This is a genomic window from Nonomuraea sp. NPDC049637 (genome assembly GCF_040675235.1).
Taxonomy (GTDB): domain Bacteria; phylum Actinomycetota; class Actinomycetes; order Streptosporangiales; family Streptosporangiaceae; genus Nonomuraea.
In genome coordinates this window covers 1-47,119 of the sequence record NZ_JBFAOM010000063.1, presented here as the reverse complement: position 1 = coordinate 47,119, position 47,119 = coordinate 1, and the positions used below count along the sequence as shown (strand labels likewise).

The following is a 47,119-nucleotide window of genomic DNA, read 5'->3' as shown; positions in this document are numbered from 1 at the left end:
CACGGCGGGGCCGGGCTGCGGCTCGGCCACGACCTCGGGCTGCCCGTCTCCGGCCGGTACCGCGTCCCGGCCCGGTGGAACGGGCGGCTGTTCTCGGTCCGGCTCAGGACGCCGGGCGCCGCGACCCCCGACCTGCTCGCCGGCCTGCGCACCGCGCTGCACGCCGACTGACGGCGCGGCCGGGGGCGCGGCGGATGACGGCGTGGTCCGGGGGCGGTTGACGGTGTGGTCCGAAATCGGCCGGTGCCGGGGACGTCGTGGCTGGTTGGCTGGTTCGCCGTAGATCAACCCCTGTCCTGGAAACGGAACCATGGCCACCACCACCCTCGCCCCGCCGCGCCCGCCGCTGACCTCCTGGCTCGCGGTCGCCTCGATCACCCTCGGCATCTTCGCCATCGTCACCAGCGAGATCCTGCCCATCGGCCTGCTGACGACCATCGGCGCCGACTTCCGCGTCACCGACGGCACCGCGGGGCTGACCATGACGCTGCCCGGCTTCGTGGCCGCCGTCGCGGCGCCCGTGCTGACCGTGGCCACCGCCCGGCTGGACCGCCGGGTGATGCTCTGCGTCCTGATGGCGGTGCTGGCCGCCGCCGACGTGCTGGCGGCCGTGGCCGGGGCCTACTGGGTGGTGCTGGCCTCGCGGGTGCTCGTCGGGCTCACCATCGGCGGCTTCTGGTCGATCGCGGCGGGGCTGGCGTCCCGGCTGGTGCCGCCGGCCGCCGTGGGCACCGCGACGGCGGTGATCTTCTCGGCCGTGCCGCTGGGCTCGGTGCTCGGCGTGCCGGCCGGGACCTTCATCGGGCACCTGGCGGGCTGGCGGACGGCGTTCCTCGTCCTGGCCGGGCTCTCGGTCCTCGTGCTGGTCGCGCTGCTGCGCGTGCTGCCGCCGCTGCCGGCCCGTCAGGTCACCGGCGCGCGCGTCCTACTGGACCTGCTGCGGGTGCGCGGCACCGGGATCGCCCTGCTGGGCACGTTCCTCGTCGTGCTGGCGCACTTCGGCACCTACACCTACGTCACGCCGTTCCTGGAGCACGTCACCCGCCTGCCCCCGGCCGCCGTCAGCGCCGTCCTGCTGGCCTACGGCGCGGCGGGCATCGCGGGCAACTTCCTGGCCGGCCGGATGGTGGCCACGGCCCCCCGCCTGGCCTTCGCCGTCTGCGGCGGTCTGATCGCGGCGGCCACCGCGCTGCTGCCGCTGGCCGGAACCTCGCCGGCGGGCGCGGTCGTGCTGCTGGTGGTGTGGGGGCTGGCCTACGGGGGCGTGCCGGTCTGCTCCCAGACGTGGTTCCTGCGGGCCGCGCCCGGCGCGCCGGAGGCGGCGACCGTCGTGTTCACCTCGTCGTTCCAGGCGACCTTCGCCCTCGGCGCGCTGCTGGGCGGCACGGTCGTCGACGGCTTCTCGGTCTCGGCCGCGATGGTCGCGGGCGGGCTGGTCGCGCTGGTGATGGCCGGGTCGTTCTCCTGGCTCACCCGTCCCCGCCGGGCCGCGTGAGCGGGGGAGGGGACGGGCGGTCAGCCGTCGAGGTGGTCGCGCAGGGCGTCGAGGCGGCCGTCCCAGTCGCTGGCCAGCGCGGCCAGGAACTGCTGGGCCACCCGCATCGGAGCCGAGCGCAGCCGGTAGCGGACGCGACGGCGCTCACCGGGCTCGGCCGTCACCAGACCGGCCTCGCCCAGCAGCGTCAGGTGCTTGGCGATGGCCTGCCGGGTGATCGGCAGGCGGGCGGCCAGGTCGGTCGCCGTGGCCGGGCCCCGGGCGGCCAGCTCGGCCAGGACGGCGCGCCGGCTCGGGTCGGCCAGGGCGACGAAGACCTGCTCGGCCACCGCCTCGATGTCAGGCGGCGGCAAGGTGCCCGACCAGCTCGCCCAGCTCGCTCGCCCACCCCTCGGAGTGGGCGTCGTACGCCTTGCGGTGGTGGTCGTCCGGCAACTGGGCGAAGCCGGTCTCGACGACGGTCAGCCGGGTGCCCGTGCCGGCCGGTTCGAGGGTGAACTCGACGTACGTGCGGCGCGGATCGCCCTCCGGCATGCCGAAGACCGGCCACGTGAAGCCGAACACCGACGGCTCCTCCACGCGCTCCACGCGCAGGTCGACGGTGTGCCCGTGGCTCCAGCTCAGCCGCGCCGGCCCGCCGGGACGCAGCTCGATCGCCGCCTCCTGGCCGAACCAGGCGGCCAGCCCCTCGGGGGTGGTGAGCGCCGCCCACACCTTGGCCGGCGGCTGGGCGAGCTCGAGGGTCCGCTCGACCCGATCGGGGAATCCCATGACAACCTCCATATGCAGCAGGGAAAAGGGTGCCACACCTTGTGGCGGCAGGTGGACGGTCACCGCTCCGGCCGCGGGTGCCGGCGCAGGCCGTAGGAGACGAGGACGACGGCGGCCAGTGTCACCGCGACGTCCACGAGCAGGGCCAGGCGGATTCCCGCCAGTTCCCCGGCGCGCGTGGCGGCGACCGCGCCGAGCAGCGGGATGCCGACGGTGACGGCCACCTGCTGCGTCATCGACGTCAGCCCGGTCGCCAGCCCCTGCTCCTCGTCCGGCAGGCCCGAGGTGCCGGTGACGGTGTAGGCGACGATCGCGGTGACGTGCCCGAAGAAGCCGACGAACAGCGCGGGGACGAGGATCGCCAGAACCGTCCAGCCGGTCCCGAGGAAGACGGCGGGAAGCGTCGCCAGCGCCTGGACCGTCATGCCGGCGACCAGGACGCGGCGGCTGCCGTGGCGTCCGACGAACCGCCCGGCGATCACCCCGGCGACCACCGAGGCCAGCCCGGGGATGCCGAACACCAGGCCGGTGACCAGCGGCGACAGGCCCAGCACCCGCTGCAGGTACACCGTCACCAGGAAGATCATGGCCGGCTCCATCGTGAAGATCACGAACCCGGCGAAGTTGCCCCACTTCACCGTGGGCCGCCGCAGGATGCGCACCGGCGCGAGCGGCGCGGGCGCGCGCAGCTCGATCAGCCAGAACGCGCCCAGCAGCAGCACGCCCGCGACGGCCGCCAGGAGGTTCGTCTCGACGGCCGCGTAGATCACCGCCAGCAGGCCGCCGGTCACCGTGACCGCGCCGGGCAGGTCGAGCCGCACCCGCTCCGGCAGCACGCTCTCCCGGATCAGGAACGGCGCCAGCACCACGATCGCCACCGCCACGGGCACGTTGAACAGGAACGCCGCCCGCCAGCTCAGCAGGCTGACCAGGGCGCCCCCGAGCAGCGCGCCGACGGTGAAGCCGCCGGACAGCAGGGCGCCGTTCAGCCCGAGGACGCGGGCGCGCAGCGGGCCCTCCTGGAAGGTGGTGGTGAGCAGCGACAACGCGGCGGGGACCGTCATCGCCGTGGCCAGGCCCTGCAGCACCCGGGCGGTCAGGAGCGTCGCGGGCCCGCCGGCGAAGCCGCCGAGCAGGGAGGCCCCGGCCAGCACCACCATGCCGGCCAGGAACAGCCTCCGCCGGCCGAACAGGTCGGCCGTGCGGCCGAACACCAGGGTGAACCCGGCCGCCGGCAGCGCGTACGCCGAGGTGATCCAGGGCCACTGGGCCGGGCTCAGCCCGACGCCCGCGCCGGTCTGGGGAAGGGCGACATTCAGGATCGAGAAGTCGACCGCCAGCATGAAACCGGCGCCGAGCAGGACGAACGCGATCAACCGCTGTCTGCCGTCGAGGCGCGGCGGGGCGGCCTCGACGGTCGCGACAGGAACACTCATGGCGGCCTCTCATTAGTAGCAACCGAACGGTTGCCACACTATGGCAACCAATTGGTTGCGTCAACGCCGGGCTCGATCGCGGCAAACTTCCGTTTTCCGGAACGGTGGTCTAACCTTCGGAACATGTCCGACGGTGACGCCAAGCTGGTGGGGGCCGACCGCGTGCTGGCCGTGCTGGCCGAGCTCGCCCGGCACCCCGACGGGATCGGCCTGGAGGAGATGGCCCGCGCCGTGTCCAGCCCGAAGCCGACCGCCCACCGCGCCCTGGCCGCGCTGCGCCGCGCCGGGCTCGCCGTCCAGAACGGCCACGGCCGGTACGTGCTCGGCGACGAGTTCCTGCGCATGGCCTTCGCCCACCACGAGGCCCGGCCCGACCACGTCCGGGTCACCCCGATGCTCAAGGCGCTGTGCGACCGCTACGGCGAGACCGTGCACTACGCGGTGCTGGAGGGCACGTCGGTGGTCTACCGGTCCAAGCTCGACCCGCCGTCCGGCGCGGTCCGGCTCACCTCGGTCGTCGGCGGGCGCAACCCGGCCCACTGCACCGCCGTCGGCAAGATGCTGCTGGCGCAGACGCTGACGGACGAGGCCGCGGTGCGCACCTGGGTGGGCGACCGGCGGCTGGAGCGGCCCACCGAACGCTCGATCGGCACCGCGGAGGAACTGCACGCCGAGCTGGTACGCGTCCGCGAGCAGGGCTACGCGGCCGACGACCAGGAGAACGAGCCGGGCGTCAACTGCGTGGCCGTCCCGGCGTACCTGACCTCGCCCACCGTGCCGAGCGGCGCGGTCAGCATCAGCGGCCTGGCCTACCGCACCCCCTTGAGCGTGCTCGTCGAGGACGTGCCGGCCATCCGCGCCGTCGTCGCCGGGCGCCACCTTCCCTGACCCGCACAGAACCGGAGAGAACCCCTTGTACCTCATGCGCATCGGCGCGCCCGGCGCCGAGAAGCCGGTCGTCCGCGTGGACGCCGACCACTACGTCGACGTCTCCGACCTCACCCCCGACTTCGACGAGCGCTTCTTCGCCGCGGGCGGCCCCGCCCTGCTCGCCGAGCGGGTGGCCGCCGGCCCGCGGCAGGCGTTCGCCGGCGAGGGCGTCGGCGCGCCGATCGCCCGCCCGCACCAGATCCTGTGCATCGGCCTGAACTACAGCGACCACGCCGCCGAGACCGGCCAGGCCGTGCCCGCCGAGCCGATCCTGTTCACCAAGTCGCCCAACACCCTCGTCGGCCCGTACGACGACGTGCGCATCCCGCGCGGCGCCACCAAGACCGACTGGGAGGTGGAGCTCGGCATCGTGATCGGCCGCCGCACCTCCTACCTCGACTCGCCCGAGGAGGCCGCGGCCGCGATCGCCGGCTACTGCGTGGTCAACGACGTCAGCGAGCGGGCCTTCCAGATGGAACGCGGCGGCCAGTGGAGCAAGGGCAAGTCGGCCGAGACGTTCAACCCGGCCGGCCCCTGGCTGGTCACCCCCGACGAGCTGGCCGACGTCCGGAACCTGGGCATGTGGCTGGACGTCAACGGCGTGCGCCGCCAGACCGGCAGCACCAAGACGATGATCTTCGACCCGTACGTCATCGTGCACCACCTGAGCCAGTTCATGGTGCTGGAGCCCGGCGACCTGATCAACACCGGCACCCCGCCCGGCGTCGGCATGGGCCACGACCCGCAGATCTGGCTCCGGCCGGGCGACGTCATGGAGCTCGGCATCGACGGGCTCGGCAGCCAGCGCCAGCGGGTCGTGGAGCCCCGGTAGTGCGGGCGCTCGTCCTGACCGGGCCGGGCGCGGCCGAGGTCCAGGAGGTCGAGCCCCCCTCGGCGGGGCCCGGCCAGGTGGTCGTGGACGTCGAGCGCGCCGGCGTGTGCGGCACCGACATGGAGCTGTTCAGCGGCGGGATGAGCTACCTGCGCACCGGCCGCTCCCGCTACCCGCTGCGCCCCGGCCACGAGTGGTGCGGGCGCGTCGCGGAGCTGGGCGCGGGCGTGGACCCGTCGTGGCTGGGGCGGCGGGTCGTCGGCGACACCATGCTCGGCTGCGGGCGCTGCGACCGCTGCCGCCAGGGCCGCCACCACGTGTGCCCCGACCTGGCCGAGCTCGGCATCAGCCGGGGCGCCGCGGGAGCGCTGGCCGAGCGGCTCGCCGTCCCGGTCGCGGCGCTCCACCGGCTGCCCGATACGGTGGACGCTACCTCGGGCGCGCTGGTCGAGCCCGGTGGCAACGCCTTACGCGCCGTCCGCGCGGCGGCGCTGGAGGCGGGGGAGCGGTTGCTGGTTCTGGGCACGGGCACGATCGGCCTGCTGGCCGCGCTGTTCGCGCGCGCCGGCGGCGCCGAGGTGCACCTCATGGGCCGCGCCGAACCCGACCTGCGCCTGGCCGCGGGCCTCGGGTTCCGGCACGCCTGGACCCGCGCGACGTTGCCCGGCCTGCCCTGGCACGCCGTCATCGACGCCACCAACGCCGCCGCGATGCCCGCGCTCGCCCTCGGCCTGGCCGAACCCGCCCGCCGCGTCGTCTACATCGGCCTGGCCGGCACCCCGTCCACGCTCGACACCCGCGAGCTGGTGCTCAAGGACGTCACCGCGGTCGGCGTCCTGGGCGGCTCGGCGGGGCTGGCCGGGGCCATCGACGCCTACGCCGGCGGCTCGGTGGACGCCCGTCCGCTGGTGGCCGCCACGGTCGGGCTCGCCGAGACGGCCGGCGTGCTGGCCGGACGGCGACCGCCCGGCGCCGGCCCGGGGCCCAAGATCCACATCGATCCCCGGCAATGAACCTGGAAGAGAGCACGAGCATGACCCACCGTGAACCGCGACGGCTGAACGCGCCGGACGCCGCCGTCCTGGCGGCGGTCGAGACGGCCGTCCCGGGGATCACCCGCGCCCGCGCCAGCGACCGGCTCGGCATGGCCCACGACGCCTCCCACTACCTGCTGACCCCGCAGGCCGTGCTGGTGGCCGAGAGCGCCGGCCAGGTCGCCGCGCTGCTGCGCACCGGCCTGCCGCTGACCTTCCGCTCCGGCGGCACCAGCCTCAGCGGCCAGGGCGTCAGCGAGCACCTGCTCGTGGACACCCGCCGGCACTTCCGCTCGATCGAGGTGCTCGACGACGGCGCCCGGGTACGGGTCCAGCCCGGCGCGGTGCTGCGGCAGGTCAACGCCCGCCTGGCCCCCTACGGGCGCAAGCTCGGCCCCGACCCGGCCAGCGAGTCGGCCTGCACGATCGGCGGCGTCGTGGCCAACAACTCCAGCGGCATGACCTGCGGCACGCACGCCAACACCTACCGGACGCTGGAGTCGATGACGCTGGTGCTGCCGAGCGGCACCGTCCTCGACACCGGCGCCCCCGACGCCGACGAGCGGCTGCACGCCCTGGAACCCGACCTCGCGGCCGGCCTGGAACGGCTGCGCGACCGCGTCCGCGGCAACCCCGGCTCGGTGCGGCGCGTCCAGGACCAGTTCTCGCTGAAGAACACCATGGGCTACGGCCTGAACAGCTTCCTCGACCACGACGGCCCGGCGCAGATCCTCGCGCACCTGGTCATCGGCAGCGAGGGCACCCTCGGCTTCGTCGCCGAGGCCGTCTTCCGCACCGTCCCCGCCCACCGCCTGGCCGCCACCGGCCTGCTCGTCTTCCCGACGCTGCGCGAGGCGATGGCCACGGTCCCGGAGCTGGTCGCGGCCGGTCCCGCCGCCGTCGAGCTGCTGGACGCCGAGTCCCTGCGCGTCGCCCAGACCGACCCGAAGGCCGACGAGACGCTGCGCGCGATGGCCGTCGCCGAACACGCCGCGCTGCTGGTCGAATGGCAGGAGTCCGACGCCGAAGTGCTCACCGAGCGGGAGCGGGCCGCCGAGCGCGTCTTCGCCGGGCTGCGCCTGGCCGCCCCCGCCCGGCTGAGCAGGGAGGCCGGCGGCCGGGCCGCGCTGTGGCACATCCGCAAGGGCCTGTACGCCACCGTCGCCGGCGCCCGCCCCAGCGGCACCACCGCCCTGCTGGAGGACGTCGCCGTCCCCGTGCCCGCGCTGGCCGACCTGTGCGACGACCTGACCCGGCTGTTCGCCGAGCACCGCTACGAGCGCAGCGTCGTCTTCGGCCACGCCAAGGACGGCAACCTGCACTTCATGCTCAACGAGCGGTTCGCCACCGAGCTCGACCGCTACGCCCAGTTCACCGAGGACATGGTGGAGGCCGTCCTGGCCAGGGGCGGCACGCTGAAGGCCGAGCACGGCACCGGCCGCGTCATGGCCCCGTTCGTGCGCCGCCAGTACGGCGACGAGCTGTACGAGGTGATGCGCGAGGTCAAACGCCTGTGCGACCCGGCCGGGACGCTCAACCCCGGCGTCGTCCTCACCGACGACCCGCAGGCCCACCTGCGCGACCTCAAGACCGTCGTCACCGTCGAGCCCGAGGTCGACCGCTGCGTCGAGTGCGGCTACTGCGAGCCCGTCTGCCCCAGCCGCGACCTGACCACCACGCCGCGCCAGCGCATCGTGCTGCGCCGCGAGCTGGCCGCGGCCCAGGCGGCCGGCGACCACGCCCTGGCCCGCGAGCTGGCGGACGCCTACGCCTACGACGCCGTGGACACCTGCGCCGTGGACGGCATGTGCGCCACCGCCTGCCCCGTCCTCATCAACACCGGCGACCTGACCAAACGCCTGCGCGCCGAGCGCCACGGCCGCGCCGCCGAGCGCGCCTGGACGAGCGCCGCCCGCCACTGGGACGGCGTCACCCGCGCGATGAACCTGGCCCTCGACACCGCCGCCGCGGTCCCGCCCGCGCTCCCCGAGGCCGCCTCGCGCGCCGCCCGCGCCCTGGCCGGGGCCGACGACGTCCCGCGGTGGAGCCGCGACCTGCCGCGCGGCGGCGCCAGGCGGCGCCCGTCCCCGGCGGACGACGCCGACGCCGTCTACCTGCCGTCCTGCCTGAACACGCTGTTCGCCCCCGCGGACGGCGGTCCCGGCGTGATGACCGCCTTCCAGCGCCTGGCCGCCCGCGCCGGGCTGAGGCTGCACGTCCCGGAGAAGATCGCGAGCCTGTGCTGCGGCACCCCGTGGTCGTCCAAGGGCTTCGCCGGCGGCCACGAGGCCATGGGCGAGCGCGTCCGTGACGTGCTCGCGCGGGCCACCGACGGCGGCCGGCTGCCCGTGGTGAGCGACGCGGCCTCCTGCACCGAGGGCTACGCCCACCTGGTGCCCGGCCTCCAGGTGGGCGACGCGGTCGCCTTCACCGCCGAGCACGTCCTGCCCCGCCTGCCGCGGGCGCGCCGCCTGCCGTCGCTGGCGCTCCACCCGACCTGCTCCTCCACCCGGCTCGGCCTGGACGCCGCCGTCGCCCGCGTCGCCGAGGCGGTCGCCGAGCGGGTCGTGATCCCGGACGGATGGCAGTGCTGCGGCTTCGCCGGCGACCGCGGCCTGCTGCACCCCGAGCTGACCGCCTCGGCCACCCGCGCCGAGGCCGCCTCCGTGGCCGAGGCGGGCTGCGCGGCGCACGCCTCGGTCAACCGCACCTGCGAGCTGGGCCTGACCCGCGCCACCGGTCAGACCTACCGGCATCTCCTGGAGCTCCTCGACGAGGCAACCGCCTGAGGGGGGCGCGCTTTACACCGATGTGTCAATAAGATCGTCGCTGTTGCGAAGATCCGGCGATCGGGAGCACGATGAGCGACCCCGGCGGCTTCGGCCCCCTGGAGATGGACGAACGCGAGCGCATCGGTCCCTACCGGATCGTGGGCCGCATGGGCGCGGGCGGCATGGGCGTGGTCTACGCCGGGGTCGCGCCCGACGGCGGGCGGGTCGCGGTCAAGGTCATCCATCCGGGGCTGGCCGCCGACCCGCACTTCCACGACCGGTTCGTGCGCGAGGTCGAGGTGTTGTCGCGGGTGCGCGGGCGGTGCACGGTCGCGGTCCTGTCCGCCGACACCGCCGCCTCGCCGCCGTGGCTGGCCACCGAGTTCGTGCCCGGCCCCACGCTGACCGAGCACGTACGCGACCACGGGCCGCTGCCGCCGGACGACCTGGTGGCGTTCGGGGCGGACATCGCCGAGGCGCTCACCGACATCCACGGGGCCGGGATCGTCCACCGCGACCTCAAGCCGGGCAACGTGATCCTGGCCGGGTCCGGGGCGAAGGTGCTCGACTTCGGGATCGCCCGCGCCCTCGACGAGAGCGGCCTGACCGGCACCGGCGCGCTCATCGGCTCGCCCGGCTGGATCAGCCCCGAGCAGTACCGGGGCGACCAGGCCGACGCCGCCGCCGACGTCTTCGCCTGGGGCGCGCTGATGGTCTACGCCGCGACCGGGCGGCCGCCGTTCGGCATGGGCGCGCCCGACGTGCTCGCCTACCGGGTCATGAGCGTCGATCCCGACCTGTCCGGGGTGCCCGAGGACGTGCGCGACCTGGTCCGGGCGGCGCTCGCCAAGGACAGGGCGGCGCGTCCGGGGTCGGCGGAGCTGCTCGGCGCGCTCCGGTCGGGCACGCTCCTCCTGCCGCGGCCCCCGTCCGGCACGCTTCCCCTGACACCCCCGCCGCCTCCGCCCGGCACCCTGCCCCTGACCCCGCCGCCCCCGTCCGGCGGGGAAGGACCGCTGAGGCCGCCTTCGTCCGGCGGGGAAGGACCGCTGAGGCCTCCTTCGTCCGGCGGGGGAGGACCGCTGAGGCGGCCTTCGTCCGGGGGGCGGGCGCGGTCGTGGCCGGTGGCGGCCGCCGTGGTCGCGGTCGTCGCCGTCGTGGGGGTCGGCGCGGCGTTCGCGCTCAACGCGGCCGGCACGCCGCAGGCGCTGCCGTCCCCGGACGACGGACCCACCTCCTCCGCCACCGGCCCGCCCGCCACCTCCGCGGGCCCGGACCCGACGGACACCCCGCAGGAGAGCGAGACCCCCGAGGAGAGCCACACCCCGGAAGACACCCCGACCGAGACCGACACCTCCGAGGAGACGCCGGAGGAGACGCCCGAGCAGACGCCCACCAAGAGCAGGCCCCGCACGTTCCCGTGCGCCTCCTCGGGCTCGATCCTGCGCGAGGCCGCCGCGCTGAACGGCGGCAGCCTCCCGCAGGACGCCGTGGTCGCGCGCAAGCGCTGCGTCGGCTCCTGGGTCGCCGCCGAGCTGTCCTCCCCGAGCGTCGGCGCCATCGACCTGATCGCCCGGCGGAACGCCTCCCGGTTCCTCGACGCGAACATCGGCAGCAACTTCTGCTCCCTGGAGGGCCGCCCGGCGCTGGTGGCGAGCGCGCCCGCGTCGATCAAGAGCTTCCTGTGCCCCGACGGCTTCGGCTGATCCACGGCGCGCCTCCCGCCCCCCACCGGCGGGAGGCGCGCGAGCCGGGTCAGACGGGGTCCGTGCAGACGGGCGAGCCGGCGGCGCGGCGGCCGCGGGCGGGCTCGACGCAGGCCCGCGCCGGGACCTCGGGCGCGTAGACCTGGTCGGAGTAGATGACCCCGGTGCCCTCGTCGCCGCCCGAATACTGGGTGAGGCTCTTGTCGTCGTAGCCGGCCGAGCGGCCGACCGGCCTGCGCTCCACCCACACGTTGTAGTCCGCGCCCTGCCCCCGCTTGGTGAACCTGGCCCAGTTGACCTGGCAGGTGCCGTCCTTGCCGGGGCCGTACCGCAGTTCGAGGTAGCCGCCGAAGGCCCGGACCCACCTGGACGCCACGGTGGAGGAGCCCGTCGTGCAGCCCGTCAGCGCCGGATCCTTGCCGTCGCAGGCCGTGCCGGAGCAGCTCCGGGCGGCCGGACGGCCGTTCGCGGGGCCGTCGTCCGCTGCCGCCGCCGTGACCGGGAACAGGGCCAGGGCCGCCGCCAGCACGGCCGCCGTCCGGTGTGATCGCATGCCGCCACCTCCAGGGAGAGATCGGGTTCGTCGGCACGATTGTGGACCGGCCGGCCCGCCCGGATCTGTCATGCGGCCTGTGGTGCGTTGGCGGGACGTCATTCGCCCGACGGCAGCGGGATGCGCACCGACACCAGCGTGCCCTCGCCGGGAGCGGTCTCGACGTCGGCGCTGCCGCCCACCGCGCGGGCGCTCTCCCGGATGGAACGGGCGATGCCGAGGCCGGTCGTGGGCGCGTCCGGGTCGAAGCCGCTGCCGTGGTCGAGCACGCTCAGCGCCAGCGTCCCGGACCGGCATTCGGCCCGCACCACGGCGTGCCGCACGCCCGCGTGCTTGCGCACGTTCGTCAGCGCCTCGCGCAGGATGCCGCTCAGCGCCTCGACGACCTCGGCCGGCATGCCCTCGCGTTCCGGCGCCGAACGCAGCCGGCCCGCATTGAACTCCACCCGCAGCCCGCTGCCGACCGCCTGCCGCACGACCTCCTCCAGGGCGGCCACGACGTCCTCGGCCGGATCGCCGTCGTCGCCGCGCAGGAACGCGCGCAGCCACTGCGACTCCTCCGCCACCCGCGCCCTGACCGAGTCGTCGGCGATCCAGCCGTCGCGGGTCAGCGCCTCCATGGTCTGCAGGATCCGGTCGTGCAGCACGCGGGCCGTCCTGCCGCGCTCGCGCTCCTGCGACAGCTGCGCCGAGCGGCGCAGCTCCTCCGCCCTGGCCCGGTCCAGGTCGCCGGCGGTCCTGAACAGGATGCGCATGACGTACGCGGCCATCGTGGCGTTCGTCGTCAGCCCGGCGACGTGCGGCAACCCGGCCCACCACGGCAGGTCCGCCTGCACGTACCCGAGGACCAGCGCGCCGCCCAGCGCCGCCGTCCACGCCAGCACGACGGGGAACGTGCGGAAGGAGATGCCGGCCATGATGCCGACGAGCAGCACGTACGGCAGGACCGTGCCCGGCCAGCCGTCGGTCACCCGCGAGCCGGCGTAGTGACCGGCGGCCAGCACCGCCGCCGTCACCAGGCCGAGGTCCGCGCAGAGCAGCGCGCGCGGCGCGAGCGCGGCGCGGGCCGCCGTGACCACGCACACCAGCAGGCTGACCGCGCCCATCGCCCCCAGCAGGTACGGCAGCGGCCCGAGCGTCAGCCACCGCCCGTCGCCCAGCACCTCCAGCGACCCGCACAACACCAGCGCGCCCACCCGGACGACCACCATGGTGAGGGCCCGGCTGCGCTCCATGCCGGCGACCGCCGTCCCGGGCGGGCGCGGCGGGCGGCTCACGGCCGGTCGCGGCGTTCGAGCCGGTTGAGCGCCGCGCGCGTGAGCTCGGCCTTGTTGCCGACCTGCAGCTTGGCCCTGATGCGCTCGACGTAGGTGTCCACCGTGGCCTTGCTGACGCCCATCCGGCGGCCCACCTGGGCGTGGGTGAAGCCCTGGGCGATGTAGGACAGGGTCTCCTCCTCGCGGGCCGACAGCCGGGGCCGGGCGTCGCCGCCGCCGTCCCCGCCTTCCTCCGAGCCGTCGGCCCCGGCGGGCGGGCGGGTGTTCTCGTCCAGCTCGCTCTGCAGGATGTCGGCCAGGCCCGCCGACAGGTAGAAGCCGCCCGCGGCGACCGTGCGCACGGCGGCGACGATGAGCTCGGAGGGGGCGTCCTTGGTGACGTACCCGTTGGCGCCGCAGCGGATCGCCGCCAGCACGTCGGCGGGCCGTCCGGAGGCCGACACGATGAGGACCCGCGTGACGGCCGACAGCTCCTTGACCGCGGCCAGGCACGGCCGGTCCTCGGCCAGGTAGAGGTCGAGGATCAGCACGTCGTACCCGGCGTCGAAGCCGCGCAGGTCCCCGACGGACGAGCCCCGCAGCACCACCTGCAGGTCCTCGTGCCGGTGCAGGAGGTACTCCAGCCCATGGCGGATCAGCTCGTGGTCGTCGATCACGGCGATCCGGATCACGTCTTGCTCCGCGGCGGGCTGCGAACGAGGTGACATGTCAACAACGGTGAGCAGAAGTGTGCAAGACCAGCAAGTCCCGCAAAGCCACTACAAATTCGTATTGTAGATCATGAATCCTGTGGTGCACGGGCCTTCGGACGGTAGCCGTCGGTGGCCCTGACGAGCTCGTGCAGCGTGCCGGGTTCGGCGCCGCCGTGGCCGGCGTCCTCGACGATCCGCAGCTCGGCCTCGGGCCAGGCGCGGTGCAGCTCCCAGGCGGCGTCGGGCGGCGTCTTCATGTCGTAGCGGCCGTTGACGATGACGCAGGGTACGTCCCTGATCGCCGCCACGTCGAGCAGCTCGCCCTCCCGCAGGAAGCAGCGCCGGGTGAAGTAGTGCGCCTCGATCCGGGCGAAGCCCAGCACCTCCCGGTCCGTCAGCGGAGGGGGAGGCGCGGGCAGCAGCGTGTTGGCCGCCAGCTCCCACGCCGCCCACGCCCGCGCCGCCGGCAGGTGCACCTCCGGGTCCGGGTCGAACAGGCGGCGGTGGTAGGCGCCGAGCAGGTCGTCCCGCTCGGCCGGCGCGATCGCGTCGCGGAAGGCCGCCCACTCCGCCGGGAACAGCCGGGCCGCCCCTGAACCGGTGAACGCCCACGCCTCGTCGGCTGCGCTCGCCAGGTAGACGCCGCGCAGCACCAGCTCGGTCACCCGGCTCGGGTGGCGGCGCGCGTACGCCAGGGCCAGGGTCGCGCCCCACGAACCGCCGAACACCTGCCAGCGGTCGATCCCGAGCCGCTGCCTGAGCAGCTCCATGTCCGCGACCAGGTGCCAGGTGGTGTTGGCGGCCAGCGACACCCCGGGGTCGGCGGCGTGCGGACGGCTGCGCCCGCAGTTGCGCTGGTCGAACAGGACGATCCGGTAGGCGCCGGGGTCGAAGAACCGGCGCTGCACCGGCAGCAGCCCGCCGCCGGGGCCGCCGTGGAGGAGCACGACCGGCTTGCCGCCGGGGTCGCCGCAGGTCTCCCAGTAGATCTCCTGGCCGTCGCCGACGTCGAGCAGGCCGCTCTCGTAGGGCTCGACGGGCGGGTAGAACGTCATCAGCGTCATGGCTACCAGACCTACTCGCCCCGGCCGCCCGGCGCGCGGCCGATTCACACAAGTGCGGCTGGTTCGGGCGAGTGCGGGCGGTTCGCACGGGTGGGGGCGTTTCATGGCGGGCGCGCGAGTTCGGTGAGCGTGCGGCGCAGCAGCCGGGCGGCCAGGACCGGCTTGAAGGCGTTGTGCCGCAGCGGGCGGGACTCGGCCAGCGCCACGCCGGCGGCCCGCGCGAAGGCGGACGCGTCCGGGACGGCGCCGGTCAGCAGGTCCTCGGCGGCGTGGGCGCGCCACGGCTTGTGCGCCACCCCGCCGAGCGCGACCCGCGCGAACACGATCCGGCCGTCCTCGACGTGCAGCAGCACGGCCGTGCTCACCAGCGCGAAGGCGAACCCGGCCCGGTCCCTGACCTTCGCGTACGCCCCGCGCCCCGGCGGGGCGGGCGGCAGGTCCACGCTCGTGACCAGTTCGCCGTCCCGCAACACGGTCTCCACCTGCGGCGTCCGGCCGGGCAGGACGTGGAAGCCGGTGAACGGCACGCTGCGCGACCCCCGCGTCCCCGTCAGGTTGACGGTCGCGTCGAGGGCGGCCAGGGCCACGCACAGGTCCGAGGGGTGGACGGCGACGCAGCTCGGGCTCGCCCCCAGGACGGCGTGCGCGCGGTTGAACCCCTCCAGTGCGTCGCACCCCGCGCCGGGCACCCGCTTGTTGCAGGCGGCGGCGGTGTCGTAGAAGTAGCGGCAGCGCGTACGCTGCAGCAGGTTGCCGCCCACGGTCGCGCGGTTGCGCAGCTGCGGCGAGGCGCCCGCCAGGATGGCGCGGGCGAGCACCGGATAGCGCCGCCGCACCCGCGGGTCGGCTGCGACCTCGGTGTTGCCGGCCAGCGCGCCGAGCCGCAGCCCGCCGCCGGGCAGGTCCTCGACGGCCGACAGCGGCAGGCGCGAGATGTCCACCACCCGGCCCGGCCGCTCGACCTCCTCCCGCATCAGGTCGACGAGGTTCGTCCCGCCGGCCAGGTAGCGGGCCGGGCCGCCGTCCGGCGGCGTCGCGGCCATCATGGCGACGGCCTCCGCCACACTGGACGCCCGCAGGTAGGCGAACTCCCTCACCTCGCGGCGACCTCCCGGACGGCGGCGGCGATGTGGTGGTACGCCCCGCACCGGCACAGATTGCCCGCCATGCGTTCGCCGAGCTCGGCGTCGGTCAGCTCGCGCGGGGGAGCGGTCAGGTCGGGCGTCGCCGCGCTGGGCACGCCGTCCCGCAGCTCGGCCAGCAGGCCGGTGACCGAGCAGACCTGGCCGGGCGTGCAGTATCCGCACTGCAGGGCGTCGTACCGGACGAACGCCTCCTGCACCCGCGCCCCCACCTCGTCGTCCGCCAGCCCCTCGACGGTGACGATCTCCATCCCCTCGCACTGGACGGCCAGCAGCAGGCACGCGTAGACCCGCAGGCCGTCGGCCAGGACGGTGCAGGTGCCGCAGGCCCCCTGGTCGCAGCCCTTCTTCGTGCCGGTCAGCCGGAGATGGTCGCGCAGGAAGTCGAGCAGGGACACGCGCGGGTCCGCCGGCGGCTCGTGCGGCCGGCCGTTGACGCGCAGGGGGAGCGGGGCGCGGCCGTCCATCCCATCCCTCCGGCCGTACGGGCTGTGGCGATCACCGTAACCCGGGCCGGGCGGGGCGGCGCGGTCCGTGCGCCGGTCGAGGGGCAAAACGGTGGCGGGCATTGCCGAATGCGGATCATCGGGCGAGGATCCCGCCGTCGGCCGCGCGCCCTTCCTGCGGGCTCATCCTGTGGCGGTCATGGCCGCCGCGACCGTCAGGCTGTCCTCGTAGATGTGGTTGCGCGTGATCAGCCCGTCCTCGACGGTCAGGTGCAGCGCGAACGGCGTGGTGTAGGAGACGCCGGTCGCCCGCACGGTCTGCCCCAGCACCACGGCGTCCGGCCCGTCGACCAGGATCTGCCGCACCGTAGTGCCGTTCAGCTCCGGCACGTGATGCGCCCCCAGCGAACGGTAGTGCTCGGCCACCTCGGCCCGCCCGGACCGGGGCCGGATCCACGGCACCGCCGGATGCCCCTCGACGGGCCAGCTGAGCCGCCAGTCGACCGGCTCGGCGAACAACTCCGCCACCCGCTCCGGATCGCCCTCGCCGATCCGCCGCAACAACTCCTGCACGATGCCCCGCGTGTCCCTCTCCATGCGCCCAGTCTTCCGGCCCGCCTGAATGCCGTCGATTACCCCGGAGGTAACCGCCGGCGGTATCCCGGCGGCATGCCGGCGCCAGTCCGGCGGCATTCCAAAGGAATCCTTGACATCGCGGGTGCCGGTGGCCGAACATTCCAAGCATGTCTTTGGAATCCGCGGGGCGGCGGCTGGTGCTCGACGATCCGGCCGCGATGCGGGCGTTCGCCCATCCGGTCCGGCTGGCGCTGCACGAGCTGCTGTTGCGGTCGGGGGCGACCACCGCCGCCGACGCCGCCCGCGAGGTCGGGATCAGCCAGGCGCTGGCCTCCTACCACCTGCGGCAGCTGGCCAAATACGGCCTGGTGGAGCAGGCCGAGGCGCGCGACGAGCGGGAGCGGCCCTGGAAGGTGACCGCGAGCGTCCAGGTGTGGGACGACGACGTGGCCGGGGCCGAGCGGTCGGCCGCCCGCAGCCTGCTGGAGCAGGTCCTGGCCGAGCGGGCGTTGTCGCGGCTGGTGGAGTGGCAGGAGGCGCGGCGCGGCGAGGAGGAGCCCTGGCGGGGCGTCGGCGGCATCGGCAACTCCTACCTCTACGTCACGCCGCAGGAGATCACGGCGCTCGGCGAGGCCGTCGCCGACCTGCTGCGGCCGCTGATGGCCCGTGTGGACGACGCGGCGGCCCGCCCCGAAGGGGCCCGGCCGGTGCTGGTGACGCAGATGGTCATCCCGCTCGTCCCGACGGCCTCCGGTGACTGAGCGACGCCCCCCGGCCCCGGGGCCCGGCCAGGCCGGTGGGCGGGTGGCCGCGGAGACTGGCCATGCCGGTGGGCGGACGGTGGAGGAGCCGCCGGACCGGGAGGGGGTGGCTCGTCGGTGGCCGGCGCGGGACGGTGCCCTGCGGTGGTGGCCGGCGCGGCGGGCCGGGATGCGGTGGTGGCCGGTGCGGGGCGGTGGCGGGTGGGTGTCGCCGGGCGGCGGGCGGGGGTTCGGGCGGTTGCTGGTCGCGTCCGTCGTGTCCCAGACGGGCGACTGGGTGATCAGCACCGGGCTGGCGTTCCACGTCTACCGCCTGACCGGCTCCACCCTGTCCACCGCGATCATGCTGCTGGTCTCCCGGCTGCCCGCCGTCCTGCTCGGGTCCGTGGCCGGGGTGCTGGCCGACCGCTGGGACCGCCGCCGGTTGCTGGTCGGCACCGACGTGCTGCTCGGGCTCGGGTTGCTGCCCCTGCTGGCGGTACGCGGCCCCGACCAGGTCTGGATCGTCTACGCCGTCGCCCTGTGGACCGGCGTGCTCGGCACCCTGCTCGCCCCGGCGCAACGGGCGCTCGTCCCGCAGCTCGTGCCCGCGTCCAGGCTGGTGCGGGCCAACGCCCTGCACGGCCAGAGCGGCCAGCTCGCCCGGCTGCTGGGGGCGATGCTGGGCGGCGTCGCCGTCACGGCGGGCGGTCTGCCCGCGATCGTCCTGCTCGACGTGGCCAGCTTCATGATCTCCGCGGTCCTGCAGGCGACCCTGCGCGTCCCGGCCAGGTCGCCGGTGGTGGCGCGGGCGCCGTCCGTCCGCGTCCAGTGGGCCTCCGGGGTGCGGTTGGCGATGGGGAACCCCGGCATCCGGTTGCTGGTCGTGTACATGGTGATCACGGGGTTGGGCGAGGGGATCTTCGCCACGCTCGCCGCCCCCTTCGTGGCCGACGTGCTGGGCGGCCGGGGCGACGCCTACGGGCTGTTCCTGTCGGTGCAGGCGGTCGGCGGGCTGGCCGGCGCGCTGGCCGTGGCCCTGCACCGGCGCGACCCCGCGCCACGGGCGCTTCTCGGCTGGGGCACGGTCGCCTTCGGCCTGCTCGACCTGGCGCTGTTCGCCTACCCCCTCGTTGTAGACGCGTTGTGGCCGGCCCTCGTGCTCATCGCGCTGGCCGGGCTGCCGGCGGCCGTGGCGACGGCCGGGTTCGCGACGCTGGCCCAGACGGCCACCACCGACGAGCGCCGGGGCGGCCTGATCGGGCTGCTCGCGAGCGCCCAGGCCGTCACCTCGCTGCTCGGCATGGCGGCCGCCGGGGTGCTCGGCGAGGTCGTCGGCGTCGTGCCCGCGTTGTGCCTGCACGCGGCGGGGCTCGTCGGCGCGGGCGTGCTCGTGCTGACGAACCGCACACCTCACCCGCACCTCCGGCGCGCCGTTTCCCCACCGAGTGCGCCATGACGTTTGTCATGGAGGCGTCTCTGACGGTCGGCACTACACCCGGCGCCACCACTCCCGGCAGGCTGGTCCCATGCTGAGACTCATGGACGGCGCCCCCTGGCGGTCGCCGCGCCGGCCGCCGGGCGTTACCGTCGGGCCCTGTGACGGGTGACGCGGCGGTGCGGGAGGTGGAGTTCGGCCGGGGCCGGACGGCGGCGCGCGCCGGGTCGTGCGTGTGGCTGCTGCTGGTGGGGTGGCCGCTGTGGTCGTTCTTCGCCACGCGTCCCGGCGTGCTCGCCCTGGTGTGGGTGGTCGCGGCGGTCGCGGTCTTCGCGGCGTGCTGGCTGCGGATCATGTGGCGGGCGCTCAGCGCCCTGGGCGCGGCGGCCCTGACCTGGACGCCGGTGGGGCTGGTGGCCGCCGCGCTGGCGCTGCTGCCGGTGTTGCGGGCGCCATGGGCCTACGTCGGCTTCGTGTTCGTGGTCAGCGCCCTGTCGGCCTGCCTTTCGCGGGTCGCCTTCGTCGTGTCGGCGGCGGTGACGACGGTCGTGGTGGTGGCCGCGCTGACGGCGTACGGGCGGCCGTTCGAGCAGGTCTGGTGGGTGCCGCTGGTGATCCTGGTCGAGGCGGTGACGGTGGGCAGCCTGAAGCACCTGGGCGAGATGGTCGCCCGGCTCGACGCCGCCCGCGCCCACGTCGCCCGGCTCGCCGTGGACAACGAGCGGCTGCGCTTCGCCCGCGACCTGCACGACACGCTCGGCCACACGCTCACCTCGATCACCATCAGGAGCCAGCTCGCCGCCCGGCTGGCCCGCACCGACCCGGAACGGGCCGCCCGCGAGATGGCCGACGTGGAACGCGCCGCCCGCCAGGCGCTCGACGAGGTGCGTCACGCCGTCGCCGGCTACCGCGCCCCCTCGTTGTCGGGCGAGCTGCGCACGGCGGCCCACAGCCTGGACCTGGCGGGGATCGGGCTGGCGGTCTCGCCCGCCGGCGGGCCCGTCCCGGCCGCCGCCGAGACGCTGCTGGCCTGGACCGTACGGGAGGCCGCCACGAACGTCGTACGCCACAGCCGCGCCCGTCACTGCCGCATCGACCTCGCCGTCGACGCCCGCACCGCCACCGTCGAGATCCGCGACGACGGCCCCGGATCCGCCGAAGACGCCCCCACCCCCGGAGCCGAAGCGGCCGCGGATTCCGGGGGTGTGGGAGGGAACGGGCTGACCGGGCTGGCCGAGCGGATCGCCGCCGCCGGTGGACGTCTGGAGGCCGGTCCGCTGCCCGGCGGCGGCTACCGGCTGCACGCCCGAGTGCCCCTGGAGCTGCCATGATCCGCGTCCTCATCGCCGACGACCAGGACCTCGTCCGGGGCGGCCTGGCCGCGCTGCTCGCCCTGGAGGACGGCATCGAGGTGGTGGCCGAGGTCGGCCGGGGTGACCTGGTCGAGCCCGCGGTGGCCGAGCACCGCCCCGACGTGGTCCTGCTCGACATCGAGATGCCCGGAATGTCGGGCCTGGAGGTCGCCGAACGTCTGCGCGGCCACCGGGTGGTCATCGTCACCACGTTCGGCCGGCCCGGCTACCTCAGCCGCGCCCTCGACGCGGGCGTGTCCGGGTTCGTGGTCAAGGACGCGCCGGTGGCCGAGCTGACCGCGGCCGTGCGGCGGGTGATGGCCGGCGAGACGGTGATCGACCCCAAGCTGGCGGTGTCCGCCCTGACCGTCGGGCCGAGCCCGCTCACCCAGCGCGAGGCCGAGGTGCTGCGGACCGCCTCCGGCGGCGCGACCGTCGCCGACATCGCCCGCACCCTGTTCCTGACCGAGGGCACCGTACGCAACTACCTGTCCTCGGCCATCACCAAGACGGGGGCGCGCAACCGCGCCGAGGCCGTCCGCGCGGCCGAGACCCGCGGCTGGCTCTGACCCCCGCCCATCCCGCGACCCCACGCAGCCCCGCACCACCCGCAACTTCCACCCCCTCAAGAGGAGCTTCGCCATGCCCTCCGACGACTTCCGCCCGCCCGGACCGGAGTTGTTCGACTACCCCGCCCTGTGGGACGGCGCGCCGCTCTGGCTCACCAAGCCGGTGCTGCTGGCCGCCGCCGGCGTGCTCGTGGTGTGCGCGCTGGCCTGGGGCGCCTTCTCCCGGCCCAGGCTGGTGCCGCGCGGCCTGCAGAACGCGGGCGAGTACGCCTACCTGTTCGTCCGCGACCAGATCGCCCGCCCGTCGCTGGGCGCCGACGCCGACCGCTGGATGCCGCTGCTGCTCACGCTCTTCCTGCTGATCCTGCTCTGGAACGTGATGGGCGTGATCCCGCTGCTCCAGTTCCCGGTCACCGCCCACGTCGCCTTCCCCTGGGTGCTGGCCGGGGTGGTCTACCTGCTCAAGCTCTACCTCGGCTTCAGGCACCAGGGCCTGGCCGGCTACCTCAGGAACGCGATGTTCCCCGAGGGACTGCCCAAGGCCCTCGCCATCACCCTGTACGCGCCGCTCGAACTGTTCTACATCTTCGTCACCGCGCCGTTCACCCATGCCGTGCGGCTGTTCGCGAACATGTTCGCCGGGCACACGCTGCTGGCCTTCTTCAGCGCGGTCGGCTACTGGTTCCTGGTGGAGCGGCCGACCGTGGGCGGCGTGGCGGTGGGCGTGCTGGGCGTGTTCATGACGTGCCTGCTGACCGCGTTCGAGATCTTCGTCATGTTCCTGCAGGCGTACCTGTTCACCATGCTCACCGCCATGTACCTGGGCCAGTCCCTGCACCCGGAGCACTGACCGGTCAGGACGCGGGCGGCGCCAGAACCCGCCAGGCGGCCGGCCGCACGATCCAGGTACGCCGCTCCGCCACCTGCTCCAGCTCGCCGTCCACGCTGGCCGGGACGGGCCCGCCCGCCACGGTGATCCGCCTGCCCCGGAAGGTCTGCACGTCGGGGCGGGCGGGGTGCCGGCCGCGGCGCAGCCCGGTGGCGAAGGCCAGCCGCGCCAGCGGTCCGGTGGCGTAGGAGACCACCACCTCGGCCAGCCCGTCGTCGGGCCGGGCCGCGGGGGCCAGCGGCGTGCCGCCGCCGATCGTGGCGCCGTTCCCGACGCCGGCCATCAGCACCCGGCGGCGGCCGGTGCACACCTGGGCGCCGTCCACCCTGATCCGCAGCCGCCATCCGCCCGTCCCCGCGCCCGCCAGCACCGCGCCCACCGCGTACGCGGCCCGGCTGAGCAGCGGCTTCAGCGGCGCGGCCCGCTCGGCGGCGTGCGCGCCCACGCCGAGGTGCGCGGCGTTGACCACGATGCCGCCGTCGTCGTCGATCAGCAGGTCCACGGGCCGCTCGTGCCCCGCCAGCACCACGCGGGCCGCCTCGGCCGGGTCGAGCGGGATGCCCAGCGTGCGGGCCAGGTCGTTGCCGGTGCCCATGGGGATCAGCCCGACCGGGCCGGCGTCCAGACGGCCGTGCTCCAGCAGCGCGGCGACCAGCGCGTGCACGCTCCCGTCGCCGCCCAGCACCACCGGGACCCGGTCGTCGTGCGACCGCGCGGCCTCCCGCGCGTCGCCGTCGCAGACCCGCACGTCGGCCTCCGCCCGCAGCAGCCGCAGCACCTCCCGCGTGCTGTCGTCGCCGACGCCGCCGGCCTGCCGGTTGCAGATCACCAGAAGTCTCACGGGTCCTCGCCTTCCCTTCCGCTGGGCGGATCGGTCTCTTCCCCGGGCGCCTGCCACAATGCCCCGCCGCCGGAACCCGTTCCCGGGGCGGCGGCGCGGGCGCGCGGGACGCGGCGGCGCGCTTCTCCGGCGTACCTGAAGGTGCCCGACGGCTTCTATGGCGTTCCTAAGGTTCCCCGACGGTGGGGTGAAGGTGGCCGCGGTTGAGTGGCCGCAGCGGGCCGGGCCACTGGGGACCGGCCGCCAGAAGGGCAACCGACATGAACCCACGAAAGACCGCGCTGGCCCTCGGGGCGGCGGCGGCCCTGACGCTGGCCGCCTCCGGGGCGGCGCCGGCCGCGGCGGCCGGCCCGTGCGCCCAGGTCTCCTCGACCTGCTCGCCCGCCGACGTGGCCAAGGACCACGCGGGCGCGAAGACCGCCGACGGCAAGGCCGGCGTACGGACCGACGTGCGGACCGACGTGCGGAAGGACCCCGGCGGCGGGAAGCCGCGCGACGGCGGGCCCGGCTGCGGCCCAGAGAAGACGGACCAGCGCGGAAAGCCCGGTGAACCGGACAAGAAGGGCCACGGCCTCTCCCGGGAGGCGTTCGCCAAGGCGCTCGCGGCCGAGCTGGGCGTCGGGTACGACCGCGCCCTGCGCGCCGTCAAGGAACTGGACGCCCTGACGGAGAAGGGCCGCGTGGACCCGGACTCGGCCGGGTTCGGCGCGGTGGCCGGACATCTCGGCGTCACGCCGGACCGCCTGGAGCAGGCGCTGCGGAACGTCAAACGCGCACTGGCCGGCACCGAGCCCGCATAGAGATCTGAACGCGCACTGGCCGGCACCGAGCCCGCATAGAGACCGGCACCGATCTTCCTCAGCCGGGGGTGCGGAGGGGAGAGTGGCACCATGCACGTCCTTGTTGCCGACGACGACGAGGCGGTCCGCCGCTCCCTGACCCACGCGCTCACCCGCGAGGGCTACGACGTCAGCGTCGCCGCCGACGGCCTGCGCGCCCTGGAGGCGGCCGGCGGCGGACGTCAGGACGCGGTGGTGCTGGACATCATGATGCCCGGCCTGGACGGCCTGGAGGTGTGCCGCCGCCTGCGGGCCGCGGGCGACCGCACCCCGATCCTGATGCTCACCGCCCGCGACCTGGTCGGCGACCGGGTCGCGGGCCTGGACGCGGGCGCCGACGACTACCTCGTCAAGCCGTTCGCGCTGGAGGAGCTGCGGGCCAGGCTGCGCGCGCTGCTGCGCCGCAGCGCGCCCGCGCAGGGGCTGCTCCGCCACGCCGACCTGGAGCTGGACCCGGCCGCCTGCCGGGCCAGCCGCGGCGGCCGGCCGCTCGACCTGACCAGGACCGAGTACCCCCTGCTGAAGGTGTTCCTGCGCAACCCGGGCCGGGTGCTCAGCCGCGAGGTCATCTTCGACTCGGTCTGGGGGTACGACTTCGGGCCGTCGTCCAACGCGTTGTGGGTCTACATCAGCTACCTGCGGGCCAAGCTGGAGGCCGGGGGAGAGCCGCGGCTGATCCAGACCGTCCGCGGCCTGGGCTACGTGCTGCGGGAGGAGCCGTGAGGCTGCGTACCAGGGTCGCGCTGACGGTCGCCGCCGTGGTGGCCGCCGCGCTGCTGGCGGTCTCGCTGGTGGTCTACCCGGCGGCCGCGGCGGGGCTGGCCGGCCAGCACGACGGGGAGCTGGTGCGGGCCGCCGGGCAGGCGCCGCGGCTGCTGGAATCGCTGAAGACCGCCGACTCGCCGCTGCCGGCCACGCCCCTCCCAGTGGGCAACACGCTGCTGGCCCGCCTGGCCGGCTCGTTCACCACGATGACGCACGCGCTGCGCGAATCGGTGCTGGCCCAGCGGCGTCTGGTCGCCGACGCCTCCCACGAGCTGCGCACGCCGCTGACCAGCCTCACCACGAACCTGGAGCTGCTGGAGGAGGGGCGCGGCACGGCCGACCCGCAGGCCCCGGCCCTGGTGCACGAGGGCATTGCGGCCCACGACCTGCCGTTCGTGTTCGACCGGTTCTACCGCGCCGAGTCGGCCCGTTCCCTGCCGGGTTCGGGGCTCGGCCTGGCCATCGTCCGCCAGATCGCCGAGGCGCACGCCGGATCGGTGCGCGCCGAGCCGCTGCGACCCGGCGTACGGCTGGTCCTCGCGCTGCCCCCGGCCACCTGACCCGCCAACGATGAGGGCGCGACCACGGGCGCGGACCCCCGCACCCGCGGCCGCGCCGGTCCAGAGGGCCGGCCCAGAGGGCCGGTCCAGGGGCCGATGGCCGGTCCGGTGTTCAGTGAGCCCCGGCGACGGGCACCGACGGCGCGGCGGGCGCGGCGGGCCGGGGCATCGGGCGCGGCGGCAGCGCCATCAGCACCAGGCCGAGCACCGCCCACAGCCCGAGCACCGTCAGCGGGACGGCCACCGCGGCGCCGTCGAAGTAGACCACGCTGCGCACCAGTTCGAGCGCCGACCGGGTGGGCAGCACGTAGCCGAGCGCCGCGTACCAGGGCTCGATGAACGCGGCGCCGAACGGGCCGCCGCTGGCCGGCAGGCCGATCGGGATGAACAGCACGGCCGCCGCGATCACGCCGCGCGGCCCGAAGCGGCGCATCAGCCCGTTCACCGCCACCGACACCAGGAAGATCACCGCGGCCGAGACGGCCAGCAGCCCGAGCGGCGCGCCGGTGAGCGCGCCGAGCAGGCCGTCGACGACCCAGGTGAGCGCCAGACCGCCGGTCACCGCGCCGAGCGCGAGCACCGCGAGGCGCAGCCCCCGGTGCATCATCGGCTGCATGCGCATGGTCAGCACGGTCGTCGCCAGCGCCGTCAGCAGCAGGCCCAGCACGTAGAACATGCCGGACACGCCGGAGGAGTCGCCCTCGGCCAGCGGGCGCACGTCCTCGACGGCGAGCTGCCGTCCGGCGGCGCGCTGCATCAGGGCGGTGAAGTGCGGGGCCGCCGTGTCACCGCCCGCGCCGGCCACCAGCAGCCGGCCCTCGCCCGCCAGGTAGGCGGCCTCGACCTCACGCCGGAGCACCGCCGCCCGCGCGCCGGCCGCGTCGGCGTACGGGCGGACGTCCACGGCCCCGCCCGCGGCCTGCTCCAGCCGGGCGGCGTCGGGGCCCACCACGGCGAGCGGCACCCCGTGCGGAACCGGGTGGTGCAGCGCTCCGACGAACGAACCGATGATCACTGCGCCGACGACCGCGGACACCAGGTAGGCGACCGCGACTCGAACAGCGGGATTCTTCATGACGCTCCTCAGTTGTCCACCCGGTTCATGTCCTGGAGGCGGCCCGCACGACCGGCGCCGCCGCCCTCACCTTGCCGGTTAGAGCGCGCGCTAAGTCAAGGCGTCGGACTCGGATCTGGCCCGCGAATGTTCCAGGAAGTTGAACGTCATCACCACGAGCACCAGGCAGGCCACGGACAGCAGCGCCGGCGCCTGCAGCGAGATCGGGATGATCGCCAGGATGGCCACCGGCATGGCGAGCTGCGGCCCCGACCACTTGCCGAAGATGTGCCAGCGGGCGTAGCAGAACGTCGCGAAGTACAGGGCGCAGCCGCCGAACAGCAGCGCGGTCACGGGGGCGGCGAAGACCTGGCCCGGATGGGAGACGACCTCGGCCATGCCCACCGCCATCGCCATGATCGACCCGATGAAGGCCAGGTGGCCGTAGGAGAAGACGCGCCGGATCAGGTCGGTGCGGATCACGGCCTCGTCCAGGGCCTTGGGCAGCGACTCGGCGGCGAAGATGAAGTACACCCACCACAGCGCGCAGGCCAGCACGAACGTCGCGGCGACCGCGCCGATCGAGCCCACCGCGAGCGGGCGCGACGACGACGCCTGCGCGCCGATGGCCAGGATCGGCTCGCCCATCGCGATGATCAGCAACAGGCCGAACCGCTCGGGTAAGTGATGGGGGTGGAAGTTGACCCGCACCAGGTGGCTGCGGGTCAGCACCGGCGCGGCCAGGTCGATGGCGGCGGCCGCGGCCCAGACCCACACCCGGGCGCCGCTGTCCAGCAGGCCCCCGGCCAGCAGCAGCGGCCCGGTCACGCACACCGAGAGCGTGAACGGGTTGACCAGCTCGAACGGCCGGCCGCGGAAGTACAGGGCGGCCAGCAGCGAGCGCTGGGCGAAGTAGGCGGCGCCGAACATCAGCCCGCGCTCCTCGTAGGCCAGGGGGGTGGCCAGCGCCATGAACAGGCCGCACAGGCTGAGCGCCAGGATGCCCAGCCGGTCGGGGGTGTTGTTGACGTCGCGGGTGTTGGCGTGCACCGCCATGCCCACCCAGGCCCAGTACGTCGGCACCAGCACGACGACGGCCTGCCCCACGCTGCCCCAGCCGTGGCCGTGGTGGAGCAGGTCGGACAGCTGGGTGACGGCGAACACGAAGACCAGGTCGAAGAAGAGCTCGACCCAGGTGACTTGCTTGTCTGCTTTCGGCTTCATCGAGCGGTGTGACTCCTCGTACGTCGTGCGGGTGCTCACGCGGGCAGCAGCGCGGGCTCGGCGCCGGCGGCCAGCCGCCAGCGCACGTCGAAGGCGTAGGCGGCCGAGGCCAGCGTGACGTGGTGGTGCCAGCCGTGGAAGGAACGGCCCTCGTAGTCGAACAGCCCGAAGCCCCCGGCCAGCTCGCCGATGGCGTGGGCGGCCCGCCAGCGGGACTTGGCCAGCGCGACCAGCTCCTGCGCCGGCACGGACATGTTGGTCAGCCAGAACGCGCGCGGCCGCGGCCGGCCGAGCGGCCACTCCACCAGCAGCCTGCGCGAACGCGCCTGGTCGTCGGAGACCGGCAGGAGGACGAACTGCGAACGCAGCGACCGCCCCCGCGGCCCCTCCCACCAGGCCACCGTGCGCCGCTCCATCCCGGCCGCGGCCTGCGCCGCCTCGGCCAGCGCGACGCGGGCCCGCGGGCCGCCCCCGCGCACCACGCTCATCGAGGCCCGGACCCGGTGGCGGGCGTCGACCTCGACGACGTAGTCGAGGCCGCGGTCCTCCAGGCCGCGCAGCAGGTCGGCGACGCCCCGGACGTGCGTGAGGTCGGCCACCAGCGGCGCGACGGGCGTGCCCCAGTCGAGCGTCAGGTCGTCGACCAGGTCGATCACGTGCTCGCCGAAGGGCCGGTGCCGCTCATGGTCGGGCACGTGCGCGCGGGCCCGCCGGTCGTGGTCGGCCTCCCACGACTGCGGCAGGCACAGCCGCCAGTTGACCGGCACGGCCGCCTCGCCGGAGCTCATCAGCACGGCCGCGCCCACCTGGCAGTTGACCGTGCGGCCGAGGCCGCGCACGTACTGGCGCTCGACGCCCGCCGACCAGCGGCCGTGCTTGGCGAAGGCCACCTCCTCCACCAGCCAGGCGGCCGGGGGCGCGCCGGCCGCCAGCACGTCGGCGACGGTGCGGCGGACCGGGCGCGGGTCCCAGCGGCTCTGGTTGACGAACTGCTGCAGCGACTGGCCGTTGTGCGGGCCGCCCACCTCGTCGGCGATGCGCTGGATGGACTTGCGCCCGCCCGCGTGCAGCAGCCCCAGCACGTACGACTCCGCCGCGCTACGCTGGTCGGAGCGCGGCAGCGAACCGAATATCGTACCGAAGAATTCTGCGAACTCTTCCCGCTCGTTCACCGCGAGTTCTCTCATGACCGCCCCTCACCTGCATTAGAGAAGATCCGTAATGGCGAACGCGGTCAGGATCGCAGTTAAGTTTTGGTTCGCACAAGAGAGTAACACCAAGGTGGCAGCGGAGCTGTCCGGGAGTATTAAAGGGAGTACTCCCGGAGGCAGCTGCCGGGTGCTCATGGATAACCCGGTATTACATCACACGCGGCGTCAGTCAGGTGTGCGGGTAATGGACTTGCCGCCCGATGAGTCTGGAGTGCACTCTTGCATCCGCCGGAATCATGTGATCATATGATGCGGGGATCTGCGCCGGTGACTGAGTAAGGCGACACACACTACGGGGGATGACCAGTGCAGTGCAACATCCAGCCCACGGTTGTGATAGCCGAGCGGATCGAGGCCCATAAGGCTGCGATCTTGGCACAGCTGTGCGGCGAAATTGAAGAATCAACTTCCGGGGCCGCTCCGGGCGAGTGCGCGGAGTTGGCGGAGGAGCTCCTCGACCTGATGGTGGCCCGGCTCAAGGCCAGTACGGACCGTTCTTCAGGAGCCCTGGCCGGACCGGTGGACGGCGACCGCGGCGACGCCCGGGAATGGCGGCGAATTTCCCGCGACCTGCACGACCGGGTGGGCCACGAGATCAGCGTGGCGAGCCGGCAGCTGGAGCTCGCCGAAATCGGTCACGCACGTGGTACGGACGGTTTCCCGGTGCATGTGAAGGAGGCGAAGGCCGCCCTGCTGCGAGCCCACCAGGAAATCCGGGACGTCATATCCGACCTGCGCGTTCACGCCCATTGGCCGGGAATGGAGCAAGCGCTCGTGCGGCTCATGACAACCATTGTGGACCCCCGGCTGGAGCATCGAATCACCCTTATCGGCGATGTCGAGGGCCTGCCTCCGGGCATTCGGGACGAGTTATTCCTGATATTACGCGAAGCCATTACCAACAGCATCTCCCACGCGGGCGCCGACCTGCTCGAAGTGTGCGTCAAGATTGTGCACGACCGGATCACAGCAATTGTGCGGGACAATGGCCGGGGTTTCTCGGGGTGGCGCGCGAAACATGGGAACGGCCTGACCTCCATGCGTGAGCGCGGGGTCGCTCTGGGCGGCCTGGTGACCATAGAGAGCACCCCCGGGAAGGGCACCGAGGTCGTCTTCCGTGCCCCTGTCCGGGCTGTCCGGGACGAGCGGCCGAAGGAAACATCGGATGCAAAGAGAAGGCAGCATTGACGTCCTCATCGCCGACGATCACACGATCCTGCGGGAGACGCTCAAGCAGACGCTGGAGCTCGAACCCGACCTTCGTGTCGTCGCCACCGCGGGGGACGCGCGCGCGGCGGTGAAGTCGGCCGAGGCGCTGCGGCCGGACGTCGTGGTGCTCGACGTGGAGATGCCCGGCGACGGCGTCGTGCGCACCACCACCCACATCCACCGGGTCTCGCCCCGGTCCCGCGTCATCGTGCTGAGCATGTACGACGACCCGGTGCTGGTGCAGGAGCTCATCGCCCAGGGCGTGCGCGGCTACCTGCTCAAGAGCGTCGGCCGGGAGGAACTGGTGCAGGCCATCCGCGGCGTCTGCGCGGACGCCGAGCGCGTGGTGCTGTCGGTGTCGCGGGAGAGCCTGATGATGTCCGGCCGGCCGCGCACGGGCAAGCTGTCCGAGCGGGAGCTGAGCGTGCTGTCCCTGGCCGCCCAGGGGCTCAGCAACGCCCAGATCGCCACCCGGCTGATGATCGCCGAAGGCACGGTCAAGCGTCACCTGCGCAACATCTTCACCAAGCTCGACGCCACCTCCCGCCTCGACGCGGTGAACAAGGCCATGGCCGCCTCACTGCTGACGCCCTGACGCCCCCTCCGCCATGGCCGCCTCACTGCCGGCGCTCCGGCGCCTCCTCTCCGGGGACCAGCCAGAGCGTCGCCAGCGGCGGCAGCAGCACCTCGGCGACCGCACCCCCCTCCGGGCACGTGACCGAGCCCAGGTTGCCGAGGTTCCCGCCGCCGTAACAGGCGGCGTCGGTGTTGAGCACCTCGTGCCAGCGCCCGCCGGAGGGAAGCGCCAGCCGGTGCCCGTGCCGCGGCACCGGTGACAGGTTGCTCACGCACACCAGCGGCGCCCCCCACCGGTCCCAGCGCACGAAGGAGTAGACGCTGGAACCGGCGTCGTCGGCGTCGATCCAGGTGAAGCCGCCGGGGGAGCAGTCCAGCCGCCACAGCGCGGGGGTGGCGGCGTAGCGCCGGTTGAGGTCCCTGACCAGGTCGCGCACGCCCTTGTGCCGCGGGTCGCGCAGCAGCGCCCAGTCCAGCTCGCGGTCGTGGGACCACTCGCTGCGCTGCGCGAACTCCTGGCCCATGAACAGCAGCTTCTTGCCCGGATGCGCCCACATGAAGGCCAGGTACGCGCGCAGGTTCGCCAGCCGCTGCCACTCGTCGCCCGGCATCTTCCCGGCCAGCGAGCCCTTGCCGTGCACCAGCTCGTCGTGACTGAGTGGCAGCACGAAGTCCTCCGCGTACGCGTACGTCAGCCCGAACGTCAGCGCGTGATGGTGGTACGGCCGGTGCACCGGGTCGCGCCGCATGTAGCCGAGCGTGTCGTGCATCCAGCCCATGTTCCACTTGAAGTCGAACCCCAGCCCGCCGGCGGACGTCGGCCGGGTCACCCCCTCCCACGCCGTGGACTCCTCGGCGATCGTCAGCACCCCGGGACAGCGCCGGTGGACGGTGTCGTTCAGCTCGCGCAGGAACGCGATCGCCTCCAGGTGCTCCCTGCCGCCGTGCGCGTTGGGCCGCCAGGCACCGTCCGGGCGGGAGTAGTCCAGGTAGAGCATCGAGGCGACGGCGTCCACGCGCAGGGCGTCGACGTGGAACTCCGCGCACCAATACAGGGCGTTGGCGATGAGGAAGTTGCGCACCTGCGGGCGGCCCAGGTCGAAGGTGAGCGTGCCCCAGTCGGGATGCTCGCCGCGCAGCGGGTCGGGGTGCTCGTACAGGGGGCCGCCGTCGAAGCGGGCCAGCGCCCAGTCGTCGCGCGGGAAGTGCGCGGGCACCCAGTCGAGTATCACCCCGATCCCGGCCAGGTGCAGCGCCTCGACCAGGGCGCGGAAGTCGTCCGGGGTGCCGTAGCGGGAGCTCGGCGCGTAGTAGGAGGAGATCTGGTAGCCCCACGAGCCGCCGAAGGGGTGCTCGGCCACCGGCATGAGCTCCACGTGGGTGAAGCCCATGCCGCGCAGGTATCCGGGCAGCTGCTCGGCCAGGTCGCGGTAGGTCAGGCCGCGCCGCCAGGAGCCCAGGTGCAGCTCGTACACGCTCATGGGCGCCTCGCGGGCCGGGCCGTCGCCGCGGGCCGCCAGCCACGCGCCGTCGCGCCAGCGGTGCCGCGAGGTGAACACCACCGACGCGGTGCGCGGCGGGTGCTCGGCCGCCAGGGCCAGCGGGTCGGCCTTGCGCCGGGTACGCCCGTCCGCGCCGGTGATCTCGTACATGTACCGGCAGCCGTCGCCGGCCCCGGGCACGAACAGCTCCCACAGGCCGCCGCCGGGCGCCCGGCGCAGCGCGTGCCCGGCGCCGTCCCAGCCGTTGAGGTCGCCCACCAGCCGCACCTCGCGCGCGCCCGGCGCCCACACGGCGAACGAGACGCCCGCCACGCCGCCCACGGTCCGGGTGCGCCCGCCCAGCGCCCGCCACAGCTCCTCGTGCCTGCCCTCGCCGATGAGGTGCAGGTCCAGCTCGCCCAGCACGGACGGGCCCCCGCCGGTCAGGACGTCCGTCACCGCTCCACCGCCAGGATGTGCGCCGGCTGCCTGGACGGGTCCAGCCGCACGAAGTTGCGCGCCCCCCACTGGTAGACCTCGCCGGTCAGCTCGTCGCGCACCCGGAAGGACGGCCCGAGGTCGGGCAGGTCCAGCGTCACCGTGGCCTGCCGCACGTGGTGCGGGTCGAGGTTGACCACGACGATCACGGTGTCCTCGCCCGCCTGCTTGGCGAAGCAGAGCACGGCGTCGTCGTCGGCGTGCTGGAAACGCAGGTTGCGCAGCAGGCGCAGGGCCGGATGGCGGCGGCGGACCCGGTTCAGCGCGGCCAGGAAAGGCGCCAGCGTGCCGCCGGCCGACCAGTCGCGCGGCCGGTACTGGTACTTCTCCGAGTCCTTGTACTCCTCGCTGCCCGGCGCGGCCGGCTCGTGCTCGCACAGCTCGAATCCGGCGTACACGCCCCAGGTGGGGGAGGCCGTCGCGGCCAGCGCGGCCCGCACCCGGAACGCGGCGGGACCGCCCTCCTGCAGGTAGGCGTGCAGGATGTCCGGCGTGTTGACGAACAGGTTCGGCCGCATGTACGCCGCCGCCTCCCCTGCCAGCTCGCCCAGGTAGCTCTCCAGCTCCGGCTTGGCGTTGCGCCAGGTGAAGTAGGTGTAGGACTGCTGGAAGCCGACCGCGGCCAGCGTGTGCATGATCGCCGGACGGGTGAACGCCTCGGCCAGGAAGACGACGTCCGGGTCGGTGCGGTTGATCTCGGCGATCAGGCGTTCCCAGAAGAACACCGGCTTGGTGTGCGGGTTGTCCACCCGGAAGATCCGCACCCCGTGGCCCATCCAGTGCCGCAGCACCCGCAGCGACTCGGCCAGGATGCCGCCGGGGTCGGCGTCGAAGGAGATCGGGTAGATGTCCTGGTACTTCTTGGGCGGGTTCTCGGCGTAGGCGATGCTGCCGTCGGGCCGGTGCTCGAACCACCGCGGGTGCTCCCGTACCCACGGGTGGTCGGGCGAGCACTGCAACGCGAAGTCCAGCGCCACCTCCAGGCCCAGCTCGGCGGCCCTGGCCACGAAGAAGTCGAAGTCGTCGATCGTGCCCAGGTCGGGGTGGACGGCGTCGTGGCCGCCCGCCGCCGAGCCGATCGCCCACGGCGAGCCGGGGTCGTGCGGCCCGGCGATCGGCGAGTTGCCCGGCCCCTTGCGGTTGGTGCGGCCGATCGGGTGGATCGGCGGCAGGTAGACCACGTCGAAGCCCATCGCCGCGACGGCGGGCAGCCGCTCGGCCGCGGTCCGGAAGGTGCCCGAGCGCGGCGGGTGACAGCCCGTGGGATCCACCACGGCGCCCTCGGAGCGAGGGAAGAACTCGTACCAGGCCCCGTACAGCGCCCGTTCGCGCTCCACCAGCAGCGGCAGCTCCTCCCCGGCCGTCACGTGGTCGCGCAGCGGCCGGCGGGCCAGCGTCCGCAGCACCGGCTCGGCCAGCGCGATCGCCAGCCGCGCCTCGGGGTCCAGCTCGCCGTCGCGCAGCGTCGCGGCGGCCACGCGCAGCAGCCGGGCGTCGGCGGGCGGCACCTCGGGCTGGGCGGCGGCCCTGGTCAGCAGCCGGGCGCCGGCCTCCATCGTGACGGCCACGTCGATCGCGGCGGGGATCTTCACCTCGGCCACGTGCAGCCAGGTCGCCACCGGGTCGCTCCACGCCTCCACCCGGAACGTCCACTCGCCCTCCCGGTGGGCCGACACCTCGGCCGCGTACCGGTCGGAGCCCTCCGACACGGCCGCCATCGGGATCCAGGCGGCCTGCTTGCCGTCGGGGTCGGTGAGCACGACGTTCGCGCCCACCACGCCGTGCCCCTCCCGGAACAGCGTCGCCGACACCTCGAACGGCTCGCCCGGCACCGCGCGCGCGGGGCGGCACCCGCCCGCCACGACGGGCCGGACCCCCACGATGGGCACGCGGCCCGCGGCGATCTCGGAGATCTCGGTCAACACCAGCGTCTCAGTCATGTCTCACGCGTCCTGCAGGTCGGCGATGGTCTCGAACGAGGTGCCGGCGGCGGCCTCGCAGTGCGCCGGCACGGTCAGCCCCGGGTACACCGTCACCCCGGACAGCCGCACGCCGGCCTGAACCGTCACTCCGTTGCCCAGCGCGCTGTAGCCGCTCAGCACGGTCACGCAGTCCACGAACGACTCGACCCTGGCCATCGTCCCCACGTGCGTGTCGGTGAGCCGCGCCCAGGGGCCGATGATCGCGCCGTCCAGGCAGGCCACCCGCTGCAGCCGGCACCCGGTGTGCAGGTCGACGCCGTCGCCGATCGCGGAGTCGGAGACGACCACGCCGGGGCCGATCTCGACGTCCCGGCCGATGTGCACGTTCGGCCCGATCCTGACCAGGCCCGCGCTGATCTTCTCGGCCAGCGTCATGCCCGACGTCGCGTCCCGCTGGCGCAGCGAGGACTCGTGGATGCGCACGTTGCCCGGGTAGGCCCGCAGCATGCCCTTGAGCACGTGCGGGTAGCCGCCGCTCAGCGCGTCGGTCAGCGTGCCGAGATAGTCGCGCAGGTTACCCAGGTCGCCCAGCTTGGCGATGGGCGCGATGCCGACCCGGTGCCCGGCCTCCACCAGCCACGGGAGCAGGTCGTGCCCCCAGTCGAGCCGGTGGCGGGCCAGCTCGGCCAGCGACGGCTCCCCGGCCAGTTTCCGCAGCCGCCCGCAGTCGACCAGGTAGAGCCCGGCGTTGACGGGCACCCGGGCCGGGTCGGCGGCCAGGGCGTGCACCTCGGCCAGCGGTGGTTTCTCCACGAAACGCCGGATCTGCCCGGAGGCGTCCGTGACCATCGTGCCGTACTTGCCCGCGACCTCCTCGGCCGGCCGCTCGACCACGGCCACGGTGACCACCGCGTCGCTGTCGCGGTGGCGGCGGACCAGCTCGTCCAGGTCGAACTCGAACAGCGAGTCGGTCGGGAACACCAGCGCCAGGCCGTCGAGCTGCCAGTAGTCCAGGCTGCTCAGCGTCGCCTCGCCGGAACCGGTGTTGGTCCAGTCCATCCGGGGCCGTGAGTAGCGCACGCGCACGCCCAGTCCCTCGCCGTGGCCGAGCACGTCCTTGGCCTGGTAGCGGTTCTCCCGGCCGTTGGCGATCAGGTAGAAGTCGCTGACCCCCTGGTCGCGCAGGGCCATGATCTGCCATTCGATGACCGGCCGTCCGGCGAAGCAGACCGTGGCCTTGCTCCGCAGGTGGCCGGGGGCCTCCAGGGTGAGCGGCCGGGCCCTGAGACCCTGTCCGCCCGCCAATGCGATTCCGGCGATCTCGTTCATTGTCCGTACTTCCCCGTGGGTGTCCTACGTAGAGCGATCATGGTGATGTCGTCGAACTGCTCGGCGGACCCGATGTGCGCGCTGATCTCCCGTTCGAGCCTGTCCAGCAGGTCCTCCGCGCCGGCGGCGGGCTGCGAGACGAGGGTCAGCATGAGCTCCTCGCTGAAGAAGCGGCCGGATTCGTCCCTGGCCTCGGGCACGCCGTCGGTGTAGGCGAACAGCAGGTCCCCCTGGTCCAGGTGGGCCCTGCCGACCTCGAAGACGGAGTCGGGCACCAGCCCCAGCGCCGGCCCGGTGGGACGCAGCAGGGTGTGGCCGCCGCCCGCGTGGCGGATGATGGGCGGGTTGTGCCCGCAGTTGATGTAGACCAGCGCGCCGGTGACCGGGTCGAGCACGCCGAAGAACAGCGTGGCGAAGTAGCCCTGGCGCAGGTGGTTGGCGGTCAGGTAGTCGTTGGTCGCGATCACCGCGCGCAGCAGCGGCGTGGTGTCGTCCTGGACGGCGGCGGCCGGGCCGGTCTCCACGTGGGCGGCCGTGTGCCGCAGCAGGGTCCTGATCAGGGCCATGAACAGGGCGGCGCCGACGCCCTTGTCGCACACGTCGGCCACCACCAGCCCGATCCGCGAGCCGCCCAGCAGCTCCAGGGCGTCGTAGAAGTCCCCCGCGACCTCCCTGGCCGGCTGGAACCGGACGGTCAGCTGCCAGCCGGCGCGGGCGGGCAGCGCGTCGGGCAGGAATCCCGCCTGGATCTCCCGCCCGATCTGCAGCTCGCGCTCGTACTTCAGCAGCGCCTCACCCTCGGCGCCCGGGAAGCGGCCGAACACCTGGCCCGCCCGCAGCCTGCGGTGCAGCAGCTCCGGCACGAACGGCGGGACGATGTAGTCCAGCCCGGCCAGCACGTGCGGTGCGAGCTGACGCAGGTCGCCGTCGGTGAACGCGACCACGACGGGCGGCCGCGCGCCGGCCTGGACGACCCGCGTCACCTCGCGCACGACCTCCACGTCGAGGCTCGCGTTCACCAGCAGCAGACCGGTGGGCGGAGGCGCCTCGGCCAGCAGTTGCTCGGGGGTGCGCCTGGCCACGGGAGCGCCGTCGGCGGCCAGCAGCAGGCACAGCTCTTCCGCTGCTGGTGATGGGCCACTGACGACGAGGGTCACCTCCGCATCCATCGGCACCTCCTAGACGCGGTTCATGATGATGGTCGTCTGGTTACGACCCGAGCTGTACTCGTAGCGGACCTGGTCGGCGACCGTACGGGCCAGGTAGACGCCCAGCCCGCCCGGCCGGCGCTCGCCCAGCGGCCGGTCCAGGTCGGGAACGGCCTCGTAGGCGGTCGGGTCGAACGGCGGCGCCGAGTCGGTCAGGCGCAGCCACACCCGGCCCGGCTCCACCCCGCCCGTCACCTCCAGCTCGCCCGGCCGGTCGCGGTGGCCGTGGGTGATGATGTTGACGATCAGCTCCTCGGCGGCCAGCCGCAGCCAGTGGGCGCGCGTGCGGGTCAGCCCGCCGAGCGCGCTCAGCGTCTGCACGTAGGCCATCAGCTCCTCCAGCGACTCGGGCTCGGCGGGCAGCCTGAGCCGCTCCATCGCCTGCCTACTCGGGGATCGCATCGCTGAAGTCCACGCTGTGGTGGAAACCGACCAGCCGGATGGTCTGCTCGATGGCGTCGTTGGCGCCGACCAGCACGATGCGCACGTCGTCGGCCAGCTTCTGCCGGGCGAACACCAGCCCGCGCAGCCCCGCCGAGGACATGTAGCTGAGCTGCGACATCTCCAGCACCAGCAGCTCGGCCGCGGCCTCGGCCGCGCGCTCCACCTCCCTCCTGAAGGTCTCGGCGGTCAGGGCGTCCAGCTCGCCCTCCAGCGTGATCAGTGCGGTGCTGCCGTCGTGGGTCAGGATCGCGTTGAACGACATGGGATCTCCTCCATGGGATTTCACGGATGGGCGCGGCCGACCAGCGCGACCGCGGCCCGCGGGCCGACGACGATCCGCCGCTGGTCGGCCAGCGGCGGCTCCTGGCCCGGTGAGTGGACGTCGCCGGGGGCGGCGGCCGCGGTGTCGGCGAACAGGTGCCACACCGCGCCGCCCGGCAGCGCGGGCAGCTCCAGCTCCCGCGCCTGCCAGTGGGTGTTGGCGGCCAGGTACAGGTGCTCCTCGCCGCCGCCGGCCGCCGGGCCGCTGCGCAGCATCGCCACCAGCGTGCCGTCCGGCGACCAGTCCGGCTCGCCGGCCCGCTCGCCGTGCCAGGACACCTGCGGCAGGCCGCCGGCGCCCTCGTCGCCGCACGGGTGGCGGCGGTCGCGCACCATCGGGTGCGCGGCGCGGAAGGCGACGCACTCGCGCACGAACCGCAGCAGGTCGCCGTTGCGCTCGGTCAGGCCCCAGTCGAACCACGACAGCGGGCCGTCGTGGCAGTAGGCGTTGTTGTTGCCCTGCTGGGTGCGGCCGACCTCGTCGCCGGCCAGGATCATCGGGATGCCCTGGCTGAGCAGCAGCAACAGCAGCGCGTTCCTGGCCTGCCGCCCGCGCAGCGCCAGCACCTCGGCGTCCTGGGTGGGGCCCTCGGCGCCGCAGTTCCAGCTCTGGTTGTCGTCGTTGCCGTCGCGGTTGTCCTCGCCGTTGGCCTCGTTGTGCTTGCCGTTGTAGGCGAACAGGTCCGCCAGCGTGAAGCCGTCGTGGCAGGTGACGAAGTTGACCGAGGCGAGCGTGCCGCGGGAGGCGTACAGGTCGGGCGAGCCGACCAGCCGGGTGGCCAGCTCGCCGGCCGAGCCGGGGTCGGCCTTCAGGAAGCGGCGCAGCGCGTCGCGGTAGCGGCCGTTCCACTCCGACCAGCGCTGGTAGCCAGGGAAGGAGCCCACCTGGTACAGGCCGCCGGCGTCCCACGCCTCGGCGATCAGCAGGCAGTCGCGCAGCAGCGGGTCGTGGGCCAGCGTCTCGATCAGCGGCGGGTTGGCCAGCGGCGCGCCGTCCTGGCCGCGGTCCAGGATCGCGGCCAGGTCGAAGCGGAAGCCGTCGATGTGGTACTCGCCGGCCCAGTAGCGCAGGCAGTCGAGCACGTAATCGCGCACCACCGGGTGGTTGCAGTTGAAGGTGTTCCCGGTGCCGCTGAAGTTGTAGTAGTAGCCCTCCGGCGTGAGCATGTAGTAGGTGGCGTTGTCCAGGCCGCGGAAGTGGATGGTCGGGCCGTTCTCGTTGCCCTCGGCCGTGTGGTTGAAGACCACGTCCAGCACCACCGCGATCCCGGCCCGGTGCAGCTCCTTGACCAGGTTCTTGAACTCGTCGGACTGCATGCCGTACCGGCCGGTGGCCGCGTAGCCGGCCTTGGGCGCGAAGAAGCCGAGCGTCGAGTAGCCCCAGTAGTTGTACAGGCGCTCACCGGTGACCGGGTTGACGCGGCTCATGTCGAACTCGTCAAACTCGAAGACCGGCATCAGCTCCACGCAGTTGACGCCGAGCGCCTTCAGGTAGGGGATCTTCTCGATCAGCCCCGCGTACGTGCCCGGCGCCGACACCCCCGAGGACGGGTCCGCCGTGAAGCCGCGCACGTGCAGCTCGTAGACGACCAGGTCCTCCGGCGCGACGCGCAGCGGCCGGTCCTCCTCCCAGTCGAAGTCGTCGGAGACCAGCACCGACCGGTAGGGGTAGGGGTCGTCCCAGTCCACCTCGGCGCCCCACACGTCCCGGCCGGACATGACCCTGGCGTACGGGTCGGCCAGGATCTTGGCCGGGTCGAACCGGTCGCCGGGGGCCGGCGTCTCCGGGCCGGTGACGCGGTAGCCGTACTCGACGCCCTCGTGGTCCAGGCCGAACACGGTCATGGCCCACACGCCGCCGATCCGGTACTCGCCGGGGAAGGGCAGCTCGGCGAACGGCTCCCGCTCGCCGCGCCGGAACAGCACCAGCGAGACCGCGCTCGCGCCGCTGGAGTAGACCGAGAAGTTCACCCCGCCGGGCACCAGCGTGGCGCCGAACGGCATCGGATGGCCCGCCCGCACCCCGAACCCGGCCAGCTCGGCCGTCGGGAAGGAGTCGATCCGGCCCGGCACGCCCTGCGTCTCCACACTCATGTGGCCTCCTCCCTCGGCTCGGCGACCCGGACGATCTCCAGCGCGTCCGCCACGCAGTCGGCGACGACGAAGAAGCGCAGGAACCCGGTCGCCGCCATCACCCCGCGCAGCTCGGCCGACAGGCCCACCAGGGCGATGAAGCTGTCCATGGTCCGCGCCCGCCGGTAGACCAGCAGCATCGTGCGCAGGCCCGCGCTGGACAGGTAGCTGACGCCGGTCAGGTCGAGCAGCACCGGGCGGCTGTCCGGCAGCAGCGACAGGATGCGCTCCTGCGCGGCCGGGGCCGACCTGCTGTCGAGCTGGCCGGTGAGCCCGATCACGGTGACCGGGCCGACGGTGTCCGTCGTGATCTCCATGGCCGGCACGCTCACTCCTGCACCGGGGTCAGCGTCACCTTGACGCGCAGCGCCTCGGCCGAGACCGGCAGCTCCACGGTCATCGCCACCGGGTCCAGCACCTCGTACGGCTTGCCGTCCACCTCGGCCTCGGTGAGCAGCACCCGTCCGGCCGGCAGCAGGTCGGGCGCGACGCGCAGGATGCGCTCGGCGTCCGGGCCCGGCTTGAAGTGCAGGGTGAGCGGCTGCCGGGTGACCAGCAGCCGCGTGTAGACGGTCGCCAGATAGCACAGCTCGGAGGAGTGGTACATGCTCATCGAGTGGCTGCCCTTGAACCGCTCGGTCCCGAGCAGGTACGGCAGGCCGTTGGCCAGCACGTTGAAGTAGACCGCGCCCTCGTCGTGGTCCAGGAAGAAGGCGTTGTAGAAGCCCGCCGCCTGGCGCGCCTGCTCCAGGTGGTCCTCGCCGCCCAGCTCGCCGGCGACGATCAGGTACGCCAGGATCGCCTGCTCCTGCTGCCACCACGCCTTGCGGTCGTGCCAGGCGAAGCGGTGCCACCGCTGGCCCTCGGCCCGGTGCCGCTCGACGACGTCGTACCAGCCGCCGCGCTGCTGGTCGCTGCCGACCGCCGGCATGGTGCGGGCCAGGTGCTCGGCCAGGTCCCGGTAGGCGTCCTTGGGGCGGGCGCCGTGCATGCGCATGAGGTTCCAGGCGATCTTCAGGTTGTGCCCGACGACCGCGCGGTCCTGCTGCCAGCCGTGCGTCAGGTCGTGGCTCCAGTCGTCGTGGAACCGCTCGTTGACGAACGGGCTCGACGGCTCGGGGAAGTGCTCGACGATCGTGTCGAAGGTGCGCTCCAGCATCTCCAGGTGGCGCTCGTCGCCGGTGGCCAGGTAGTAGTTGATCAGGTAGGCCGGGGCGTGGTCGCCGATGGAGTTCCAGTTCTTGCGCGACTGGTTCGGCCCGAGCGAGTCGTGGTGCGGGCTGAGCAGGATCGGGTCGACGTGCGAGTAGTAGCCGCCGCGCCGGTGGTCGCGGAAGAACTTCTCGAACAGCCGCAGCGTGGCGTCGACGTCGGAGGCGATGCGCTTGTCGCCGGTGACCCGGTAGGTCTGCGTCGGGCCGGCCAGGGCGTAGATCTGCTCGTACATCGGGATGGCGTCGTAGTCGTCGCCGAACTCCGAGGTGAACAGCTTCTTCTCGTGCTCGCCGTCCACCTTGATGCCGTGGTACCAGTACACGACGTCGTTCTCGGGGTCCACGAAGCGCATGTGCTCGCGCAGGTAGCGGGTGCCGCGCTCGGCGACCTCCAGGTAGGCGTCGTCGCCGGTCAGCAGGTACGCCGAGGCCATGCCGTACACCAGGCGCGAGATCGTGTCGGTCTCCTGCACGTGGCTGGCGGTCTTGTCGCCGCCCAGGCGCAGGATCGTCCGGTAGTCGCGGAAGTCGACCGGCCCCTGCCCGAACTGGGCGCGGCGGTAGAACGCGGCGATCTCGTCGAGCTGGTTGATCCACCAGTCGGGCTGCTCGAACCGGTACTCGCCGGAGCCGCGGCCCAGGAAGATCAGCCGCTTGGCCGAGAAGACCGGCTCCCCGCCCTCGGGGTAGAAGATCCCGTAGACGAACAGGTGGCGGCCCGGCGTCAGCATGTCGCGCACGTGGTCGCCCGCGTCCACGTACGGCTCGCCCAGGTTGCGCAGCAGCTCGGCCGAGACCTCGCCGTCCAGGCGCACCTCGACCGTACGGCCGTCGATGGTCGCCAGCCGGAAGGAGCCGGAGCCGGCGTCGAACCGTTCGACCCGCCCGGCCACGGTGTCCATGAAGGTGAAGTTCATCGTTGCTCCTACAGCGTCTCGGCGAGCTGGCCGATGATGGTGTGGGCGAACAGATGGCAGTGGTACACGCTGCGCCCGGTGATGAGGTTGCCGTCGATGACCACGTCCTGGTCCACGTACTCGGCGCCCATGTTGCGCACGTCGCCCACGAGGTTGTTGTGCGCGACGACCTTGCGCCCGCGCATCGTCTCGGGGGCGGCGGCCATCAGCCACAGGCCGTGGCAGATCACGCCCGTGATGATCGACGGCTCCTCCAGCGCCCGCCGCACGAACGCGGTGGCCGGCGCCAGCCGGTTGACGTCGTCGGTGTAGCGCAGCCGGTCCGAGACGATCCCCGAGGGCACGATCACCGCGGCGTAGGAGCGCAGCTCACGGTCGCTGATGCCCTCGAACCCACGGTCCACGGTGAACGGCACCCGCCACTCGTGACCGGTGAAGGTGATCGACTGCTGCCCCCACAGGCGGGTCATGAAGTGCACCTCGGCGCCGGCCTCGGCGAAGCGCCGCTCGTAGTAGAAGATCTCCGGCTCGACGTAGTCGCTCTCCATCAGGACAGCGATCTTGCGGCCGTTCAGCGCCGCGCCGGCCCGTGGCTCGATGCCGCTCACAATGGCCTCCCCGGTTCGGTGACGAGGTCGATGAGGAAGGGGCCGTCGTGGCCGAGCAGCCGCTCGACGGCCTCCTCGATCTGGTCGGCCTTCTCCACCCGCAGCCCGTCCACGCCGCAGCCCCTGGCCAGGTCGGTGAACTGGAGGTCGGGATAGGAGAGGTCGAACGAGCGAGGAAAACGGTGACCGGGGATGCCCCGGCCGCGCCAGTACTCCTCGATGTTGTTGTCCAGCAGCCGGTAGCTGTGGTTGTTGCAGATCACGAACTTGGCGGCGATGTCGTACCGCACGGCGGTGGCCAGCGCCTGGAAGGTGTACATGCTGCCGCCGTCGCCGGTGAAGCCGATCACCGTGCGGTCCGGACGGGCGAGCTTGGCGCCGATCGCCCCCGGGATGCCCACGCCGAGCGAGCCGCCGCGGGTCAGGAACCAGCTGCCCGGCCCGCGCGGCGGGAAGTAGGAGCCGATCACGCCGGACGCGGTCAGCCCCTCGTCGAAGACGATCACGTCCTCGGGGGCCCGCGCCGCCAGCTCGCGCATGAACGCGTTGAGTATCGAGTCCTCGGCCGGCGCCGGGCCGACCCGCTGCTGCTGCGCCGCCGTCCGCCGGGCCAGCCGGGCCGCCGCCGCCCGCTGGTCGGCCTTGCTCAGCGTGCCCTCCAGCTCCGCCGACAGCGCCGCCAGCGTGAGCCGGGGGTCGGCCACCAGGCCCAGCGTGACCGGGTGGTTCTTGGCGATCTCGTACGAGTCCAGGTCGACGTGCACGATCCGCGCGTCCTTGCCGAACGGGCTGCTCAGCGACGGGAACACCTCGGGGAACAGGTACGTGCCCACCACCAGCACCGCGTCGGCGTCCTTGACCGCGTCCGCGCTGACCTGGCCGAACATGTGGCCGAGCTGGCCGCGGAAGAGCGGGTGCCGGCCGTCCATGTTCGCCTCGGAGAACTCCACGCCCCACACGTCCGCGCCGAGCTGCTCGGCCACCCGGGTCAGCTCCGCCTGCGCGCCGGAGACCGACACGCCGTCGCCGGCCAGGATGATCGGGGACCGGGCGCCGGACAGCAGCCCGGCGGCCCGGCGGACCAGCTCCGGGGCGGGCAGCGCGGCCGAGTGCGGCACCACCGACGGCTGGACCGGCTCGTGGTTGGGCTGGTCCAGCACGTCGAGCGGGAGCGCCACGAACACCGGGCCGCGCGGCGGCGTCATCGCCATCTTGACCGCCCGGCGCAGCACCCGCAGCACCGAGCCCGGGTCGATCACGCGCATGGCGTGCTTGGTGACGGGCCGGGCCATGGCCACGAGATCGGCGGCCATCTGGGCGTCCATCGCGTCGTAGCCGACCCCGGCCTCACCGGCGACGACCACCAGCGGGGAGTGCCCCCGCTTGGCCTGGTACAGCATGCCGATCGCGTTGCCCAGCCCCACGCCGCTGTGGAGCTGCAGCAGCGCGGGGCCGCCCGTGGCGCGGGCGTAGCCGTCGGCGATGCCGGCCGCCACCGTCTCCTGCAGGGTGAGGATGTAGTGGAAGTCCTCGAAGCCCTCCAGCGCGTCCAGGAAGCCCTGCTCGACCGTCCCCGGGTTGCCGAACATGTACGTGATGCCGTCGCTGAGGAACTGCTCGATGATCGCGGTGTTGCCGTCCCTGGCCATGGCCCGCCATCACCAGCCGAAGCGGCGCAGGCCGCCCTCGAGCACTTCGACGATCTTCTGCCCGGTCAGGAACGAGTCGGGCGTGGAGCGTCCGGTGACGAACGGGAAGTCCACGATGACCGAGGTCTCCCTGCCGAAGTTGCCGATGTAGCGGCCCTGCGGCCCGGTGGCGTCCCGCAGGATGTACTCCAGCGGGTACGGCGGCGGCCCCATGTTGAAGTCGGGCACGCCGAGGAACCCGGTGCCGTCCTTGTAGTCGTACTCCTTGCAGTGGCCGGTGACGTGCTTGCCCCAGATGATGCTCTTGCGGTCCTCCCAGTCGCGGGCGAAGGCCAGGCAGGCCACGCCGTAGCACTCGGCGGCCACCGGCTTGCCCGCCCGCACGAACGCGAGCACGATCTCGTGCACCCGCTCGTTGTTGGCCAGGTCCACGATCGGCCCGCTGCCGCCCACGATCAGCACCGCGTCGTAGGGCACCAGCTCGGCCTCCAGCTTGGCCACCGCCCGGTGGTAGGACTCCAGCCGGCGCAGGTAGTCGGGGCTGCTGGTGTAGGGGCGCTCGGGCGCCCAGGCCGACAGGTTGAGCGGGTTGGCCAGGCGGCCGGACTCGTCCAGGTCGCGGGTCAGCTTGGCCACCTCGGGCGTGGTGACCGAGCGGCCGAGCGGCGGGTCGACGTAGTCGGGGTCCATGCTGGGCGGCAGGGCGTGCGGCTGCTTGCCGGTCGGCGTGGCGAACACGACGTCGTAGCCGCGCTCGTCGAAGGCCGACAGCGGGCCGACGAGCTCCTCCCCCCAGTAGCCGAACTCCGAGAGGATCACGAGAACGCGCTTGGTCATGCCGACTCCCCGGGGATGATCCAGTTTTCCTTGCAGGTCATGGAGAACACGTGGGCCGGGTCGGCGATCGCCTCCAGCTCCGGCTTGACCCGGCGGGCGTGATGGGCCGAGGCCAGCGCGGCGCGCAGCGCGTCCACGTCGTCGAACCAGAGCTGGTCCACGGCGTCGAAGCCGGCCTCGCCGAAGGTGTACGCGCCGTCCACGGTGTGGCAGTGCAGGTGCCTGCGCAGGCCCGGCAGCCCGGCCACCGCGGCGGCGTAGGACTCCAGGGACTGCTTGCGGTAGGTGTCCAGCGGCATGCCGGGCCGCCGCTTGATCAGCGTGGTGACCTTCACCCAGCTGTCCGGCCGCGGCTTGGGGCCGGGCACCAGCTCGTGGGCGACGGTGTCCACCACGATCGTCGACCAGAACGCCGCCCAGTTGGGCTCGTCCAGCCGGGCGCCCTGGAGGAACTCCTCGCTCTGCAGCGAGGCGAGCTGCTCCTCGGCGCTGGCCAGCCAGATCTCGGCGATGCCCTGGTGCGGCAGCGGCGGCCGGCCCACGTCGCCGTCGAAGGGGATGCGGGTGTCGACCAGGTACTGCCTGATCTGCTTGATCTTGCTCGCGTACTTCACCGCGTGCACGTCGACCCAGTAGTCCTGGAACTGCTGGGCGGTGAAGCCGGGCTTGGGGGCGCCGAAGATGAACTGGTGGATCATCGCGTGGCCTCCTGTCGGGCCGGGAGGAAGTCCGCCGCGACGAACTCGGCCGCGCGCTCGCCGATCATCACGGTGGTGGTGTGGGGGTTGGCCGAGACGATCGTCGGCATGATCGAGGCGTCGGCGACGCGCAGCCCCTCGACGCCGCGCACCCGCAGCCGGGTGTCCACCACGGCGAGGCTGTCGGAGCCCATCTTGCAGGAGCCGGCGAAGTGGTAGTACGAGCCGACGTTCTCCACCACCCAGGCGCTGAGCTGCTCCCGGGTGCGCACGTCCGGGCCGGGCGCGACCTCGGTCAGCCCCCAGTCGCGCCGGAAGGCGGAGCTGGCGTAGATGTCGCGGGCGATCTGCACCATCGTCACCGTGCGCTCCAGGTCCGAGCGTTCGGCGAAGTAGTTCGCGCTGACCCGCGGGTAGGCCGTCGGGTCGGTGCCGGCCAGCCGGACGCTGCCCCGTGACAGCGGGCGGACCAGCCCCGGCAGGGTGAGCACGATCTTCGGGTCGACCAGCTCGCGCACCGGCGTGAGCGGCTGCCCGGTCTCCACCCGCTTGATGACGTTGGCGAAGAACTGGTCGCCGAACGGCGCCCGGTGCACCAGGCAGATCTCCATGTCGGGCACCGGCAGCCCCGGCTCCGACCCCCAGAACAGGCCGACCTCGGTGACCTGGCCGCGCGGGTCGGGCGCGGCCTCCTCCATGTACCCGATCGGGCCGATGACCAGCGGGTGGTCGTGGAAGTTGGCGCCCACGCCGGGCAGGTCGGCGACCACCGGGATGCCGAGCGCGGCCAGCGCGCCGGCCTCGCCGATGCCGGACAGCTGCAGCAGCTTGGGCGACTGGATCGCGCCCGCGCTGACGATCACCTCATGCGCGGCCCTGACGGTCCGCAGCTCGCCGTCCTTGAGGTACTCCACGCCCACGCAGCGCTCGCCCTCGAACAGCAGCCGGGTGGCCAGCGCGCCCACCTCGACGCTCAGCCGCTCCAGCGCCGGCTCCAGGTAGGAGGCGCGCACCCCGCAGCGGGTGCCCTTGTCGACGTCGATGTCGACGTGGTGCCAGCTGACGCCGAAGCTGTCGGCGTTGAAGTCCTCGACCTGCGGGTAACCCAGCTCCACGCAGGCGTCCACGAACGTCTGGGAGACCGGGTTGCCCATGTCCCGGGCGTTGACGATCTTGATGGGGCCGTCGTGGCCCGCCGTGGGGTTGGTCGCGTCCCGCTGCCCCTCCAGGCGCTGGAAGTAGGGCAGGACGTCGGCGTAGGACCAGCCGGGGCAGCCGTCGTAGGCCCAGGCGTCGAAGTCCGCAGGACGGCCGCGCGTGTGGATCATGTGGTAGACGTTCGAGGTCCCGCCCAGGCCGCGGCCCGCCGCCGAGTAGACCTGGCGCCCGCCGAGCCCCGGCTGCGGCTCGCTCATGTACGCCCAGTCCAGCTCGGTCAGCAGCACCTCGTTCCACCGGCTCGGGTCCTCGACCGCGTCCGTGACCTTCGTGTCGCCCGCCTCCAGGACCAGCACGCTGGCCCCGGGCAGCTCGCTCAGCCGGGCGGCGATGACCGATCCGGCCGTGCCGCCGCCGACGACGACGAAGTCGAAGCTCTGTGTCATCTCAGCTCACCTCCGCGCCGATGCGGCGACCAGGTCGGCGGCCTTCTCGGCGATCATGATCGTGGCCGCGTTGGTGTTGCCCCGGGTGATGACCGGCATGACCGAGGCGTCGGCCACGCGCAGCCCGTCCACGCCGCGCACCCGCAGGTCGGGCGCGACGACCGCCTCGTCGTCGCGGCCCATCCGGCAGGTGCCGGCCGGGTGCCACACGGTCGAGGCGCTGGCCCGCACGTACTCGGCCAGGGCGGCCGGGCTCGTCACGCC

At 73.5% G+C, this 47,119-nt stretch carries 45 protein-coding genes; 16 read left to right on the top strand and 29 right to left on the bottom strand.

What is annotated here, in order from left to right; genetic code table 11:
- Positions 1–310 precede the first annotated feature (310 nt).
- Entirely contained in the window at positions 311–1,495 is a 1,185-nt protein-coding gene (locus AB0J71_RS45375) for an MFS transporter (protein ID WP_364420402.1), read from the top strand.
- A gap of 20 nt (positions 1,496–1,515) precedes the next feature.
- Here AB0J71_RS45375 and AB0J71_RS45370 read toward each other — a convergent pair whose 3' ends face one another.
- The 3 genes from AB0J71_RS45370 to AB0J71_RS45360 are packed head-to-tail and all read right to left on the bottom strand — an operon-like array spanning position 1,516 to position 3,702.
- Positions 1,516–1,824 (bottom strand): metalloregulator ArsR/SmtB family transcription factor, encoded by a 309-nt coding sequence (locus tag AB0J71_RS45370; protein ID WP_352329086.1) that lies wholly within the window; start codon positions 1,822–1,824, stop codon positions 1,516–1,518.
- 10 nt (positions 1,825–1,834) lie between these two features.
- Positions 1,835–2,266: an SRPBCC domain-containing protein gene (locus tag AB0J71_RS45365; RefSeq protein WP_352329087.1), complete on the bottom strand. Its 432-nt coding sequence runs from the start codon at positions 2,264–2,266 to the stop codon at positions 1,835–1,837.
- A 59-nt stretch (positions 2,267–2,325) separates the two neighbouring features.
- The gene (locus tag AB0J71_RS45360; protein ID WP_352329088.1) at positions 2,326–3,702 is read right to left on the bottom strand and encodes an MFS transporter; all 1,377 of its coding nucleotides are present in this window, start codon (positions 3,700–3,702) and stop codon (positions 2,326–2,328) included.
- Between the two features lie 123 nt (positions 3,703–3,825).
- Between AB0J71_RS45360 and AB0J71_RS45355 the strand changes: the two genes are divergently transcribed.
- From AB0J71_RS45355 to AB0J71_RS45335, 5 genes are all read left to right on the top strand, one after another.
- Complete coding sequence (locus tag AB0J71_RS45355) at positions 3,826–4,590, top strand: IclR family transcriptional regulator (protein ID WP_364420400.1); 765 nt, start codon at positions 3,826–3,828, stop codon at positions 4,588–4,590.
- 25 nt (positions 4,591–4,615) lie between these two features.
- Entirely contained in the window at positions 4,616–5,464 is an 849-nt protein-coding gene (locus AB0J71_RS45350) for a fumarylacetoacetate hydrolase family protein (protein WP_364420398.1), read from the top strand.
- The gene (locus AB0J71_RS45345; protein WP_364420396.1) at positions 5,464–6,477 is read left to right on the top strand and encodes an alcohol dehydrogenase catalytic domain-containing protein; all 1,014 of its coding nucleotides are present in this window, start codon (positions 5,464–5,466) and stop codon (positions 6,475–6,477) included. Before AB0J71_RS45350 ends, AB0J71_RS45345 begins: the two co-directional genes overlap by 1 nt.
- Before the next feature lie 20 nt (positions 6,478–6,497).
- The gene (locus AB0J71_RS45340) at positions 6,498–9,287 is read left to right on the top strand and encodes an FAD-binding and (Fe-S)-binding domain-containing protein (protein ID WP_364420394.1); all 2,790 of its coding nucleotides are present in this window, start codon (positions 6,498–6,500) and stop codon (positions 9,285–9,287) included.
- Between the two features lie 71 nt (positions 9,288–9,358).
- Positions 9,359–10,975: a serine/threonine-protein kinase gene (locus AB0J71_RS45335; RefSeq protein WP_364420392.1), complete on the top strand. Its 1,617-nt coding sequence runs from the start codon at positions 9,359–9,361 to the stop codon at positions 10,973–10,975.
- 49 nt (positions 10,976–11,024) lie between these two features.
- Here the strand turns inward: AB0J71_RS45335 and AB0J71_RS45330 are convergent, their stop codons facing one another.
- The 7 genes from AB0J71_RS45330 to AB0J71_RS45300 all read right to left on the bottom strand — a co-directional run bounded on the left by AB0J71_RS45330 (position 11,025) and on the right by AB0J71_RS45300 (position 16,746).
- Positions 11,025–11,528, bottom strand: a complete 504-nt coding sequence (locus AB0J71_RS45330) for a DUF2690 domain-containing protein (RefSeq protein WP_364420390.1) — start codon at positions 11,526–11,528, stop codon at positions 11,025–11,027.
- Between the two features lie 98 nt (positions 11,529–11,626).
- Positions 11,627–12,805: an ATP-binding protein gene (locus AB0J71_RS45325; RefSeq protein ID WP_364420388.1), complete on the bottom strand. Its 1,179-nt coding sequence runs from the start codon at positions 12,803–12,805 to the stop codon at positions 11,627–11,629.
- Entirely contained in the window at positions 12,802–13,476 is a 675-nt protein-coding gene (locus AB0J71_RS45320) for a response regulator transcription factor (protein WP_364420386.1), read from the bottom strand. The genes AB0J71_RS45325 and AB0J71_RS45320 overlap by 4 nt, the downstream gene beginning before the upstream one ends.
- A 107-nt stretch (positions 13,477–13,583) precedes the next feature.
- Positions 13,584–14,555: a prolyl aminopeptidase gene (pip, locus tag AB0J71_RS45315; protein WP_364392232.1), complete on the bottom strand. Its 972-nt coding sequence runs from the start codon at positions 14,553–14,555 to the stop codon at positions 13,584–13,586.
- Between the two features lie 107 nt (positions 14,556–14,662).
- Complete coding sequence (locus AB0J71_RS45310) at positions 14,663–15,658, bottom strand: xanthine dehydrogenase family protein subunit M (RefSeq protein WP_352330175.1); 996 nt, start codon at positions 15,656–15,658, stop codon at positions 14,663–14,665.
- Positions 15,655–16,170: a 2Fe-2S iron-sulfur cluster-binding protein gene (locus AB0J71_RS45305; RefSeq protein WP_364420384.1), complete on the bottom strand. Its 516-nt coding sequence runs from the start codon at positions 16,168–16,170 to the stop codon at positions 15,655–15,657. Before AB0J71_RS45305 ends, AB0J71_RS45310 begins: the two co-directional genes overlap by 4 nt.
- 162 nt (positions 16,171–16,332) lie before the next feature.
- Complete coding sequence (locus AB0J71_RS45300; protein WP_364420381.1) at positions 16,333–16,746, bottom strand: nuclear transport factor 2 family protein; 414 nt, start codon at positions 16,744–16,746, stop codon at positions 16,333–16,335.
- A 146-nt stretch (positions 16,747–16,892) separates the two neighbouring features.
- Here AB0J71_RS45300 and AB0J71_RS45295 point away from each other — a divergent pair, with 146 nt between their 5' ends.
- The 5 genes from AB0J71_RS45295 (at position 16,893) to atpB (ending at position 21,674) form a co-directional block, all read left to right on the top strand.
- Entirely contained in the window at positions 16,893–17,486 is a 594-nt protein-coding gene (locus AB0J71_RS45295; RefSeq protein ID WP_364420379.1) for a winged helix-turn-helix domain-containing protein, read from the top strand.
- A 106-nt stretch (positions 17,487–17,592) separates the two neighbouring features.
- Positions 17,593–18,924, top strand: a complete 1,332-nt coding sequence (locus AB0J71_RS45290; protein WP_364420376.1) for an MFS transporter — start codon at positions 17,593–17,595, stop codon at positions 18,922–18,924.
- 140 nt (positions 18,925–19,064) lie between these two features.
- The gene (locus AB0J71_RS45285; RefSeq protein ID WP_364420374.1) at positions 19,065–20,234 is read left to right on the top strand and encodes a sensor histidine kinase; all 1,170 of its coding nucleotides are present in this window, start codon (positions 19,065–19,067) and stop codon (positions 20,232–20,234) included.
- The gene (locus AB0J71_RS45280) at positions 20,231–20,824 is read left to right on the top strand and encodes a response regulator transcription factor (RefSeq protein WP_352330292.1); all 594 of its coding nucleotides are present in this window, start codon (positions 20,231–20,233) and stop codon (positions 20,822–20,824) included. Before AB0J71_RS45285 ends, AB0J71_RS45280 begins: the two co-directional genes overlap by 4 nt.
- A gap of 73 nt (positions 20,825–20,897) precedes the next feature.
- Complete coding sequence (gene atpB / locus AB0J71_RS45275) at positions 20,898–21,674, top strand: F0F1 ATP synthase subunit A (RefSeq protein ID WP_364420372.1); 777 nt, start codon at positions 20,898–20,900, stop codon at positions 21,672–21,674.
- Between the two features lie 4 nt (positions 21,675–21,678).
- Here atpB and AB0J71_RS45270 read toward each other — a convergent pair whose 3' ends face one another.
- Positions 21,679–22,554 (bottom strand): diacylglycerol kinase family protein, encoded by an 876-nt coding sequence (locus AB0J71_RS45270; protein ID WP_352330296.1) that lies wholly within the window; start codon positions 22,552–22,554, stop codon positions 21,679–21,681.
- 260 nt (positions 22,555–22,814) lie between these two features.
- On the opposite strand from AB0J71_RS45270, the gene AB0J71_RS45265 reads away from it, so the two are divergent.
- The 3 genes from AB0J71_RS45265 (at position 22,815) to AB0J71_RS45255 (ending at position 24,718) form a co-directional block, all read left to right on the top strand.
- A complete protein-coding gene (locus AB0J71_RS45265; protein ID WP_364420370.1) occupies positions 22,815–23,354 on the top strand; it encodes a hypothetical protein in 540 nt (179 codons plus the stop codon).
- Between the two features lie 90 nt (positions 23,355–23,444).
- Positions 23,445–24,116: a response regulator transcription factor gene (locus tag AB0J71_RS45260; protein ID WP_364420368.1), complete on the top strand. Its 672-nt coding sequence runs from the start codon at positions 23,445–23,447 to the stop codon at positions 24,114–24,116.
- Positions 24,113–24,718: a sensor histidine kinase gene (locus AB0J71_RS45255; RefSeq protein ID WP_352329479.1), complete on the top strand. Its 606-nt coding sequence runs from the start codon at positions 24,113–24,115 to the stop codon at positions 24,716–24,718. The genes AB0J71_RS45260 and AB0J71_RS45255 overlap by 4 nt, the downstream gene beginning before the upstream one ends.
- 112 nt (positions 24,719–24,830) lie before the next feature.
- On the opposite strand, the gene AB0J71_RS45250 is transcribed toward AB0J71_RS45255, so the two are convergent.
- The 3 genes from AB0J71_RS45250 to AB0J71_RS45240 all read right to left on the bottom strand — a co-directional run bounded on the left by AB0J71_RS45250 (position 24,831) and on the right by AB0J71_RS45240 (position 28,183).
- Positions 24,831–25,793 carry a hypothetical protein gene (locus AB0J71_RS45250; protein ID WP_352329477.1) on the bottom strand — a complete coding sequence of 321 codons (963 nt, stop codon included), beginning with the start codon at positions 25,791–25,793 and terminating at the stop codon, positions 24,831–24,833.
- A 90-nt stretch (positions 25,794–25,883) separates the two neighbouring features.
- Positions 25,884–26,996, bottom strand: coding sequence for a low temperature requirement protein A (locus AB0J71_RS45245; RefSeq protein ID WP_352329475.1), 1,113 nt, complete (start codon positions 26,994–26,996; stop codon positions 25,884–25,886).
- A gap of 35 nt (positions 26,997–27,031) precedes the next feature.
- Entirely contained in the window at positions 27,032–28,183 is a 1,152-nt protein-coding gene (locus AB0J71_RS45240; protein WP_352329473.1) for an IS701 family transposase, read from the bottom strand.
- A gap of 330 nt (positions 28,184–28,513) precedes the next feature.
- Between AB0J71_RS45240 and AB0J71_RS45235 the strand changes: the two genes are divergently transcribed.
- The gene (locus AB0J71_RS45235; RefSeq protein WP_352329472.1) at positions 28,514–29,395 is read left to right on the top strand and encodes a histidine kinase; all 882 of its coding nucleotides are present in this window, start codon (positions 28,514–28,516) and stop codon (positions 29,393–29,395) included.
- Positions 29,373–30,011 carry a response regulator transcription factor gene (locus AB0J71_RS45230; protein WP_352329471.1) on the top strand — a complete coding sequence of 213 codons (639 nt, stop codon included), beginning with the start codon at positions 29,373–29,375 and terminating at the stop codon, positions 30,009–30,011. The genes AB0J71_RS45235 and AB0J71_RS45230 overlap by 23 nt, the downstream gene beginning before the upstream one ends.
- Positions 30,012–30,033: 22 nt before the next feature.
- Here AB0J71_RS45230 and glgB read toward each other — a convergent pair whose 3' ends face one another.
- The 15 genes from glgB to AB0J71_RS45155 all read right to left on the bottom strand — a co-directional run.
- Entirely contained in the window at positions 30,034–31,932 is a 1,899-nt protein-coding gene (gene glgB / locus AB0J71_RS45225) for a 1,4-alpha-glucan branching protein GlgB (protein ID WP_364391835.1), read from the bottom strand.
- Complete coding sequence (locus AB0J71_RS45220) at positions 31,929–33,911, bottom strand: alpha-1,4-glucan--maltose-1-phosphate maltosyltransferase (RefSeq protein WP_352329008.1); 1,983 nt, start codon at positions 33,909–33,911, stop codon at positions 31,929–31,931. Before AB0J71_RS45220 ends, glgB begins: the two co-directional genes overlap by 4 nt.
- 3 nt (positions 33,912–33,914) lie before the next feature.
- On the bottom strand, positions 33,915–35,222 hold the full coding sequence (locus tag AB0J71_RS45215; protein WP_352329007.1) for an NDP-sugar synthase: 1,308 nt from the start codon (positions 35,220–35,222) through the stop codon (positions 33,915–33,917).
- Positions 35,219–36,391, bottom strand: coding sequence for a PP2C family protein-serine/threonine phosphatase (locus AB0J71_RS45210; protein ID WP_352329005.1), 1,173 nt, complete (start codon positions 36,389–36,391; stop codon positions 35,219–35,221). The genes AB0J71_RS45215 and AB0J71_RS45210 overlap by 4 nt, the downstream gene beginning before the upstream one ends.
- Before the next feature lie 9 nt (positions 36,392–36,400).
- Positions 36,401–36,832: an ATP-binding protein gene (locus AB0J71_RS45205; RefSeq protein ID WP_352329003.1), complete on the bottom strand. Its 432-nt coding sequence runs from the start codon at positions 36,830–36,832 to the stop codon at positions 36,401–36,403.
- Entirely contained in the window at positions 36,816–37,136 is a 321-nt protein-coding gene (locus tag AB0J71_RS45200; protein ID WP_352329001.1) for an anti-sigma factor antagonist, read from the bottom strand. The genes AB0J71_RS45205 and AB0J71_RS45200 overlap by 17 nt, the downstream gene beginning before the upstream one ends.
- 20 nt (positions 37,137–37,156) lie before the next feature.
- On the bottom strand, positions 37,157–39,289 hold the full coding sequence (glgX, locus tag AB0J71_RS45195) for a glycogen debranching protein GlgX (protein WP_364420364.1): 2,133 nt from the start codon (positions 39,287–39,289) through the stop codon (positions 37,157–37,159).
- A complete protein-coding gene (locus AB0J71_RS45190; protein ID WP_352327037.1) occupies positions 39,286–39,645 on the bottom strand; it encodes an STAS domain-containing protein in 360 nt (119 codons plus the stop codon). The genes glgX and AB0J71_RS45190 overlap by 4 nt, the downstream gene beginning before the upstream one ends.
- Before the next feature lie 11 nt (positions 39,646–39,656).
- Entirely contained in the window at positions 39,657–41,459 is a 1,803-nt protein-coding gene (locus tag AB0J71_RS45185; protein WP_352327036.1) for an AGE family epimerase/isomerase, read from the bottom strand.
- Between the two features lie 8 nt (positions 41,460–41,467).
- Positions 41,468–42,067: a DJ-1/PfpI family protein gene (locus tag AB0J71_RS45180; RefSeq protein WP_352327035.1), complete on the bottom strand. Its 600-nt coding sequence runs from the start codon at positions 42,065–42,067 to the stop codon at positions 41,468–41,470.
- On the bottom strand, positions 42,064–43,716 hold the full coding sequence (locus AB0J71_RS45175; RefSeq protein WP_364420362.1) for a thiamine pyrophosphate-binding protein: 1,653 nt from the start codon (positions 43,714–43,716) through the stop codon (positions 42,064–42,066). The genes AB0J71_RS45180 and AB0J71_RS45175 overlap by 4 nt, the downstream gene beginning before the upstream one ends.
- A 9-nt stretch (positions 43,717–43,725) precedes the next feature.
- Positions 43,726–44,553: a type 1 glutamine amidotransferase domain-containing protein gene (locus tag AB0J71_RS45170; RefSeq protein WP_358297542.1), complete on the bottom strand. Its 828-nt coding sequence runs from the start codon at positions 44,551–44,553 to the stop codon at positions 43,726–43,728.
- Entirely contained in the window at positions 44,550–45,251 is a 702-nt protein-coding gene (locus AB0J71_RS45165; protein WP_352327032.1) for an EthD domain-containing protein, read from the bottom strand. The genes AB0J71_RS45170 and AB0J71_RS45165 overlap by 4 nt, the downstream gene beginning before the upstream one ends.
- Positions 45,248–46,855: a GMC family oxidoreductase N-terminal domain-containing protein gene (locus AB0J71_RS45160; protein ID WP_364420359.1), complete on the bottom strand. Its 1,608-nt coding sequence runs from the start codon at positions 46,853–46,855 to the stop codon at positions 45,248–45,250. The genes AB0J71_RS45165 and AB0J71_RS45160 overlap by 4 nt, the downstream gene beginning before the upstream one ends.
- A 6-nt stretch (positions 46,856–46,861) precedes the next feature.
- Positions 46,862–47,119: GMC oxidoreductase (locus AB0J71_RS45155; RefSeq protein ID WP_364420357.1), on the bottom strand; the 258-nt coding region annotated here is incomplete at its 5' end.

What these genes read in the sequence shown, in the direction of transcription:
- AB0J71_RS45305 (WP_364420384.1), bottom strand. Translation starts at nt 16,170, where the DNA reads ATGGACGGCCGCGCCCCGCTCCCCCTGCGCGTCAACGGCCGGCCGCAC.
- AB0J71_RS45260 (WP_364420368.1), top strand. Translation starts at nt 23,445, where the DNA reads ATGCACGTCCTTGTTGCCGACGACGACGAGGCGGTCCGCCGCTCCCTG.
- AB0J71_RS45230 (WP_352329471.1), top strand. Translation starts at nt 29,373, where the DNA reads ATGCAAAGAGAAGGCAGCATTGACGTCCTCATCGCCGACGATCACACG.
- AB0J71_RS45335 (WP_364420392.1), top strand. Translation starts at nt 9,359, where the DNA reads ATGAGCGACCCCGGCGGCTTCGGCCCCCTGGAGATGGACGAACGCGAG.
- AB0J71_RS45340 (WP_364420394.1), top strand. Translation starts at nt 6,498, where the DNA reads ATGACCCACCGTGAACCGCGACGGCTGAACGCGCCGGACGCCGCCGTC.
- AB0J71_RS45265 (WP_364420370.1), top strand. Translation starts at nt 22,815, where the DNA reads ATGAACCCACGAAAGACCGCGCTGGCCCTCGGGGCGGCGGCGGCCCTG.
- AB0J71_RS45250 (WP_352329477.1), bottom strand. Translation starts at nt 25,793, where the DNA reads ATGAAGAATCCCGCTGTTCGAGTCGCGGTCGCCTACCTGGTGTCCGCG.
- AB0J71_RS45330 (WP_364420390.1), bottom strand. Translation starts at nt 11,528, where the DNA reads ATGCGATCACACCGGACGGCGGCCGTGCTGGCGGCGGCCCTGGCCCTG.
- AB0J71_RS45360 (WP_352329088.1), bottom strand. Translation starts at nt 3,702, where the DNA reads ATGAGTGTTCCTGTCGCGACCGTCGAGGCCGCCCCGCCGCGCCTCGAC.
- AB0J71_RS45245 (WP_352329475.1), bottom strand. Translation starts at nt 26,996, where the DNA reads ATGAAGCCGAAAGCAGACAAGCAAGTCACCTGGGTCGAGCTCTTCTTC.
- AB0J71_RS45170 (WP_358297542.1), bottom strand. Translation starts at nt 44,553, where the DNA reads ATGACCAAGCGCGTTCTCGTGATCCTCTCGGAGTTCGGCTACTGGGGG.
- AB0J71_RS45160 (WP_364420359.1), bottom strand. Translation starts at nt 46,855, where the DNA reads ATGACACAGAGCTTCGACTTCGTCGTCGTCGGCGGCGGCACGGCCGGA.
- AB0J71_RS45240 (WP_352329473.1), bottom strand. Translation starts at nt 28,183, where the DNA reads ATGAGAGAACTCGCGGTGAACGAGCGGGAAGAGTTCGCAGAATTCTTC.
- AB0J71_RS45175 (WP_364420362.1), bottom strand. Translation starts at nt 43,716, where the DNA reads ATGGCCAGGGACGGCAACACCGCGATCATCGAGCAGTTCCTCAGCGAC.
- AB0J71_RS45210 (WP_352329005.1), bottom strand. Translation starts at nt 36,391, where the DNA reads ATGGATGCGGAGGTGACCCTCGTCGTCAGTGGCCCATCACCAGCAGCG.
- AB0J71_RS45355 (WP_364420400.1), top strand. Translation starts at nt 3,826, where the DNA reads ATGTCCGACGGTGACGCCAAGCTGGTGGGGGCCGACCGCGTGCTGGCC.
- AB0J71_RS45185 (WP_352327036.1), bottom strand. Translation starts at nt 41,459, where the DNA reads ATGAACTTCACCTTCATGGACACCGTGGCCGGGCGGGTCGAACGGTTC.
- AB0J71_RS45365 (WP_352329087.1), bottom strand. Translation starts at nt 2,266, where the DNA reads ATGGGATTCCCCGATCGGGTCGAGCGGACCCTCGAGCTCGCCCAGCCG.
- AB0J71_RS45295 (WP_364420379.1), top strand. Translation starts at nt 16,893, where the DNA reads ATGTCTTTGGAATCCGCGGGGCGGCGGCTGGTGCTCGACGATCCGGCC.
- AB0J71_RS45215 (WP_352329007.1), bottom strand. Translation starts at nt 35,222, where the DNA reads ATGAACGAGATCGCCGGAATCGCATTGGCGGGCGGACAGGGTCTCAGG.
- AB0J71_RS45280 (WP_352330292.1), top strand. Translation starts at nt 20,231, where the DNA reads ATGATCCGCGTCCTCATCGCCGACGACCAGGACCTCGTCCGGGGCGGC.
- AB0J71_RS45375 (WP_364420402.1), top strand. Translation starts at nt 311, where the DNA reads ATGGCCACCACCACCCTCGCCCCGCCGCGCCCGCCGCTGACCTCCTGG.
- AB0J71_RS45205 (WP_352329003.1), bottom strand. Translation starts at nt 36,832, where the DNA reads ATGCGATCCCCGAGTAGGCAGGCGATGGAGCGGCTCAGGCTGCCCGCC.
- atpB (WP_364420372.1), top strand. Translation starts at nt 20,898, where the DNA reads ATGCCCTCCGACGACTTCCGCCCGCCCGGACCGGAGTTGTTCGACTAC.
- AB0J71_RS45200 (WP_352329001.1), bottom strand. Translation starts at nt 37,136, where the DNA reads ATGTCGTTCAACGCGATCCTGACCCACGACGGCAGCACCGCACTGATC.
- AB0J71_RS45220 (WP_352329008.1), bottom strand. Translation starts at nt 33,911, where the DNA reads ATGACTGAGACGCTGGTGTTGACCGAGATCTCCGAGATCGCCGCGGGC.
- AB0J71_RS45190 (WP_352327037.1), bottom strand. Translation starts at nt 39,645, where the DNA reads ATGGAGATCACGACGGACACCGTCGGCCCGGTCACCGTGATCGGGCTC.
- glgX (WP_364420364.1), bottom strand. Translation starts at nt 39,289, where the DNA reads ATGAGTGTGGAGACGCAGGGCGTGCCGGGCCGGATCGACTCCTTCCCG.
- AB0J71_RS45165 (WP_352327032.1), bottom strand. Translation starts at nt 45,251, where the DNA reads ATGATCCACCAGTTCATCTTCGGCGCCCCCAAGCCCGGCTTCACCGCC.
- AB0J71_RS45300 (WP_364420381.1), bottom strand. Translation starts at nt 16,746, where the DNA reads ATGGAGAGGGACACGCGGGGCATCGTGCAGGAGTTGTTGCGGCGGATC.